The sequence below is a fragment of the Chlamydia felis Fe/C-56 genome (genome assembly GCF_000009945.1).
GTDB lineage: Bacteria > Chlamydiota > Chlamydiia > Chlamydiales > Chlamydiaceae > Chlamydia > Chlamydia felis.
On the sequence record NC_007899.1, the window covers coordinates 345,751 to 403,421 of the forward strand.

The following is a 57,671-nucleotide window of genomic DNA, read 5'->3' on the forward strand; positions in this document are numbered from 1 at the left end:
TCCCAGTAAATTTAACATGGCGGTATCTTCATCCATGTCATTGTTATCTACAGTGAGAAGTTTCTCTCCATAAAAAATAGAATTTGCCCCAGCAATAAAACATAGTGTTTGTTGTTCTACGGAAAGGAAAGCTCTTCCCGCTGCTAGGCGTACCATGGAAAGAGGAAATACTATACGTGCTGTAGCTATTGTGCGTAATATTTCCCAAAAAGATGGGGTTTGTTGATCTTGTAGAGGTGTGCCCTCTATGGGCCAAAGAACATTGACGGGAACAGATTCAGGCGCACGCTCTCTACAAGCTAGGGTATGAAGCAGACCTATACGGTCCTCAGTAGTTTCTCCCATGCCAATAATCCCACCACAACATACGCTTATCCCGGATTGCTCAACCACATCTAAAGTCTTTAAACGATCTTCATATTTGCGTGTAGTGATGATGGTTTTGTAAAATCCTTCCGAAGAGTCTAAATTGTGATTATAAGCATAAAGACCCGCATCATAGAGCTTTTCAGATTGACTAGGAGTAAGCATTCCTAGAGCACAGCAAACTTCCGCACCCATATTTGTAATGCCTTTTATCATTTCTAAGATTCGATCAAATTGATGATTATCCTTAACTTCTCTCCAGGCAGCCCCCAGGCACACACGAGTGGCTCCAGATTCTATTGCGTGCTTTGCTCTTTCCAGAACTTCAGTAATTTTCATCATTGGTTCTGGTTTAACGTTCGTTTGATAACGGGAAGATTGTGCGCAGTAAGCGCAGTCTTCTGTGCAACCTCCTGTTTTTATCGAAACTAGATAACAGGTTTGTAATTCTGAATGAGGAAAGTTGCTTCTTAGTATAGCGTTAGCCCTATGGATTAATTCAAAAATGGGAGTGTTGTATACTTCTTTAATAGTTTCTAAAGACCACTGCTCATGGCGTGTATTCATAAGGTAGTATTTTCCTAAAAAGAGATTGAAAATGTAGGCAAAGGAGAAAATTCTTATCACAGAATTTACAGAAAGTCAATACACACAGATTCGCAGAAGCTGCAACAAGGGATTTAAAATTAGTGGGATGTGAAAGGTTTTGTCTAATGCGAAAAACGTGAGCCGAACAAGTTAGTTTAAAGAATTTAAGAGAGAGACATTCCCATGTCTTTAAAGGTGGTTTGTGGTTTTACTTAGGAATACTTAGTTAGTTCATAGAAGGAGAGGAGGTAAAGCCTCCATCTAGAAGCAAATTGATTCCTGAGACGAACGAAGATGAGGGTGTTAGGAGGAATTCTATGGTTTTTGCTAACTCTTCAGGTTCGCAATACCTGCGTAGGGGTATGGACTCAGTTTCTTTATGGTATTCATCCATGAAATTAGAGTGGTTTGCTCTGGCTTTTTCTCGAATTCTCTCCTCATGAAAAGGAGAACGAATGATCCCTGGGGAGACAACATTTACGCGAATCCCTTTAGGGCCTAATTCATAAGCAAGGACTTTTGCATACGTTGTCCACATGCGACGAATAATGCAGGAGGGTCCGTAGGCAGGTAGGAACTGTACCGATGTGGTTCCTCCTATAATGACAATAGTACTCTGAACACTCATATAGGGGAGCGTAGCTTGAATTAAAGCTGTCTGTGCTATGAATGTTATTTGTAGTATAGTTTCCCAAGACTCTGGGGATTGTAAAATGCTTCCCCAAACGGGTCGGGGAGTTAAAATAATTAACCCTTGAATAGGGCGATTAAGTTCTTTGAGAGCTTTTTTATAATCAGAAATATATCCCGGCAGGGAATAGTCTAAAGCTAGTGTGGTGGAATTAGGGTGTTTCTCATGCAGAATATCGAGCTTGTTACTCTGTCTTCCAATAAGTAGTAGGTGGTAATCTCTATCGTGAAGATATCCTGTAATAGACGATCCTAAATATCCCGAGGCTCCCGTAAGTACAACGCAAGGATTGTTTTCCTTTGTTGTGGCAGATGCACAGGTAAAGGAAAACAAAAAGAGTATGATTATCGGAGAACGAATTAGCTTGGAGAGTTTATGCATACAAGATTTAGTGTGGTGCGGGTGCGTTCAGAAATTTGGGTTAAGGGGCGCTGGGGAATGGTATCTAAGAAGTTTTGTAGAAAGCGCTGAGTCTGAGTACACCCCATAGTTGGGATAATGTATTGGGGGTTTTCTAAATATTTTTCAAGGAATAAGGAAACCCAAATGCCACAAGAAGCGCCATCTTTTTGCACCACAGTTTTTGAGATCTTTCTTACAGCAAATGGGGAGGGATTTCCAGAATTATTTGGGTACTGAGTTCCTAGTCGTATTGCTATGGATTTTAACATCGGATCAAGACTCTCATTTGGGATAAAATGCGCAAGACTGTCAAAGTAAACAACTTCTCTTAGATCCAAGTTCACAATTACTAAGGTCCAATGAGAGATCCCTGCGTACTGTGCCTGAGCTGTTGCTAACATTCTTGCCATCATATCGTCTTCCGTAGTAGCCATAGGGTGATGCCATACGGGGTAAGCAAAAACTCGGAAATTTTGACAATTTTTTCCCTCCAAATGGGGGTAATAGTCTGGATAACGATGGTAGCAGTGATTTAAATCAGGTTGATCTAGGAATTGTTGATTATCTCTATCGTAACAATGGATGTCTGAGGCAATCATCCGTTCCAAAGAAAAACATGTGGGAATTGTTGTAAGGGAAGGGACAAATAAATTGGGATGGGTTTCAGATAAGCGAAGGAAATGAGTGAGAATCTGTCCACTATCCCAAGAAGCAAATACAATGTCCGGCTCTGATTTTAATTCTTCTGGATCGAGTCCGTAGGGGAGGTAGGGGAGATAGTCATACTCTGAAGTATCTACACAGATTGTTTGGATGTCCAAGTCTAAAATATTTTGCGTAGACATGAAACATAGGATCAATCCTAGAGTAATAATAATTAGAACGGCTGCTAGTACAACCCTAGCTAATTTGCTTAAAAATGAAGCATTATCGAAAGATCCAGGGCCGGTTATAGGAGTTTTTTGATTCACAGATTTCGCATTCTGCTCTCCAGATAAGGGCGGTGAAGAATTGTACAAGGAGTAAATGGATCCCGGTTGTACAGTCGGCGGGGAAAGAAGAAAATTTGCCATAAAACCGCTTTTTTATTTTTTTTCGCGAAAATTATAGCTCTTTTAATAAAATAAATCATTTAGTTTTAATGCTAGTCGCATTTTTATGATCATATTTCATATTGTGTTTTTACATTGTCTTTGCAATTGATATAAACTCTTCTGGCTCCAGCATAAAAAATTGGCGTAGAAACTAGACTGAAGAAAAGCTTATAAAGATAAGAGAAGGTCATAATTTGTAAGGTTTTTGTAAAGGACAAATGCATGCCTAGATAAATAACTCCGAGGTCGACGATTAGGGTATCGACCATTTGGGAAAGCATAGTAGAGGTATTATTGCGTACCCAAGCAGGGGACTTGGGGAAGTGTTGTTTAAGGAAAGCAAAAAAGGTGATGTCTAGTTGTTGGGAGATGGAAAAAGCCACTAGAGAAGAAATACATGCTATCGGGCTAATATCAAACAGAGTGTGCCAGGCAGTTGCAATTTCTATCGAGGATACTGGAAGAAAGGAGATAATTTGAAGAATTGCCAAGGAGAAAATATTACCGGTAAATGCTGAGCAGACCATAGTGCGAGCTTTCTCTGGACCAAAAACCTCATTAACAATATTGGAAATGACAAATGTTAAAGGATACAAAATCAGTCCCCCTGGTATGGTGAAATAGGGGGTAACAATGAGCCTAGAAGCAGCTACAAGATTCGATAGGATCAGAACTAATGAGAAGGTAAGGGATAGGTTAAAAAAAGCCCTATTTTTGCGAAAATTCATGTTCTCTTAAGAAGTGAATAACATCAGGATAATATACGTCGTGAGGACCAAAAACAACGAAATCAAGACGTCCTTTCTCTAGGAAAAGATGCATTTTTTTCGAAATATCATTTAATTCGCTGAAATCGCGAATAATAAAGAGAGTCGTTTGTATCGCGTTCGGATTGCAGGGCCGTTGTATAATGTGCTCTGTTTTAAACGGAGAAACGAATACATTGTTGTTAAATGTGTGGGATAGTTGTTCTGTAGAACTTAATACAGCAGCCCCATAGGCTTTTCTTTTTCCTTGTTCTTCAATGAGACCACTTTCTACCGTAAACCAAAAACAGCGTGAAATTGCAAGAGCATTGCTATTAAGTATTCTAGGCTGGTCTTCTATGGGATAAATTTCTTTTGCACGCTTTATAGATTTTACAAAGAGTTCACCCATTGTGGAAAAAAAATTCACAAATTCAGGATGAAGTAGCCAAGGAATATGACAAAATAGATCGTGAATAAGATCTGGAAGAGTCGAGAAACCATCCTCTTCCAATGAACGTACGTTTGTTGCTATAGGAAAACGTTTCTGACTTAATTCAAATAAATAATTATGGGGGGAGAGATAACCTTGGGTTGGCGATAGGGTAAATCCGGATTGTGACGATATAACGCTATTTATATGGTCAAAGTCGATAGCTCCAGATCCTTCTAGATGTAGGGCATCTAAATACTCACAAAAAACTTGAGGACAATGAGCCTCCCATAGAGAAAATCGAGGCTTTAAGAGTGCCTGTAACTGTGTTGCAGAATTAGAAAATGTTGCGGCAATTTGATGAGCCATGAATGATCAAAAGTTTATAGTTTAGAATCTACTTTAATTAAAAAGCTTTCTCTTTGTGTTGTTTATTGCGGATGACGAAGAAAGGATGATTCATGATTGAAAAGAATCAAAGAGATTTTAATTCTAAGGTCCTTTAGGGTTTTTGTCGAGGGAAAGCTAATCTTCCCACAGAGATGAAAACAGTAGGTTTTTTTAATTTTAAGAAGGATTTATGCGTGTTGGTATTGTCGGATGTTCGGGAAGAATGGGAACACTGCTTAGTGTTTTGTTAAGCTCAACGACTCGCTTTACTCTGGGACCAGGATATTCTAGAAAAGGTGCTCATTCTTTAGCCTCTGTCATAGAAAATAATGATGTTCTTGTGGATTTTTCTTCTTCCTCTTTTTCCGAAGAACTTCTTTCTGCTTTGCTCTCTAATCCCAAACCTTTGATTTTCGCAACGACTAAGCCCATAGCATCTTGCTCCATAGATGAGAAATTAGAACGTCTGGCTGTGCACGTCCCGGTTGTTGTCTGTCCGAACACAAGTCTGGGAGCTTATGTGCAAAAACGTTTAGCTGCTCTGCTTGCTAGAGTTTTTGATGATACGTACGATATCCGTGTCGCAGAAGTACATCATCGGCACAAGAGAGATCCTATTTCTGGAACAGCCAATGAATTGGTCTCAGTGCTTTGTGATGCTAAGCAAAAGGAATGGAATCAGGAATACAGTGTGGGGACTAACTGTAATAATGTGAAAAACATCGAATTACATGCCTCGCGTGTAGGGAATGTTTCGGGTGAACACGAAGTAGCCTTTATCAGTGATAAAGAGCAAATCGTTTTAAAGCACACAGTCTTTTCTCGAGAGGTTTTTGCAGAAGGAACTTTGAGGATTTTAGACTGGTTAATAGATAGCTCTCCACCTCCCGGATACTACGGTCCTGAAGTCGGGCTAAAGGTTTCTGTGTGAGTGAACAGTTCTTGCTTAAAAAACAAAACGGTTATTACAATGCGGCCTCTAAGATTCTTTGATTTTTGAATAAAAGGAGAGCGTGTTTTGCATTATCAACACTCTATTTTAAGTAGCTGTTTTGTTAACCTGCTTTCTTATTCGTTATCACTGATGATATAGTATGATTTCAGGAGGCAACACATGCGTGTGGCTGTTTTGGGAGCTACCGGGCTGGTTGGTCAAAAGTTTATAGCGCTCTTGCATAAATGGTTTCCTTGGCAGATTTGTGAAGTTGTTGCTTCCGCAACAAAATATAGTCAGACTTACGGTTCTGCATGTATGTGGCAAGAGGCTTTAGGCCCTATGCCTGAAAGTATGGTTCGTGTGCCTATTCGTAAAATTGAGGAGATCGAGTCTGATATTATAGCATCTTTTTTACCGGAGCCCGTTGCAGAGTCCCTAGAGACGTATTGCTTGTCTCAGGGGAAGCTAGTTTTTTCTAATGCATCAGCCTATAGGATGCACCCTGCAGTTCCTATTATCATTCCAGAAGTAAATCAGGATCATCTGCAACTTGTGGATAAGCAGCCCTTTTCTGGGAAAATAATTACAAATTCTAATTGTTGTGTTTCCGGTATTGCCCTAGCTTTAGCCCCCTTAGGGGAATTCGGTATAGATCGAGTAAATATTGTTACTCTGCAGTCTGCCAGTGGAGCTGGGTATCCTGGTGTTTCTTCTATGGATGTTTTGGGAAATACAGTTCCTCATATAGTAGGAGAAGAAGAAAAAATTCTTAGGGAAACATTAAAGATTTTAGGAAAATGTGAAGAACCTGCGGATTTCCCTATAACGGTTACCGTGCATCGTGTTCCTGTGGTTTATGGACATACATTAACTTTGCACGTGACTTTTCTTGATGCTGTCGATATTAAAGATATTCTCTATAGTTATCATTGTAGGAACTCGGAATTTCCTGAAACATATAAGCTTTATGATTCTCCTTGGCACCCACAAGCAAGAAAAGATCTGACAGATGAGGATATGCGTGTGCATATCGGTCCCATTACTTACGGTGGAGATGCTCGAACAATAAAGATGAATGTATTGGTACATAATCTTGTTCGAGGGGCTGCGGGCACTTTGTTGAAAAATATGCACAACTACTGTTTTCAGAATTCTGGAGAATATGCATGCTCCCAGTAGTGTACAAATTTGGTGGGACGAGTTTAGGAACTGCAGAAAGTATCAAAAAGGTATATGATATTGTCTGCAAAAATACACCGCGTTTTATTGTTGTCAGTGCTGTAGCGGGAATAACAGATCTATTAGATCTATTTTGTGCTGTTTCTAGAGAATCTCGCGAACAAATCATTTTCGATATTGCGAAGAAACATAATGAAATTATCCGTGATCTACAACTCATATTTTCTATATCTCCCTCGATGGAGAGATTGTACAATTGTGTAGATAAAGAAGAAATTTCTCCTAGCGATCGTGCGGAGATTCTTGCTTTAGGTGAGGACATATCTGCTTCTTTATTTCAAGCCTTCTGTCGTAGTAATAACTTCTCTCTAGAGTTTTTAGAAGCAAGAACTGTCATACTAACGGATGATGAATATGATCGTGCAACTCCTGATGTTTTTCGTATGCACTCAAACTGGCAGACTCTTAATTTGCAAAGAGATGTTTGCTACATCACACAAGGATTTATAGGGGCTAATTCTTCTGGAAAGACGACTTTATTAGGTCGAGGAGGAAGTGATTTCTCCGGAGCTTTAATTGCAGAAATGAGCAATGCTAGGGAAGTACGTATTTATACCGATGTTAACGGTATTTACACTATGGATCCTAGGATTATTAAAGATGCTCAACTCATTCCCGAGTTGAGCTTTGAGGAAATGCAAAATCTTGCAACATTTGGCGCGAAGATTCTCCATCCTCCTATGCTTTCTCCTTGCGTACGCGCAGGAATTCCTATTTTTGTAACTTCTACGTTTGATGTCTCTAAAGGGGGGACGTGGATCTATGCTATGGATAAAATTGTAGGCTATGAACCACGTGTAAAAGCTTTATCTCTACGTCTGCATCAACGTTTGTGGTCGGTAGACTGTGGTAATTTGGGAGCTGCAAGCTTAGATAAGGTGTTATCTATATTAGAAAGTTATCGTGTTTTTCCTGGATTGATAACATCTCAAGATAGTGCGGTATCTTTTACAACAGATGATGATGATGTTTCCGACAATGTTATTAGAGATCTTTATGGTCAGCTATCTAGCATAGGTTCAGTTCATATGCTTTATGACCTAGCCTTAATTACTATGATCGGTTCTGGATTGGCTTCAACAAAAGTCGTAACAACAGTTACGGAGAAATTACGCAACTATCTTTCTCCAGTTTTTTGCTGTTGCCAAAGTTGCATGGCTTTAAACTTGGTGGTTCCTGAAAATCTCGCAGGAAGTATTGTAGAACAACTCCATAATGATTATGTTAAGCAAAAGTTTTCTGTAGTATAATAGCTGATCATTATGAAATTACTTACAGCGAGTGTCACCCCATTCCTTCCTAATTATGATATAGATTTTCTAAGTGTTGAAAAGTTGCTGCATTCTCAAGAAAAAGAAGGCAATGGTGTTGTTCTACTTGGAAGCACAGGAGAAAGCTTAGCGTTAACAGTACAAGAAAAGGAAAAACTAGTTGCCTATGCCTGCTCTTTGGATCTCAAGATTCCTATAATTGTTGGTGTTCCAGGAACCTCATTACATGAAGCTTCTGCATGGGTGAGTTTATGTCAGTCGTATCCTGTTGATGGTTTTTTAATCACTAGCCCTATTTATACTAAACCCGGGATTCAAGGCCAGATTTTGTGGTTTGAATCCATCTTAAATATTACGAATAAACCTGCGATTCTTTATAACATCCCCTCTAGAGCTGGATCTCCGATATATTTAGAAACCGTACGCGCTTTGTCCGGCCATCCTTTTTTCTACGGTATCAAAGATTCAGGAGGCTCTATAGACAGATGTCGGGAATATACACAAGTATGTCCTAATCTCATTATCTATTGTGGAGATGATGGTCTATGGCCACAAATGCATCAGTGCGGAGCTCGTGGATTAATTTCTGTTTTATCTAATAGCTGGCCAAAAGAAGCTCATAACTATGTAGAAGATCCTTTTAATAAGAATAATTCACTGTTATGGTGCGAGCTCGTTAGCTGGATCAATCAAACAACCAATCCTATATCTATTAAAGCGATGTTAGCCTACAAGCAGGATATCGCATACGATATTTTGCGTTTGCCTTTGTCTATTAAGGATTTGCAGAATAAAAAAGTCTTGCCTGTGCTTGTGGAAAAAATGTCACAATGGTCACAAATATGTGAATGCGTGTTCACATAGTTTTCAAAGAGAAAATCATATATTTTCAATAGTTTGCTCTTTAAGTTTTTTCGTCCTTTCTTGTTGATTTTAAATAATTTAGATTGCATCTTTCCTTGGCGATTATCTCTTTTTCTCTACCGAATGACATATGCATCGACATAATGAAATTCTTATATTGCCTAGACGAACTGTTCAACCCGAACCTAAGCTAAATCCAAGGCGGGCAATGTGCAAGCTGAACTTGATAAATCTCATTGTAGACATCCTTAAGTTGGATAGAATGAATGGCTTGTTAGGAAAAATAGGAATAACGCGGCTATCTATGTTTGTTTATCACGGAGTGCTGATGTTTATCACGATAGTTTATATATCGATTTCTTGCGTTTTACGCGTTTTATGCATGCTCCGTTGCTGTGAGGGTAAATATCACAAATCAAGAGAACATTGTTGCCTTTAGAAGAAACTGGGGGCTTTTTGCTTTTTAAGATGTGTTACATGTTTGTTTTCTCTTGTTTTAATTTTCTTTATTTTATTTATAAAAACTTCAGGTTTTCTTCTAGGTGATTTTGTTTGCATTTTCGTTGTTTATTCCCTACAATTCTCCTCGGATTTGAGAAGACGGATTCATTTTAGAAGTGAGACAGAAGCGTTTACAATGAAGAAATATTTAATATATAGTTTAACTGTTTTGTTATGTTGTAGTAATGTTTTTGCAGAACACATAGATACTATTGTGCATGAGCCTTTTGCAGGTCTGAGTTCTAGAGTGGATTATTGTTTTGATTCTATAAGCGATGAGGATAAAGAAGCTCTGACTGAACGGATAGATTCCTTGTTTCTAGTTCTAGTGGAGGAAGGCCAGGATTTATATCGTGATCTTGCTCTTATATGTAAAAATAAGAATCTAGAATTAGAAAATTGTCAACAAGCTGTAGAACTCATGAAAGAGACTCCTTCAGGACAGAGGATTCTGCAAGCATGTAAGGACATTTTCTTCTGTCTACAACTCCCGGATGAAGAGATAAATAACGAAAACCTCTCCTTCAACATCCTGTTACAAAAACTTGATGAACTGACCTAACTCTGGAGACGACATCAATGTTCTAAAGAGTTGGAGTATGCTTACAAAGACCTTGAAATGCGAGAAAGAGAATTGGAATTTAAAAAAGATCTTCTTGCATGGCAGAAAGAGAAAGCAGATAAAGAGCTTGCGTGGAAGCGTGAAAAGTGGGCTAGAGACATGATAGCGACTAAAAAATAAGAACAAACACTATAGTTTGGCGAGTTTGTAAAAGTATCTGCGATTTTTTCGCAGATACTTTTTTTGTTTTGAGGCCAGAGCCATTGGAATGTTATTGTAGAAATGTATTGAAGTTTGTTGTCGCAGAATGTTGTTATTAGTGGCTACACATTGAACTTACTTCGTTTTGCAAAAGGAGTTCTTCAGCGAGCTTAAGTATGTATTAAAGTTCTCTGTTGTTTTTGTTGCATAGAAGAGAGTTAAGGATTCGGTGCTTGGCTCTATAACAACTAGCATCGTCTTGACACTAAGAGCTTCCGTCTTGTCTTTATGAGATTCTCTATCGAGAGTATATTCTAAAAACAAATGTTAAGAAATCCTTTTAGATGCGTTCCTATTTAAATAATAATAAATTCACAATTAATCAATTGTGGGTTTGTTATTAAAAGAATATATGTTTGGGTTGAGTTTTCTTTTATAGGGTGGTGAAGGATGTTTCAAGATTCAGAAATTGACAAGAGTTAGTGTAAAGCTACAGAATATTCCCTTGATGGTCATCAAGGGTAATGATTAATTAGGAGGGGTATGAGTTATAGCCTAGTAAAGAAGTCTTGGTTGTCAGAGATACTAAGTAATTCGATAGTTAAAATCTTCGGGGGATCTATTTTTCTTGCTTTATTAGCAAAAATTACCTTGCAGCTTCCTTTTACTCCCGTTCCAATAACTTTTCAAACTCTGGGGATTTATTGTATTGGTGTTGCTTGCTCTCCAATAATCGCTGTTGGTAGTGTTCTGGCTTATCTTTTAGAAGGATTATTCCTTCCTGTGTTTTGTAGTTCAGGATATGGTATAGCTGCATTTTTTGGCCCAACAGCGGGGTATTTATATGCTTTTCCTATGGCAGCAGCGTTTATATCTCTGTTGTATCGTCGATTTAGATCTCCTAATGTATGTATGTTAGCCTCGATTCTTGCTGGAGCTGCGCTCGTTATGATGGCTCTAGGATCGTTCTGGCTCGCTTGTTATTTCTATGTGACATCCATAACAGACTCTATAAATCTGATTAGAGGTTTCCAATTAGGGGCCGCACCATTTATTCTCGGAGAAATTTTAAAAATACTCCTAGTGATTAAAGGTAGATCCGCTGTTCATTTCTTTCGCAAACACTACTTCTAATTTTTATTAAAAATTATTTTAGAAAAAGGTTCTACATAAGTAGAACCTTTTTTATTTAGATGCATGATCCCCAACAAATCTTCTGAATTGGTTGCTGTTGAATTTCCATGTAGGGGAATACATCCCAGCTTGTGATAAACATTTTAAAGTTGTTTTGTTTTTTCAGGGACTCGATTGGAGCGCAGTTCTTTATTTTAGTCTCGCCGCCATAAGCTAAATCGGGAAAATATCGTGCTGACAGTTGGACTAGAAAGTAAATTTTTAAAGATTGGCAGGTCTAGACCTGATTTTTAGAAATCAAAATGCATTAAGACAACAATGCACAAAAGACAGTGACGAAGAGACATAGAGAGTGAACTTGGGGCAGACAGGATTCGAACCTGTGACCAACGGGTTATGAGTCCGTGGCTCTAACCGCTGAGCTACTGCCCCGTGATTAAGAGAGCGGATATTAACATATAAGCATCTGATAAGCAAGAGATATCCATCATCTAATCCGAAGATTTGAGATAGCGTACAGAAATTTGCTTCATACGCATATACAGAGATTCCCCGCCATTTACTCTTCCAATAGATAAGTATTGGCTAAGTTGGTCGAAAAATACAGGTTTACAGGTTAATATCGTAACGGGGGTTTCTCCGGAATATACCTCAGAAAATAATGCGGCTATTCCAGAAGAAATCAATGCTTCCGTATGTGTGAAAAAGAATAAGCGTCCCTCTTGATGCACTTCATAAAGATACAAATCACTTTGACAGCCTAATACAAGGTGCTCTCGTGTGATTTTGCTTTTATCAAAACTATTTGAGCGTGATCCAAAGTTTAGAAGAGTGTCATACAACGTATCTTTATGAAACTTTTCAGGAAAAAGCATTTGTGAAATGAGGAGCTGTTTTTTCAAACAGCCAGAATGATGTAGTGGGCATGCTGACGGTTCCAAACTATTCCTCAACAACACGATTTGGCTCTTGTCTTAGGTAAGTTAAAGTTTGCGATAGGGAAAGAATTCTTTGATTTGCAGAAGCAATAACAAGATCCGGATCGCTAAAATGTAGATGATCTTGATGCTGCATTTTAGGCATGTCGAATATATAGGGCAAGGGCGCATTCATTTGCAATTGAAGTGAATGTAGTGTACTAGTCATTTGCGGCGTATTTTGTTGCGTCGCTATAGCAGAAAGTTGCTTCTGCATAATCATTTGATTTTTAACTAGTTGATAGAAGTTAATTGCTTTTTGAATGTTCGCTACTTTTTTATCAAAAGCGGCTCGATCCGCAACATAATTATCGTCATCACGTAAACGTAACCCATAGGAGATCAGAATACTAATCTGATTCCCTATGCAAGCACCAATCGTAAATCCTACAGCCTCAGGAATAGCATAAATCAGAGAAGATATCGAAGCTATAATCGTCGCTAGCAGAATTTGACGAGTGCCGTTAGGGTCAAGCTGTTGCAGCCCATAATTCATCAGATTCCAAAGGCTATTCGTGTTTTTATATTTGTTCTTTCTATCTAAAACATTTGCCGTAAAAATACCAAAAACAACGCCTATACCTAACCCTATGCCAAGCCATATGGTTAACGTAACCGCCATAACATGATGACAAGCTAATATTAAAGCCCAGGCAAGAATATACAGTAAAATATACTTCCAGTTGTCTCGAAGGAATAAACTAATTTTTTCTCCTACAGAACGGATGTGGTCCATACATGTTTTTGGAGAAGGACGGTAGGGTAAAATTTTTAAGTGAGAAAGAGGAGGATGAGAAGATATATTAATTCCGTTAATCTTGCTTTCAGGTAGCTGAGGACTCTCTATAGGAATATTCGTAGATTCACTAAGATTTTGCGTGCTTACTACATTCTCCAAGCTAGTAGGAGAAGAAGTTCCAAAAGTAACAGAAGATGTCATTCTATTTTATTAAAGATAATTAAGTTGCTACATAGTAAAGTAAATAGATTTTAGTTGTAAATGTTGTAATAAAAATTTTCTTTCGGTCCAAAAACATTCTATACGTTTTTGCGATATTTAGGCTGTCCGTGAAAGGCGTTTGACTTTTTCTATGTACTGAATATAATTCTGCTGCATTTATGGATAGGGCAGAAAGGGATAAGCCCTATTCTCTAAAAAGACCAAATCTGCCCGTCTGGCCAGTCTTTAATATTGAGATGCCTTTGGCCGAGAGGATTTTGTTTAAGGATAATTAATACATGGCAAAAAAAGAAGACACTATCGTGCTTGAGGGTAGAGTGCAAGAACTCCTTCCCGGGATGCATTTCAAAATATTATTAGAGAATGGCATGCCGGTCACAGCTCATTTATGCGGTAAAATGCGTATGAGTAATATCCGCTTGCTTGTTGGAGATCGAGTCACTGTTGAAATGTCGGCCTATGATCTAACGAAAGCTAGAGTGGTATATAGACATCGTTAACTGTTTTCTATTGATGTTTTAAAATAAGTGACATAGACTAGGCAATTCTCTGAGCCGTTATGAAACAGTAAATATAGGCCCAGATAGCTCAGTGGTAGAGCACTTGCATGGTAAGCAAGCGGTCGTAGGTTCAATTCCTATTCTGGGCAGAAGCAATGGTTGGAGTAAAATTAATTTAATGAGGATTCTGAAATGTCAAAAGAAACTTTTCAACGTAATAAACCCCATATCAATATAGGGACCATTGGACACGTTGACCACGGTAAAACTACGCTAACAGCTGCAATTACACGCGCGCTGTCAGCAGAGGGGTTGGCTAATTTTTGCGATTACAGTTCTATTGACAATACTCCTGAAGAAAAAGCTAGAGGAATTACTATCAACGCATCTCACGTTGAATACGAAACCCCTAACCGTCACTACGCTCACGTCGACTGTCCTGGTCACGCTGACTACGTTAAAAATATGATTACAGGTGCAGCTCAAATGGACGGAGCAATTCTCGTTGTGTCCGCTACTGACGGTGCGATGCCTCAAACAAAAGAACATATTCTTTTAGCAAGACAGGTTGGGGTTCCTTACATTGTTGTTTTCCTCAACAAGATTGATATGATTTCTCAAGAGGATGCCGAGCTTGTTGACTTGGTTGAAATGGAGTTATCCGAGCTTCTAGAAGAAAAAGGCTACAAAGGTTGCCCTATCATCCGTGGTTCTGCTTTGAAAGCTTTAGAAGGTGATGCAAGTTATGTTGAAAAAATTCGCGAGCTAATGCAAGCAGTAGATGATAACATCCCTACGCCAGAGCGTGAAATTGATAAGCCTTTCTTAATGCCTATCGAAGACGTCTTCTCTATTTCTGGTCGTGGTACAGTAGTAACTGGCCGTATTGAACGTGGAGTTGTTAAAGTTGGTGATAAAGTACAGATCGTTGGTTTAAGAGATACCAGAGAAAGTATTGTTACCGGCGTAGAAATGTTCAGAAAAGAACTTCCAGAAGGACAGGCAGGGGAGAACGTTGGATTGCTTCTCCGAGGTATCGGTAAGAATGATGTTGAGCGTGGTATGGTTATTTGCCAACCTAACAGCGTAAAATCTCATACTCAATTTAAAGGTGCTGTTTATATCTTGCAAAAAGAAGAAGGTGGACGCCATAAGCCTTTCTTCACCGGATATAGACCTCAATTCTTCTTCCGTACAACAGACGTAACTGGTATTGTAAACCTTCCAGAAGGAACAGAGATGGTTATGCCAGGGGATAACGTTGAAATCGATGTTCAATTAATTAGCCCCGTAGCTCTAGAAGAAGGTATGAGATTTGCTATTCGTGAAGGTGGTCGTACAATCGGCGCTGGAACGATTTCAAAAATTATTGCCTAGTTTAGGTAATTTTATAAGCATGATTAGGGCGTCGGTCTTAATCATGCTTTTGGGTGTGTAGCTTAGTTGGTAGAGCAGTGGCCTCCAAAGCCGCCGGTCGGGGGTTCGACTCCCTTCGCACCCGTTTTAGACTTAGTTTTTGATCTAGAAATTCGCTTATGAAACAACGCACTCACCAAAAGACACTTTCTAAAATAATAGCTAAAGCTAAAAAGCAAGAAGGATCAGGCTTTCTAGATGAAATTAAAAAAATCGAATGGGTCAATAAACGAGATCTTAAAAGATACGTTAAAATTGTGATCGCCAGTATTTTTGGCTTGGGTTTTTCTATATATTGTGTGGATTTGGTGTTTCGTAAGTTACTTACACTGTTAAGTAGTATAACAAGCTTTTTGTTTGGTTAGTTGCATGTTTAAATGGTATGTCGTTCAAGTTTTTACGGCTCAAGAGAAAACAGTTAAAAAAGCTTTAGAAGATTTTAAAGAATCTTCTGGAATGACGGATTTTATACAAGAGATTGTCTTGCCTATAGAAAACGTTATGGAAGTAAAAAGAGGTGAACATAAAATCGTTGAGAAGTTCATCTGGCCGGGATACTTGTTAATCAAAATGCATCTTACAGATGAGTCTTGGCTATACGTAAAAAATAATCCCGGTGTTGTTGAATTTTTAGGTGGAGGAGTTCCTCTAGCCTTATCTGAAGATGAAGTAAGAAATATTTTAAAGGATATCGAAGAGAAGAAAGCGGGAGTTGTTCAAAAACATAAATTTGACATTGGGTCTAGAGTCAAAATTAATGATGGCGTTTTTGTAAACTTTATCGGTGTTGTTTCTGAGGTTTTCCATGACAAAGGGCGTCTCAGTGTCATGGTATCCATCTTTGGAAGGGAAACTCGTGTTGATGATTTAGAGTTTTGGCAGGTAGAAGAGGTGGCTCCGGAACAAGAAAGTGAATAAGAGTAAGAAAATCTGTGTATTCTTATTCTCCATCTTCTTATAATTTTAGTTTTTCGTTTCCTCCTCGTTATTCGTAGAGGGGTGTCAAGATAGAGTAAGGTTTAGTATGTCGAATAAAAAGGTGATTAAGTTAATTAAACTGCAAATTCCTGGCGGTAAAGCCAATCCAGCCCCTCCAATAGGACCAGCTTTAGGTGCTGCTGGCGTAAATATTATGGGTTTTTGCAAAGAGTTTAATGCTGCAACGCAAGATCGTCCTGGAGACCTGTTGCCTGTAGTAATTACTGTTTATTCAGATAAAACTTTCACATTCATAACCAAACAACCTCCCGTATCTTCATTAATCAAAAAGGCTTTGAATTTAGAATCTGGATCCAAGATTCCTAACAGAAATAAAGTTGGAAAATTGACTCAGGAGCAAGTTACAGCCATTGCCGAACAAAAAATGAAAGATATGGACGTCGTTCTTCTTGAGTCTGCAAAACGCATGGTAGAAGGAACAGCCCGAAGTATGGGTATAGACGTCGAGTAAATTGTAATAGGGCTGCATAATTATGACAAAACATGGAAAACGTATACGAAGCATCTTAAAAAGCTATGATTTTTCAAAGTCATATTCTTTGCAAGAAGCTATAGATATTTTAAAACAATGCCCCACAGTGCGCTTTGATCAAACTGTCGACGTATCTATTAAATTGGGCATAGATCCAAAGAAAAGTGATCAGCAAATTCGAGGATCTGTTTCTTTGCCTAATGGCACGGGAAAAACTTTAAGAATTCTTGTTTTTGCTGCTGGAGAAAAGGCTAAGGAAGCACTAGATGCTGGAGCTGATTTTGTGGGTAGTGACGATCTTGTCGAAAAAATTAAAGGTGGTTGGGTAGACTTTGATGTCGCAGTCGCAACTCCAGACATGATGCGTGAAGTTGGAAAGTTAGGAAAGGTCCTAGGGCCTAGAAACCTTATGCCCACACCTAAAGCTGGAACAGTAACCACAGATGTGGTCAAGGCTATTGCTGAATTGCGTAAGGGAAAAATTGAATTTAAGGCAGACCGTGCTGGAGTATGCAATGCTGGTGTGGGTAAGCTATCTTTTGATGGACAGCTTCTTAAAGAAAATATTGAAGCTCTATGTTCTGCTTTAATTAAAGCTAAGCCGCCTGCAGCTAAGGGGCAGTATCTAGTGTCATTTACCGTTTCTTCAACCATGGGACCTGGTATTTCTGTTGATACTAGAGAGTTAATGGCGTCTTAATTCAAGAGGGAAAATGAAAGAAGAAAAGAAGTTACTTCTTCAAGAGGTAGAAGAGAAAATCTCCGCATCCCAAGGTTTTATTTTATTAAGATATCTTGGATTTACGGCTGCGCATTCTAGAGAGTTTCGTAATTCACTCTCTGGAGTTTCTGCAGAATTTGAAGTGTTAAAAAAGAGAATTTTTTTCAAAGCTATACAAAGTGCTGGTTTTGATATAGATTCTTCAGATACGAGCGGACATCTAGGCGTAGTGTTTGCTTATGATGACGCTGTTTCTGCTGCAAAACAAGTTTTAGATTTTAATAAACAACATAACGATTCACTAGTTTTTCTCGCTGGACGAATTGATAGCGCCAACTTGTCTGGCAAAGAAGTAGAGGCTGTTGCCAAATTGCCTTCAATGAAAGAACTAAGACAGCAAATTGTTGGGCTAATAGCTGCTCCGATGTCTCAGGTCGTTGGAATTATGGGCTCGGCTCTTTCTGGTGTTGTTTCCTGTATCGACCAGAAAATACAAAAAAACTAAGAAGAATGTTAAAACTCTCAAATTAAGTAAGGGTGACAAAAGTGACAACACAAAGTTTGGAAACTTTAGTAGAGATGTTAAGCAACTTAACAGTACTCCAATTGGCTGATTTAAAGAAAATGTTAGAAGAAAAATGGGATGTCACTGCCGCTGCTCCTATGGTGGCTGTTGCCGCTGCTGGTGCTGCTGCTGAAGCTGCTCCTGCTGAGTCCACAGAATTTGCGGTGATTTTAGAAGATGTTCCTGCTGATAAGAAAATTGGCGTATTGAAAGTTGTTCGTGAATTAACAGGATTAGCTTTAAAAGAAGCTAAAGAAATGACAGAAGGCTTACCTAAGACTGTTAAAGAAAAGACTTCTAAGTCTGATGCTGAAGATACTGTTAAGAAATTACAAGAAGCTGGAGCAAAAGCTTCCTTTAAAGGCTTGTAATTTATAGAAAAGAAAAATCTATGAGAGATTTTTCTTTTCTTTTTTTTATCATGTATACAATCGTAATGCTCCCTTAGCAGGCATACGTAGGCTTGTTTAAGGGAAGTCTTTTGGCATCACAATAGTCTTTTAGGAGAGCTCGCATGTTCAAATGCCCGGAGCGGGTTAGCGTCAAAAAAAAGGAAGACATCTTAGATCTTCCAAATCTTATTGAAATTCAAATTAAGTCATATAAGCAATTTCTTCAGATTGGGAAGCTTGCAGAAGAGCGCGACAATGTCGGCTTGGAAGAAGTTTTTAGAGAGATCTTTCCAATTAAATCTTATAATGAAGCTACCATTTTAGAGTACCTGTCTTATAATCTGGGTGTACCGAAATACTCTCCAGAAGAGTGTATTCGTCGAGGAATCACCTATAGCGTAACCTTAAAAGTTCGCTTCCGCTTGACCGATGAAACAGGGATCAAGGAAGAAGAAGTCTACATGGGGACTATACCCATTATGACGGATAAGGGTACCTTTATTATCAATGGTGCTGAAAGAGTTGTCGTTTCTCAAGTACACAGATCTCCGGGAATTAACTTCGAACAGGAAAAACATTCTAAAGGAAATATTTTATTCTCTTTCAGAATCATTCCTTATCGAGGTAGTTGGCTAGAGGCTATTTTTGACATCAATGATTTAATTTATATCCATATTGATAGAAAGAAACGACGTCGTAAAATTTTAGCGATGACGTTTATTCGCGCTCTGGGTTATTCATCTGATGCTGATATTATTGAGGAATTTTTCCAAATAGAAGAATGCTCTTTAAAAAGTGAGAAAGATTTTTCTGTTTTAGTCGGTAAAATTTTAGCTGATAACGTTCTAGACGAAGCCTCTTCTTTAGTCTACGGAAAAGCAGGGGAAAAGCTCAGCACGGCAATGCTAAAACGTATGCTGGATGCTGATATTTCAACTTTAAAAATTGCTTTAGAGGCAGATGAGAATCACCCTATCATCAAAATGTTGGCGAAAGATCCAACAGACTCTTATGAGGCTGCTTTAAAGGACTTTTACAGAAGATTGCGTCCAGGAGAGCCTGCAACATTGGCAAATGCACGATCTACGATTATGCGCCTATTCTTCGACCCTAAGCGCTATAACTTGGGAAGAGTGGGGCGTTATAAGTTAAATAGAAAACTCGGTTTCCCGATGGACGAAGAGTCTCTATCTCAAGTTACATTAAGGAAAGAAGATGTTATCGGCGCTTTAAAATATCTTATCCGTTTAAAAATGGGTGATGAGAAAGCCTCTATCGATGATATCGATCATTTGGCTAACCGTCGTGTACGCTCTGTAGGGGAACTCATTCAAAACCAATGTCGTTCTGGTTTGGCGCGAATGGAAAAAATTGTTCGTGAAAGAATGAATCTTTTTGATTTTTCTTCCGATACCTTGATTCCTGGAAAAATTATTTCCGCCAAAGGTCTTACAAGCGTTTTAAAGGACTTTTTCGGTCGTTCTCAACTGTCTCAATTTATGGATCAAACCAATCCTGTAGCGGAATTGACGCATAAACGTCGTTTGTCAGCTTTGGGGCCCGGAGGCTTAAATAGAGAAAGAGCTGGATTTGAAGTTCGTGACGTGCACGCAAGCCATTACGGGCGTATTTGTCCAATTGAGACTCCAGAAGGACCAAACATTGGTTTAATCACCTCTCTATCTTCTTTTGCAAAAATTAATGAATTCGGATTCATTGAAACCCCCTATCGTATTGTTAGAGATGGTGTTGTTACAGATGAAATCGAGTACATGACTGCCGATGTCGAAGAAGAGTGTGTAATTGCTCAGGCTTCTGCGAATCTAGATGAATACAATATGTTCACAGATCCTGTATGTTGGGCAAGGTATCGGGGAGAAGCTTTTGAAGCTGATACAAGCACCGTTACACATATGGACGTTTCTCCAAAGCAATTAGTTTCGATTGTTACAGGTTTAATTCCATTTTTAGAACATGATGACGCTAACCGTGCTCTCATGGGATCAAACATGCAACGTCAAGCTGTGCCTTTATTGAAAACAGAGGCTCCTATAGTTGGAACAGGGTTAGAGGCACGAGCAGCTAAAGACTCTGGTGCTATTGTTGTTGCTGAAGAAGACGGGGTTGTTGAGTACGTTGACGGTTATAAAGTAGTTGTTGCAGCTAAACATAACCCGACACTTAAACGTACCTATGAATTTAAGAAATTCTTAAGGTCGAATTCAGGCACATGCATCAATCAAAGACCCCTATGCAGTGTTGGAGATATTGTAGTTAAAGGCGATGTTATTGCTGATGGGCCCGCCACAGATCAAGGTGAGCTTGCCTTAGGAAAGAATATCCTAGTTGCCTTCATGCCTTGGTATGGATACAACTTCGAAGATGCGGTTATTATTTCTGAGAAACTTATTAAGCAAGATGCCTACACTTCAATTTATATTGAAGAGTTTGAATTGACAGCTAGGGATACAAAGTTAGGAAAAGAAGAAATTACTCGCGATATTCCTAACGTTTCTGAAGAAGTTCTAGCTAACTTAGGTGAAGACGGAATTATTCGTATTGGAGCTGAAGTCAAACCTGGCGACATCCTTGTAGGTAAAATTACACCAAAATCAGAAACAGAACTAGCTCCAGAAGAGCGTCTATTACGAGCTATTTTTGGAGAGAAGGCTGCAGATGTTAAGGATGCCTCCTTGACAGTACCTCCAGGAACAGAGGGGGTTGTCATGGATGTTAAAGTCTTTAGTAGAAAAGACAGACTTTCTAAAAGTGACGATGAACTTGTAGAAGAAGCTGTGCATTTAAAAGATCTGCAGAAAGGATATAAAAATCAAATTTCAGTATTAAAGACTGAATATCGTGAGAAACTTGGAGCATTATTACTTAATGAGAAAGCTCCAGCTTCGATTATTCATCGTCGTACTGCTGATATTTTGGTTCAGGAGGGCACTGTTTTTGATCAAGAGACCATAGAGCTTCTTGAACAAGAGTCTTTAGTTGATCTTCTTATGCCCCCTTGCGATATGTACGATGTCTTGAAGAATCTGCTTTCTGACTACGAAACGTCTTTACAACGCCTAGAAGTTAACTATAAAACAGAAGTTGAGCATATCCGTGAAGGTGATGCTGATCTCGATCATGGCGTAATTCGTCAGGTTAAAGTTTATGTAGCTTCAAAAAGAAAACTCCAGGTTGGAGATAAAATGGCAGGACGTCATGGAAACAAAGGGGTGGTCTCTAAGATTGTCCCAGAAGCTGACATGCCTTACTTAGCTAATGGCGAAACTATACAGATGATCTTAAATCCTCTTGGGGTGCCTTCGAGGATGAACTTAGGCCAAGTGTTGGAAACACATCTTGGTTACGCAGCAAAAACTGCCGGCATTCATGTAAAAACTCCGGTATTTGAAGGATTCCCAGAATCTCGTATTTGGGACATGATGATCGAACAGGGATTACCTGCAGACGGTAAGTCTTATCTATATGACGGAAAGACAGGAGAGAGATTCGATAATACTGTGGTCATTGGCTACATTTATATGTTGAAACTCAGCCACTTAATTGCAGATAAAATTCACGCCAGATCTATTGGTCCTTACTCTCTAGTTACTCAGCAGCCTCTTGGAGGTAAAGCTCAGATGGGAGGTCAAAGATTTGGGGAGATGGAAGTGTGGGCGTTAGAAGCTTATGGGGTAGCTCATATGCTTCAAGAGATTCTCACAGTAAAATCTGATGACGTTTCTGGGCGAACAAGGATTTACGAATCCATTGTTAAAGGGGAAAACCTCCTTAAATCAGGTACACCTGAGTCGTTTAACGTCTTGATTAAAGAAATGCAAGGTTTAGGACTAGATGTTCGTCCTATGGTAGTAGATGCTTAAAAAATCACTTGTTGGAGAAAAACAATAATGTTCGGAGAAGGTTCTCGAGACAATGCCGCTCTATCCAAAGAGAGGCTATTTGATAAATTAGAAATTGGAATTGCCTCAGATATTACTATTCGCGATAAGTGGTCTTGTGGGGAAATCAAGAAGCCTGAAACAATCAATTACCGTACGTTTAAACCTGAAAAAGGTGGACTGTTTTGCGAAAAGATTTTCGGTCCTACAAAGGATTGGGAATGTTGTTGTGGTAAATATAAGAAAATCAAACATAAAGGCATTGTTTGCGATCGTTGCGGAGTAGAGGTAACTCTTTCTAAAGTTCGTCGTGAGCGTATGGCTCATATTGAGCTGGCTGTTCCAATTGTGCATATTTGGTTTTTTAAGACTACACCATCAAGAATAGGTAACGTCTTAGGAATGACTGCTTCTGATCTTGAAAGGATTATTTACTACGAAGAATACGTAGTGATTGATCCAGGTAAGACAGATTTGAATAAAAAGCAGCTTTTAAATGACGCTCAATATAGAGAAGTCGTTGAGAAGTGGGGTAAGGATTCTTTTGTAGCAAAAATGGGCGGAGAAGCTATCTATGATTTATTAAAATCAGAAGATCTTCAAAGTTTATTAAAGGAACTTAAGGATCGTTTGCGAAAAACCAAATCTCAGCAAGCGAGAATGAAACTTGCTAAACGATTAAAGATTATTGAAGGTTTTGTTTCCTCTTCTAATAATCCTGAATGGATGGTGCTAAAAAGTATTCCAGTTGTTCCACCTGATCTTCGTCCGTTAGTTCCATTAGACGGTGGAAGGTTTGCAACTTCTGATTTAAACGATCTATATCGCCGTGTAATCAATCGCAACAATCGTCTAAAGGCTATTTTAAGGCTAAAAACTCCTGAAGTGATCGTCCGCAATGAAAAGCGTATGCTACAGGAAGCTGTGGATGCTTTATTTGATAATGGTCGTCACGGACATCCTGTCATGGGGGCTGGAAATCGTCCTCTGAAATCGCTTTCTGAAATGTTGAAAGGGAAAAATGGACGCTTCCGTCAGAACCTTTTAGGTAAGCGTGTCGACTATTCTGGACGTTCTGTTATTATCGTCGGTCCCGAATTGAAATTTAATCAATGCGGTCTGCCTAAAGAAATGGCTCTCGAATTATTTGAGCCATTCATTATTAAAAGACTGAAGGATCAAGGTAGTGTCTACACTATTCGTTCTGCAAAGAAAATGATTCAACGTGGAGCTCCCGAGGTTTGGGATGTTTTAGAAGAAATCATTAAGGGACATCCGGTCTTGCTTAATCGAGCGCCTACACTTCACCGTTTAGGGATTCAGGCTTTTGAGCCAGTATTAATTGAAGGTAAAGCGATTCGTGTTCACCCACTAGTATGCGCTGCCTTCAACGCTGACTTCGATGGAGACCAAATGGCTGTTCACGTACCATTGTCTATCGAAGCGCAATTAGAAGCTAAAGTTTTGATGATGGCTCCAGATAACATCTTCTTACCATCCTCTGGAAAACCTGTGGCTACGCCCTCTAAAGACATGACGTTAGGTATTTACTACCTAATGGCTGATCCTACCTATTTCCCAGAAGATCACGGTGGAAAAATTAAGATCTTTAAAGACGTTGCTGAAGTATTGCGTGCGTTATATGCAGGTGGATTCCTTGATGATCGCATAGATAACCGTCGTGACGAGACTGGTCGTGGTATCCATATTCATGAAAAGATTAAAGTGCGTATCGATGGTCAGATTATTGAAACCACCCCAGGAAGAGTTTTATTTAACAGAATTGTTCCTAAGGAATTAGGGTTTCAAAATTACAGCATGCCAAGCAAGCGCATTAGTGAATTGATTTTACAATGCTATAAGAAAGTCGGTCTTGAAGCTACAGTACGTTTCTTGGATGATCTTAAAGATCTAGGGTTTATTCAAGCAACAAAAGCTGCGATTTCCATGGGATTAAAGGATGTTCGAATTCCAGAGATTAAGAGTGACATTCTTAAAGAGGCTTATGATAAAGTTGCTGTTGTTAAAAAGCAGTACGACGACGGTATTATTACAGACGGGGAACGTCATTCCAAAACTATTAGTATTTGGACTGAAGTTTCAGAATCCTTGTCCGACGCTCTGTATGTTGAGATTAGTAAGCAAACTAAGAGCAAACACAATCCTCTATACTTGATGATTGACTCCGGTGCGCGAGGTAACAAATCTCAGTTGAAACAGTTAGGGGCTTTACGAGGTTTGATGGCTAAACCAAACGGTGCCATTATTGAATCTCCAATCACCTCGAATTTCCGCGAAGGATTGACCGTTCTTGAATACTCAATTTCTTCTCACGGTGCTCGGAAAGGTCTAGCTGATACAGCTTTAAAAACAGCAGATTCTGGATATTTAACTCGAAGACTTGTTGACGTAGCTCAAGACGTAATTATTACGGAAAAAGATTGTGGAACGTTAAATCATATCGAAATTTCTGCAATTCGCCAAGGTTCTGAAGAGCTCTTACCTTTAAAAGATCGTATCTACGGTCGTACGGTAGCAGAAGATATCTATCAGCCTGGAGATAAGAGCAAGCTTCTTGCTAAAAATGGAGATGTGATTACATCGGCTCAAGCAGAACTTATTGATGATGCAGGTATTGAAAGTATCAAAATTCGTTCCACTCTTACTTGCGAAAGCCGTCGCGGTGTTTGCGCTAAGTGCTACGGATTGAATCTTGCCAACGGTCGCCTTATTGGTTTAGGGGAAGCTGTAGGTATTATTGCCGCTCAATCCATTGGAGAACCTGGAACGCAGTTAACAATGAGAACGTTCCACCTTGGGGGTATCGCTGCTACATCATCAACTCCAGAAATTGTTACAGATTGTGATGGTGTCCTAGTGTATATGGATCTTCGCGTTGTTGTTGGTCAGGATGGAAATCATCTGGTCTTGAACAAGAAGGGAGCAATCCACGTCGTACGTGATGAAGGACGTAGTTTAGAAGAATACAAAAAACTTTTAAGTACGAAATCCATAGAAAGTTTGGAGACCTATCCTGTAGAGCTTGGTGTTAAGATTTTAGTTGGTGATGGTGAGAAAGTTTCCGCAGGTCAAAGAATTGCGGAAGTCGAGCTGCACAATATTCCAATTATCTGTGATAAGCCTGGTTTCGTGAAATATGAAGACTTAGTAGAAGGTATTTCTACAGAGAAAGTCGTCAATAAAAATACAGGATTAGTCGAGCTTATTGTTAAGCAGCATCGAGGAGAACTGCATCCTCAAATTGCAATTTATTCTGATGCAGGATTAACGGAATTGGTTGGAACATATGCTATTCCTTCTGGAGCGATTATTTCTGTTGAAGAAAACCAAAAAGTTGACCCAGGTATGTTATTGGCGCGATTACCTCGTGGAGCAATTAAAACTAAGGATATTACCGGTGGTTTACCTCGGGTTGCTGAATTAGTTGAAGCTAGAAAACCTGAAGATGCTGCGGATATTGCAAAAATCGACGGGGTTGTAGACTTTAAAGGAATTCAGAAAAACAAACGTATTCTTGTTGTTCGTGATGAAATAACAGGAATGGAAGAAGAACACCTAATTCCATTGACCAAACACTTGATTGTTCAACGAGGCGATACTGTGATGAAGGGACAACAGCTAACCGATGGTTTAGTTGTGCCTCATGAAATCTTAGAAATCTGCGGTGTTCGTGAACTACAGAAATATTTGGTGAATGAAGTCCAAGAAGTTTATCGTCTACAAGGTGTGGACATTAACGATAAACACATTGAAATCATTGTTCGTCAAATGTTGCAGAAAGTTCGCATTACCGACCCAGGTGATACAACTTTACTTTTCGGCGAAGAAGTTAATAAGAAAGAGTTTTACGAAGAAAATCGACGTACAGAAGAAGACGGGGGAAAACCTGCTCAAGCTGTTCCTGTCTTATTGGGAATTACTAAAGCTTCATTGGGTACGGAGTCCTTTATTTCTGCAGCGTCCTTCCAAGATACAACTCGGGTATTAACAGAAGCTGCATGTAGTAGTAAAACTGACTACCTTTTAGGATTCAAAGAAAATGTCATTATGGGACACATGATTCCTGGAGGCACAGGGTTCGATACGCATAAGCGTATTAAACAATACTTAGAAAAAGAACAAGAGGATCTTGTCTTTGACTTTGTAAGCGAATCCGAATGCGCTTGTTAGCCGCTTTAAACTTTAACGATAGAAATAGGAGGTTAAGTTTTGATCCATAACCTCCTTGATTGTAATGTTTTTTTTTGGTAGCCTCACCGAAAGACGAGTAGTGATAACAGGGTGTTTATGTCTAGCCAATTCGAACAACTAAAGCTCTTAAGTGTTCTTGTTTGCGATACTGGTGATCCAGAGCTAGTTAAGTCTTCGGGATCCCAAGATGCGACGACAAATCCGTCTCTTATTCTTAAAGTTGCACAAGAACCAAAGTACCAAGAAATGCTCACAGAGGCTATTGCTTGGGGAATTCGACAAAATGGCGATGATGTTCAAACTCTAACTTTTGTTTTAGACAAGATACAAGTGAACTTTGGCTTGGAAATTTTAAAGTGCATTCCAGGTAGAGTTTCTCTTGAGATTGATGCTCGTCTTTCATTTAATACAGAAGCTATGGTACAAAGAGCAATTTTCTTGAGTGAGTTGTTTGTGGCTTCTGGAGGAGATAAGAAACGTCTTCTAGTTAAAATTCCTGGTACTTGGGAAGGAATCCAAGCCGTGGAAATACTAGAAAAGCAAGGCATTTCTTGTAACGTCACCCTTATTTTTAATTTGATTCAAGCTATCGCGGCTGCAAAGGCAAAAGCTACGTTAATTTCACCTTTTGTTGGTCGTATTTATGATTGGTGGATAGCAGCTTATGGAGACGAAGGTTATTCTATAGATACGGATCCAGGTGTAGCATCGGTATCGAATATCTATACATATTATAAGAAGTTTGATATCCCCACACAAATCATGGCAGCCTCTTTCCGCTCAAAAGAGCAAGTATTAGCTTTAGCAGGTTGTGATTTGCTAACGGTTTCTCCGAAATTGTTAGATGAATTGAAAAAAGATCAGTCGTCGGTGACGAAAAAATTGGATGTGGCCGAAGCTAAGAAACTTGATGTTCAGCCTGTTGAATTAACAGAAAGCGTATTTCGTTTCTTAATGAATGAAGATGCTATGGCTACAGAGAAACTTGCTGAGGGGATTCGTATATTTTCAGGCGATACCCAAATTCTTGAAGCGGCAGTTACAGAATTTATTAAGCAAATAGCTGCTCAAGATGCGTAAGAAAAACTGTCTATAAAGTGGTCGACTGCTTTAAAGGCAAATGAAAGAAGATAAGATGAACCATAACTCGTTACTTGTTTTTTCCTGTCCGTGCTGTTGCGAAGGAGAAGTTTCTTTTTCTATATTTAGCTTGGAGGAAGTTCTTTCTTGTAGTTGTTGTTCCTCTACGTATGCTTTCGACTCTTCGATGCGCAATTCTATTCGTCAATTTGCGGCATTGTGCCTAAGAATTTATGAAGCATCTCCTATACTAGGAAATGCTGCCGTTTCCGTATCTGTACAAGATAGCGCCGTGGAAATTCCTTTTCAGTTGCTTTTTTCTAGATTTCCTGTCGTATTTAATTTAACTGTTGAAGGGAAAAAGATAGCCATTCGCTTTATTTTCGATGCTCTTAAGAGAGAAATCTTACATAAAGAGAACGAGTCGTTGGTTTAAAAATCTATTCTATGCCTGTTTGAAGAGCTTTTAAGGCTTCTTCGAGGATGGCATCGCCAGAAGTTGCCTCTTTTGCAGAAAGCTTAAAGGAAGAAACTGTTTTTAAGAAAATTAAGGACACATTAGGGTAATCATCCAAAGTTGCTGTGCTTGTAAAAATATAGGCCTTGTGGTTGATAACAGCAATACCTTGTAAGCAAAAAACCTTCCCCCAGGAAGAATTTTTTTCTGTTTTAATAATAGTAAATTCTCCGTTAGGAGATTGAATATGGGTGAATACAGAGGATTCTAATGTCATATCGTTAGCTTTATGATATGCAAGTACCTCCTCAATATATTCAGATTGGTTTTTTGACGTAATTTCTTGAGCTATATTGATTGTAGGTGTGAGAGCACCTGTTCCTTGGCCAATAAATACGACATCAAGTTTTTCAGGAAGTTGTGTTTTATCATTGATGCACTGCCAGTTGCTGGGAATGCGAATAGAGTATTCATCTCCAGAATAAGAAACCCAAGAAATTAATGGTTTTGCCATTGGTTGTTGCGTTGTTCTTCTACCTTTATTTGCTCTTTTTGCAACGGAAATAACAGATTGAGATCTTTTTAATGCTCTTCTTTGAGAAACGCTTGAGGGGCGTCTGAGGGATTGTTTTGAGTTGCTTTGTGGTGGTCTTTGTGTTTGAGGGCTTGCGCTTATTGTAAGAGACAAACTAGTAAACAGAAAAGAAACAAGAGCATGAAGTTTCATGGAAATCTTTAATTTAATTTTATTTAAATGATCTAATGCTGTAATCTGTTGGGTTAGTTGGATTATAATCGAAAAAAAATTTAAGATAAACTCTGTTTTCTCATGGTAGCAATGATATGGCTGATCTTGGTGCAGAAGACAAATTAAAGCAAATCTGCGACGCTCTACGAATAGAAACTTTAAAGCCTGCTGAAGATGAAGCAGACGCAATTGTGCGTAATGCAAAAGAACAGGCAAAAAGGATTATTGATGAAGCTCAAGAGCGAGCTGCTCAGATTATTGCTTCAGCTAAAGAAGAAGCTGACTTTAAGCTAAGACAGGGAGAGTCTGCTTTAGCTCAAGCGGGAAAGCGTTCCCTAGAAAGTTTAAAACAAGCCGTAGAAAATAAGGTGTTCAAAGAATCCTTGGCTGAATGGCTAGACAATGCTCTGGCTGATCCCGAGGTGTCTGCAAAACTTGTTGCAGCATTGATACAGGCTATAGAAGACAAAGGCATTTCCGGTGATCTTACAGCTTATATCGGTAAACATGTAGCGACAAGGACTGTTAATGAATTCCTAGGGAAGACCATATTAGCAAAACTTAGGGGTAAAGGGGTGGCTGTCGGCTCATTTGTCGGCGGTGTTCAATTAAAAGTAGAAGATAAGAACTGGGTGCTAGATCTTAGTTCGGATACCTTGCTTGATCTTTTAATGCGCTATTTGCAAAAAGATTTTCGTGAAATGATATTTCAGGGCTCCTAGGGTTTTTTCTCAAATACGGAGACCTAACTAATTTTAGAGTTATTGCCATGACTCAATATTACTTTTTGTCGTCGTTTTTTCTTCCTCAGCTTCCTGAGTTGCCCCCCGCTTATTCTTTTGATACTCTTGATGATCTTTTACATCTAAATTTATCTGATGAAGATCTGGGTCATTACATTATTCTAAAACGTTTCTTTGATTTTGAGAATTTTGCGTTTTTTTGGGCAGGGAAGCCCCTACCACATTCTTATGGCACAGTGACGCAAGAGAATGTTGGGAATATGGTCAATCTTCAACAGTGGTCGGATGACTGCGAGTTTGAAGATTTCTTTAAGGATTTCCTATGGCAATATAAGACTCCTGAAGAACGTAGCGGTAACTTTTCTTCGCTAGTTAGGGGATTCCTAGCACACTACCAAAATAGTTCGTCCGAGTTCCTGCGCGCATATTTTACCTTTAAGCAAAATTTACGAGTGATTTTAGCAGGTTTTCGTGCTCGAGTTATGAAACTTGATGTTTCTTATGTATTAAGAGATGAAGATAGTTCCGATCCAGTCGTGCTTCAAGTTTTGATGCAAAAAGATGCCCCTAATTATGAGCTTCCGGGGGAATTTTCGGATTTAAGTGATGTATTACAAGATTATGGGCGTTTGCCCCATACACTGAATCGTACCTTGTCTCTATATGAATTTCATAAGATAGAGGAAATGGGTCGTGATAAATATTTTGATGCAAATGCAATTTTAGCGAAGGTTGCAGCATATTTATTTGCTATTCGCAATGGCATGGTGAATTTAGATAAAGGAAGAAACATTATTAATTCTATGGAAAAGGCGATCACATGGTAGTAACTTCGGGACAAACGACTCAGGGATATGTTGTAGAGGCCTATGGTAATTTATTGCGTGTACGTTTTGATGGACACGTACGTCAGGGGGAAGTTGCTTATGTGAGCGTTGATGACACATGGTTAAAGTCGGAAGTTATTGAGGTTGTTGGTCAAGAGGTCAAAATTCAGGTTTTTGAAGATACTCAAGATGTTTGTCGAGGTGCGTTGGTGACTTTCTCGGGACACTTGTTGGAAGCTGAATTGGGCCCAGGATTATTGCAAGGGATTTTTGATGGGTTACAAAACCGTCTACAAGTGTTGGCTGAAAGTAGTTTTTTCTTGAAAAGAGGAGAGTATGTCAATGCTCTTTGTAGGAAAACATTATGGGAATACACGCCAACAGCCGTGGTTGGAGATGTGCTTGTCCGTGGAGATGCTTTAGGGGTTGTTAAAGAAGGGAACTTTAATCATAAAATTATGGTTCCGTTTTCTTGTTTTAAAGAAGTAACGATCACTTGGGTGATCTCTGAAGGTGAGTACGGCGTTGATACAGTAATAGCTAAAGCTCGTGATGCAGATGGTAAAGAGTATAGCTTTACTATGGTTCAGAAGTGGCCAATTAAGCAGGCTTTTATCCAAGGGGATAAAGTTCCTAGTCATGAAATTATGGATGTAGGTGTGCGAATTTTGGATACGCACATTCCTGTATTGAAAGGAGGAACCTTCTGCACTCCTGGTCCTTTTGGCGCGGGGAAAACAGTGTTACAACATCACCTATCTAAGTATTCCTCTGTGGATATTGTTATTCTTTGTGCTTGTGGAGAGCGTGCCGGTGAAGTTGTAGAGGTTTTGCAAGAGTTCCCACATCTTACAGACCCTCATACTGGAAAATCTTTAATGCATAGAACTTGCATTATTTGTAATACATCCTCTATGCCCGTAGCTGCTAGAGAGTCTTCGATTTACCTAGGCATTACTATCGCAGAATATTATAGACAAATGGGTCTGCATATACTTTTGCTAGCAGATTCAACATCGCGATGGGCTCAAGCTTTAAGGGAGATTTCAGGAAGATTAGAAGAAATTCCAGGAGAAGAAGCTTTTCCAGCTTATTTAGCATCAAGAATAGCTGCTTTCTATGAACGTGGCGGTGCTGTACGTATGAAAGATGGTTCGGAAGGTTCTTTAACAATATGCGGTGCTGTATCTCCTGCTGGAGGAAATTTTGAAGAGCCTGTAACGCAAGCGACTCTATCCGTAGTGGGAGCATTTTGCGGTCTTTCTAAGGCTCGTGCTGACGCTAGACGTTATCCCTCCATTGATCCTATGATCTCTTGGTCGAAGTATTTAGATCAAGTTGGAGAGATCTTAGAAAATAAGGTTCATGGATGGGGAGAATCTGTAAAAAAAGCCAATCATTTCCTCCGTGAAGGATCTGAGATTGGTAAACGCATGGAAGTTGTTGGAGAAGAGGGTATCTCTATGGAAGACATGGAGATTTATCTCAAAGCAGAGTTATATGACTTCTGTTATCTTCAACAAAATGCTTTCGATGCTGTGGATTGTTATTGTCCTTTTGATCGGCAAATTGAGTTGTTTTCATTAATGCGTCGAATTTTTGACGCGAAATTTAGCTTCGATTGTCCCGATAATGCGAGAAGTTTCTTTCTTGAATTGCAAAGTAAAATCAAAACCTTAAATGGCCGAAAGTTTCTTTCTGATGAATACAAGGAAGGGATGGAAGTGGTTCTTAGGTTGATAGAGACGAAGAAGATATAAACAGCGTAAAGGTTATGCAGACAATATATACAAAAATTACCGACATCAAAGGAAACTTAATAACCGTAGAAGCTGAGGGAGCGCGTCTAGGAGAATTGGCAGAGATAGAAAGAGTAGACGGAAGGTCTTCTTATGCTTCTGTTTTGCGTTTTGATGCTAAAAAAGTCACTCTGCAAGTCTTTGGTGGAACTTCAGGGTTGTCCACAGGAGATCGGGTTATATTTCTAGGACGTGCTATGGAGGTTACTTACGGGGAATCTCTAATAGGTAGAAGGTTAAGTGGTATTGGTAAACCTATTGATGGTGAGGGAGAATGTTTCGGTGATCCGATCGCAATTTCCACACCAACATTCAATCCTGTTTGCCGTATTGTGCCTAGAGATATGGTGAGAACCAATATCCCAATGATTGATATGTTCAATTGTTTGGTGAAATCTCAAAAGATCCCTATTTTCTCTTCTTCAGGAGAGAATCATAACGCCTTATTGATGCGTATAGCAGCACAAACAGATGCCGATATTGTAATTATCGGTGGTATGGGATTGACTTTTGTCGATTACAGCTTTTTCGTTGAAGAGTCTAAAAGGTTAGGATTCTCTGATAAATGCGTAATGTTTATTCACAAAGCTGTTGATGCACCTGTCGAATGTGTGTTGATTCCTGATATGGCTTTAGCATGTGCTGAAAAATTTGCCGTAGATCACAATAAGAATGTTTTGGTCCTACTTACAGATATGACGGCATTTGCAGATGCTTTAAAAGAAATTGCGATTACCATGGATCAAATTCCTGCAAACCGTGGTTACCCAGGATCTCTGTATTCCGATCTTGCTTTGCGTTATGAAAAAGCTGTGGATATTGCAAAGGGTGGATCGATTACTTTAATTAGTGTTACCACAATGCCTGGAGATGATATTACTCATCCCGTCCCTGATAACACAGGATTTATTACAGAAGGTCAGTTCTACCTTAAAAATAATCGTATTGATCCATTCGGTTCCTTGTCTCGTTTGAAACAATTGGTCATTGGTAAAGTAACTAGAGAAGATCATGGGGATTTAGCAAACTCATTGATACGGCTTTATGCGGATTCTAGAAAAGCTGCAGAAAGAATGGCTATGGGTTTTAAGTTGTCAAATTGGGATAAAAAGTTATTAGCATTTGCAGAGCTTTTCGAAACACGATTAATGAGTTTAGAAGTAAATATTCCTTTAGAAGAAGCTTTGGATATTGGTTGGAAAATTCTTGCTCAAAGTTTCCATTCTGAAGAAGTAGGAATAAAGGAACAATTGATCAATAAGTATTGGCCGAAGTCATGTCTTCACAGATAAAGCTAACAAAAAATGCCTACCGTTTAGAAAAGATAAAGCTTGCGCGTCTAGAAACTTATTTGCCGACGTTAAAATTAAAAATGGCGTTATTGCAGGTAGAAGTTGCTAATGCTGTTCGAGAATCTAGTGCAAGTATACAGGCATATGAGGAGGCTAGAGAGAGTATTTATGCGTTTGCTGAGCTCTTCAGTATTCCTCTCTATGTGGATGCTATTGCAAATAGCTTTAAGATAGAAAAGGTTGAAAAAGGCTATGAGAACATTACAGGAGTAGAAGTCCCTGTAGTAAAGAATATTGTTTTATCAGAATCTTCCTATTCTGTTTTAGATACTCCTATATGGATTGATACGCTCGTCGCGTATTCTCGAGAGTTTGTCATTAATAAAGTGCGCTCTGAAGTGGCTAGAGAAAAGCAAAGGATCCTAGAAGAAGAATTAAGAAACGTTTCGATTCGCGTGAATCTTTTTGAGAAAAAACTCATTCCTGAGACTACTCGGATGATTAAGAAAATCGCTATTTTCTTAAGTGATCGTAGCATCACGGATGTCGGCCAAGTAAAGATGGCTAAGAAAAAGATACAGCAGCGTAAGGAGGAATCCGAATGCGCGTAAATGTAGATAAGTATCTCTTCATTGGAAGAAATCGATCAGAATTTTTTACTGCTTGTAGGGAACTTGGTGTTGTCGAGTTTATTTCTGATAAGAGATTTTCTAACTCAGAAAAATTACGCCGTTTTTCTGAATGTTTGAAAATTTTAAATTGCTTGAATAGAGAATACCCGTCTGCCGATTTAGCATTGTCAAAATCTGAGGATTTAACTGTTGAGCAGATATTAGATGAAGTATTTTCCCTACACCAAGAGATTCGCTCTTTAACAGAGGCAATAAAGGCCTTAAGAAAAGAGATTCTTAGAGTGAAGCCTTTGGGAAAGTTTTCCTCTAGTGACATTGATGATTTCACTAGGAAAACTGGGTTAACGATAAGATTTTTCTATCGGAAACATATTGATGGACAAGATGTAGAAGTTGCTCAATCTAATGTTTTCTACTTATCCACAGCTTATAATTATGATTATTATGCAGTTGTTGGAGTGGTAGGATTATCCAAAGATCATTTTACAGAAATTGATGCTCCACAATCTGTTAATGAATTACAGGCTAAGGAATCCTTTTTGCTTCGGGATATCCATCATAAGAAGTCTAGGATTTGTGAGCTTTATGCTTATCGCCAAGATGTTCTTGAAGGGTTATGTGATTACGATAACGAGCAACGATTAAAACAAGCCGAAGATAGTGTAGAAGAGATCTTAGATGGCAAGCTATTTTCTGTTTCAGGATGGGTAATTTCTGATCGTGTGCAAGAATTAAAGAAACTTTGCGATCAATTTGATGTTTTTCTGCATAAGGTTGCTCCGGATTCTGATGAGATTGTCCCCACATATTTAGAAAATCATGGGTTAGGGCGTATCGGAGAAGATTTGGTGAATATTTATGATACACCATCCTCTTCGGATAAAGATCCTTCATTATGGGTATTTCTTTCGTTTTTCTTCTTTTTCTCTATGATTGTCAACGATGGGGGGTACGGACTGGTTTTTCTTGCAACCTCATTATTTATCACGTTTAAAGCCCGTCGGACGCTTAAAATCTCTAAAGCATTGGCGCGTTTCTTGAAGATGTTTTCCATTTTAGGGGTGGGATGTATTTGTTGGGGATTTGCAACAACCTCCTTTTTTGGGATTTCTATAAGTCCTTCAAATCCTTTGCGAGAATATTCTCTTACACACATATTGGCTTTGAAAAAAGCAAAATACTATTTGGATAAGCATCCTAAGGGATATAAAGAGCTAGTTAATGAACATCCTTTATTGAAAGATAAGCAAACTCCTGAAGAATTTCTCTTGGCGACCGAGAAATCTAGTGGAGATGTGGTTGCGCGTGCTGTTGTTTATGATAAGTTTATAGATAATATCCTGATGGAATTGGCCTTGTTTATCGGCGTGATTCATATGGCTATAGGAATGTTACGTTATATACGTCAGCGATATTCTGGGGTGGGCTGGATTATTTTTATGTGTGGGGCATATCTTTACCTTCCCTTATATTTACAATCTGTGTCCTTGATTCATTATCTATTGCATGTTCCCTACGATTTTGGGGGCGTGATCGGTTATTATGGTGTATTTGTTGGTATCGGCATTGCAGTTGCCGGGGCTATAGTACAACGTGGCTTTTGCGGTATTGATGAGATTACAGTAATTATACAGGTATTCTCCGATGTCTTATCTTATTTGCGAATATATGCATTAGGATTAGCAGGCGCTATGGTAGGAACAACAATTGTGCAGATTAGCAACCGCTTCTCTCCTGCGATCGCTTTCGTTATTATTTTGTTCGGTCATTCTGTGAACATACTCCTTTCTATTATGGGAGGGGTAATTCATGGCCTGAGATTAAACTTTATTGAGTGGTATCACTACAGCTTCGATGGCGGAGGAAAGCTCTTGCGTCCTTTAAGGAAAGTAGTTTGCCATAAGGTTATGGATTCCTAGGGATAGATTTAGGTAATAATTCTACGGTTTGGTAGAATCCGTGATCTTTGGAAAAATTAAGTTATAAGCAAGACAATCGAGGAGAGGGTTCTAAGGTTTTCTTGAGGTATTATTATGAGATATAGAGGTACATAATGATTGATTTATCGGTTGTTGGTCCTGTTTTTGCCATGGGCTTAGCAATGATAGGCAGTGCCATTGGTTGTGGTATAGCTGGGGTCGCTTCACATGCTGTGATGTCCCGAATCGATGAGGGACATGGAAAGATTATAGGTTTGTCAGCAATGCCTTCGTCGCAGTCTATCTACGGATTGATTTTCATGCTTTTGCTCAGAGATGGTATTAAAGATGGTAAAGTTGGTGCTATAGGCGCTATTGCTATGGGGCTGGCTGTTGGTATTGCTTTATTAATATCTGCTGTCATGCAGGGGAAATGTTGTGTAAGCGCTATACAAGCATATGCGCGTTCTTCGGCTATTTATGGTAAATCTTTTGCATCTATTGGGATAGTTGAATCGTTTGCACTCTTTGCTTTTGTTTTTGCGTTATTATTATTCTAAAATCTTATTGATCATAGTCCTATTCCCTCTGGTGTCTGTACTATGTCTATCAGCATGTTCGCAACCGTCTTTGTCTTCATTCACGGAATTTGTAGATAATGATTATACGGCAGCGGTGCATCTAGGTATAGAGCAAGCCTGTGCTCATGAGGTGTTTGGTCAACAAGTGGTTGTTACCTGGAGTTTGCCTTATCGGATGCGGCATTTGCTTCCTGCGACTATGCATCTTTCTGTGTACTATGGAGATGGGAAAATAGAAAAGTTGACGTATGAAGTGCGTCAGCTTTCAGGTTATCGCATTTACTGTCTAAAAGGTGAAGATTTTAACGAACGCCAGGGCATAATTTCCTATAAGGTTTCGTTATCTAACGGGGATAAGGAAATAATCAGTAGACGACATCATCTCTGGATGGAAGTCATTTCTGTGGGCGATTCTTAAGCCTGAGAGCTTTATTACAACGTCTAAAAATATTTAAAGATTTGGATCTAAAATTATGGAAGAGGATGTATTTCCTAAGGCTTATGACCCTAAGGGATTGGAAGACAAGTTGTACGCTTTTTGGGAAGATGCTGGAATGTTCACAGCTCAATCGGCAAGCAACAAACCTCCCTATGCTATTATTATGCCCCCACCGAATGTAACGGGAATTTTACACATGGGGCATGCCCTTGTGAACACCCTTCAGGATGTTCTTATTCGTTATAAGCGTATGTCGGGATTTGAGGTGTGCTGGGTTCCCGGTACAGATCACGCAGGTATCGCTACACAAACAGTAGTGGAAAGACACTTATACTCTTCCTTAGGAAAGCGTCGTATAGATTTTTCTCGAGAAGAATTCTTAGAATATGTTTGGGAATGGAAAGAGAAAAGCGAAGGTATAATTCTCTCTCAATTGCGCCAATTAGGATGTTCTTGCGATTGGTCTCGATTGCGTTTCACTATGGAACCTTTGGCCAGCCGTGCTGTGAAAAAAGCTTTTAAGGTGCTGTTTGATCGGGGACATATTTATAGGGGATACTATCTTGTTAACTGGGATCCCGTTTTACAAACGGCGCTTGCTGATGATGAAGTAGAGTACGAAGAAAAAGACGGTTGGCTTTACTACATTCGATATCGCGTAGTAGATAGCTCTGATGAAATTATAGTAGCAACAACACGTCCTGAAACATTACTCGGTGATACGGCTATTGCGATTTCTCCTGATGATGAGCGGTATAGCCATTTATTAGGAGCTAAAGTACATCTGCCCTTTGTTGATCGTGAGATTCCCATTATTGGGGATATGTCTGTAGATCCTCTATTTGGTACTGGAGCTGTAAAGATCACTCCCGCTCATGATAGAGACGATTATCGCACAGGAATAAATCATAATTTACCTTTAGTGAATATCCTTACCCCTACTGGAAAAATCAATGAGAATGGAGGAATATTCGCAGGGTTAAGTAAAGAAAAAGCTCGAGACGATATTATCACTGCATTAGATGCTATGGGGTTATTTGTTAAAAAAGAGCCCTACACCCTTAGAGTTGGGGTGTCCTATCGTTCAGGAGCTGTTATCGAGCCGTATTTATCGAAACAGTGGTTTGTTTCTGTAGATAGCTTCAGAGACTCCCTAAGAGAGTTTGTCGCCAGTGATTCCATAAAGATTTTCCCTCCAGAGTTTACAAGAAATTATCTTTCTTGGGTAAACAACCTTCGTGACTGGTGTATTAGTAGGCAGTTGTGGTGGGGACACCGCATTCCCGTATGGTATCATAAGAGCGATGAAGATCGTATAATCTGCTATGATGGAGAGGGTCTTCCAGAAGAGGTCGCTCAGGATCCCGACTCTTGGGATCAAGATCCTGATGTATTAGATACATGGTTTTCTTCAGGGTTATGGCCTTTAACATGTTTAGGTTGGCCTGATGTAGAAGCCAAAGATTTAAAGAAGTTTTATCCCACATCGGTTCTCATTACCGGACATGATATTTTATTTTTCTGGGTCACGCGCATGGTGCTGCTTTGTAGTGCTATGGTTGGCGAAAAGCCCTTTAGTGATGTCTTCCTTCATGGATTGATTTTTGGAAAGTCTTACAAGCGTTATAACAATCTTGGGGAATGGACTTATATCTCCGGGGAAGAAAAACATGCTTATGATATGGGCAAACCTCTCCCGAAGGATGTTACGGCAAAATGGGAAAAGCTTTCAAAGTCTAAGGGTAATGTTATCGATCCCTTAGAGATGATTGATAAATACGGCGCAGATGCTGTGCGCATGGCACTGTGTTCATGTGCAAATCGTGGCGAGCAAATTGATCTTGATTATCGTCTATTTGAGGAATACAAAAACTTCGCTAATAAGATCTGGAATGGAGCGCGATTTATTTTTGGTCACATTTCCAATCTAACAGGAAAAGATCTTGCTGATGGTATAAATCAGAATCTTTTAGGTTTGGAAGATTATTATATTCTTGATGGGTTTAATCGATTATTAAAAGAGCTAGAGTCTGCCTATCAAAGTTACGCTTTCGATAGGGTAACAACTATGGCGTATGAATTCTTCAGAAATGATTTTTGCTCTACATATATAGAGATCATCAAGCCTACCTTATACGGTAAGCAAGGCAACGATGAAGATCGTCTCACAAAACAGAAATTGCTAGCTGTTTTACTCGTGAACATTTTGGGGGTTTTACATCCTATAGCTCCTTTTGTTACGGAAACTTTATTCTTAAAATTGAAAGAAGCTATCGGTGTTATTGTTGATGCGAGCTCCGATGAGATCACAGCACACGCTTTAAATATGTTGCGGGCAGATTCTTATGTGTTGGCTCCTTATCCTCAAGCTATGCGCATTACTATTCCTGATAACCTTCACGCATCTTTTGCTCTTGCAGAAAGGCTGGTGTATACAATTAGAAATATTCGTGGAGAGATGCAACTGGATCCTAGAGCTTCTTTAGAAGCATTTGTTATTTGCCCTGAAGGAGTTTCTGTAGATACTTATGTACCTATGATGTGCGCTCTTGGAGGATTATCTTCCGTTGAACATTTGACGGAAGAGCCTAAAGATCGTGTATATAGCTTAGGTGTAGTTGAGGGGATTCGTCTTGGAGTGTTTGTTCCTATAGAACAAATTACTAAAGAAAAAAATCGCCTAGAAAAAGAGAAAATTCGTTTAGAGAAGGCCATCGAAAGTGTCTCGCGCTTATTGGGTAGTGAGAATTTTCGTGCAAAGGCTAATCCAGATCTTGTAAGTGCTAAAGAAGAAGCTTTAAAAAATAATCGTATGGAATTACAAAGTATTCTTGATAAGCTAGCGTCGTTTTCTTAGAACTAGAGGACAAAGCACTTTTGCAGCGTTACGATATTATCAGAATGATCGGTAAAGGGGGAATGGGAGAGGTTTATTTGGCCTACGATCCCGTATGCTCGCGTAAGGTTGCTCTAAAGAGAATTCGTGAGGACCTTTCTGATAATGAGTTGTTAAAGAAACGGTTTCTTAGAGAAGCGAAAATTGCCGCGGATCTTGTTCACCCTGGAGTTGTTCCTGTTTTCACAATTTGTAGTGACAGCGATCCAGTGTACTACACAATGCCTTACATAGAAGGGTACACTCTTAAGAGCCTGTTAAAAAGCGTTTGGCAATGTGATTCTCTCCCTAAGGATCTTGCTGAGCAAACTTCCGTAGGGACTTTTCTTTCTATCTTTCATAAGATTTGCTCTACTGTAGAGTATGTACATTCTCGAGGGATCCTCCATAGAGATCTTAAGCCCGACAATATTTTACTCGGGCTTTTTAGTGAGGTTGTTATTTTAGATTGGGGAGCAGCCCTATCTAAAGAAATGCAGGAAGAGGTTCTATTAGATATAGATATCCCTGTAACAGGATCTATGTTTTCCAATATGACCATTCCCGGTAAGATCGTGGGCACGCCAGACTACATGGCTCCTGAGCGTTTGCGAGGAACTCCTGCTTCAGAGAGCACAGACATCTATGCCTTAGGGGTGATTCTCTATCAGATGCTAACGCTTTCTTTCCCCTATCGCAATAAAAAGGGAAAGAAAATAAGTTTCCGTCATCAGATTAGTTCCCCCGAAGAAATTGCTCCCCATCGAGAAATTCCTCCTTTTCTTTCTCAAGTAGCAATGAAAGCATTGGCCGCTGATCCTAAAGTAAGATACGCTTCTGTAAAGGAGTTAAAAGATGATATAGAACAGCATTTACAGGGAAGCCCAGAATGGACTCCTAAGACAATCTTACATACTCAGAAAGCAGAATGTTGGAAATTACGCGAGTCTATTTTGTTGTCTAAATACTTCCCTATGTTGGGAGTGTCCCCAGCTTTATGGTATAGTCTAGCAATTTCTAAGATAGAAAGTTTTTCCGAAGTGCGTCTCGAATACACATTATTGCGCAAGGGACTAGAAGACGGTTTTGGAATTTTACTTCCTCCTTCTGAAGGCGTAGATCACGGAGATTTTTACCATGGTTACGGTTTCTGGCTGCATATTAAAAACAGTGTTTTTTCTGTATCTCTGGTGAAAAATGGCTTGGAGATACGAAAAACTTCCCGACCGATAAAGGAGAATAAAGAGAAGTTTTTCATAGCTCTTGAAAAACAAAATCATCGCTTGTCTTTAATTATTGATCACGTGGTGTGGATGATTCACATGGATTATCTTCCCGGGCGAGGGGGCCGTATTGGGGTGATTATCCAAGATGTTACCGATGTTTGCGGAAATATTGTCGTTTTAGAAAGTAGTGGATCTTTACAGGTAAGTTGTTTAGCGGTTCCCGATGCTTTTCTGAATGAGAAGCTATACGATCGTGCTATTACATTTTACCGTAGGATTGCAGAGTCTTTCCCAGGACGAAAGGAAGGATACGAAGCACAATTTCGTATAGGAATTGCTCTATTAGAAAAAGCTTCTGAAAGTGGAGATTCTGAGGGATTTACGCAAGCTCTTGGTAAGTTTGAGATTTTGCACAATAGTGTTGCAGCTCCCCTAGAATATCTTGGAAAAGCTTTGGTGTATCAGAGATTGGGAGAGTATAATGAAGAGGTGAAAAGTTTGTTACTGGCATTGAAGCGTTATTGTCAATGCCCGGAAATTTCTCGCATTCGGGATCATATTGTTTATCGACTACACGAAACTTTATACAGTAATCATCGCCTTTCCCTAGTCTTTATGCTTCTGGCTCTTCATATTGCTCCAGAATCTATCAACGCTACAGAAGAAGAATATTTTGTGAAGAATTTACATGGGAAGATCCAAGATACTCTGTTTTGTAATTTGGACCTTTCCCCTATAGATTTTCGTTCGTCAAAAATGGAATTGCTGTTGAGTTATTGGTCTGGATTCACTCCTTTCCTTCCGGGATTATTCCAAAAATACTGGGATCTAAAAGATTATCGTGCTCTAGCCGATGTTTTTTATGTCGCCGCTGATTTAGGAAATCGCGAATTTCTCGAAATGTATTCAGACCTTGTACGTGAGAACATTTGTTCTACAACATGCACGGAGGATATCGTAGAATTTCTCCCTCATCAGCTTGAGCATTTCTTTTCTGGGGTCCGGGCGATTTCTTTGCATGAGCCTCTAGAAAAAGTATTTGCTCATATTGAGATCCTAGATCCTGTTCTTATTTTATATTTGTTTGATTTGTTTGCTAAAGATGCTTTGATTCATCATCGTGGTGAGCTAATTCTTAGTGCGATAACCTTGATAGAAAAGTATGTATCTTCTCAGCAATATTATGAGCATCTTTTACCTTGCGAAGTGCTTGCATATTTATGGATGAAGGATGAGAAAAAGGTCTATAACCTTTTGTGCAATAACTATGAAGAATCTTTATGGCTAGATGATCGTAGCCCAGCTTTTGTTCTTTATGGTTGTTGGTTGGCTCTTGTTGAAGATAGCTCCCTATCTTACTTACATCTTTCAGGATGTAGAGAAGATGCTCTATATCCAAGAGCGCTTATAGGAGGATTTTGCAGTCCTCTGGGAATTTGCGAAAATCAACTGAGTTACCAAGAACGTAGGAAATTACTTCTGCAGAAGTTTATCTTTTTCCATTGTTTAGGAATGAATGAAGAACGTGACAACTGTACGGTTGCTTATGATCTTCTCTCTATAGAGCGCTCTTTATAATCTTTGCATGTAAGTTTTTAATATGGACTTTTTAGAGGAAGCTATATTTTTAGGTTCCCCTGAAAAGAGTACTTGTCCTCCGTATTTCCCGGATCCCGGTCCGAGCTCGATTATATAATCCGCGTGTTTTAATAGGTGTATGTCATGATCAATATAGATAATAGAATGTCCTTGAGAGACCAAAGAACGAAATAGCTGTTGTAACTGGGTTTTCTTGTTTGTATCTAGGGAAGTAGATATCTCATCTAGTAAAAATAGGGTGGGTTCTTTTGGAGGAAGGTAGAGGAATCTAGCAATCTTCACAGAGATTTTTTCTCCTAGAGATAAGGAAGATAGATTCTGACCCAGGGGTAAATAGCCTAGTCCCGCTTGTATAAGCGCTTGCAGGGGAGCTTGGATTTTTTGAATAAAAGGAAAGACCTCTGGGATATCTTCTATAGGAGTTTGGAGAAGCTTTCCGAAATGCTTCCCTTCATAAACGACTTCTTGAGATAGAGGTTGGATGCGGTATCCCGAACAGTTGGGACAAGGGCGTTTCTCTAATGCATAGAAGGCTCTATCTATTAGGCGGTATCCTAACCCTAAACAGTCTGAACATTGCCCCTGTTTTGTATTTGTACTGAGCATGCTCGCCGTAATATTTAAGGCCTTTGCTTGTGTGAGTGATGCGTAGAAGTTTCTTAAGTGTGGAGTAATATCAAAATATGTGCCGATATCAGAGCGTTGAGAAGATAGTAGAGGATGGGAATCAAAAAATAACACATTAGAAAAGTGCTTATAACCAGAATCTATGAGATTTTGTGCTCGTTTGAGAAAACCTTCAGTTAGCAATGAGGTTTTTCCTGATCCTGATACTCCAGCAATCGCAACAATACTATGGATAGGAGCCTGTACATGAAGATTAGAAATATTATGAATCGTCAGGCGAACATCTAGAGTTTCTTTAGGGAGAGCTTTACGATGCTCCTCCAGTTCTTCTATAGGTATAGGTGAGTGCGGAGAAAGGTACCCTCCTTGAGGACCTGATCCCGGTCCTAATTTTACTGTATGATCAGCATAAAGCTGTAATACATCGCTACGATCCGTAGCAATCACGGTATTATTGTTAGTAACGAGTTCTTTAAGAAGTTGGACTAACGTAGGGGTATCTTGAGGATGTAGTCCCGATAAAGGGTCCTCAAGAAGATAAACGATATCTGTAAGATTCGTAGATATTTTTTTTGCAAGATGCAGACGGTAATGCTCGCCATCACTAAGGGTATCTTGTTGTTGCCCAAGGGTAATATAACCGAGACCTACCTTATTAATAAAAGTTAATCGGTTTTGTAAATCTTGAATGATAGGCTGTGCCTGATTGTCGTGGATCTTCCCTAAGAAGTTTTTAAGAAAGGTTGTATCTTCTAGATAGATATCTATGAGAGAAGTTTGCCCTATGCGTACCTGTTGCGCATAAGTGTGAATTCCCCATCCTGAGCATGCAGAACATGTATCGGAGATAATAAGAGGATGCAAAAGAGGACAGGAAGGAACGAGGTTACAATGTTCCATAAGGATTCTTTCTAGCCCGGCATGTGCTTTTGTTCCCTGAAATAGTTTTTCTAAAGTAGTGGTATCTAGATCTTGAATTCGCGTTTTTGGGAGAATATTCAACTCTTTAATAAGATCAAGAACGGGTTTGGAAGAGCTGTCTGGAAAGAATAACTCAAAAAGAGACAGAGGAGAGTAGTTAGAGATTTTATCTTTATGCTCCATCAAAGAAAGTTTTAAGATTTTTCCTGATCCACAACATTGTTGACATTGTCCTTCAATATGATCTCGGGATAAGAGTTTGCGGGTAATATTTGGATAACTATTTCCAAAAGAGTCTTGCCAACCTAGTGTAAAGACGAGTAAGTGTGTGACTTCCCCTTGATCATGAATGTGCAATCGTGCTGTCGGAGATAATGAGAAAGCTAATGTTAGAGATGATAAGAGCGATGATTCATGATTTTTAGATATTTTCGTGTGTTGAATAACAATAGCGGGGTCTTCTAAAATTTCAGGAAGAGGGTCTTCCAGATCATAAAACTCATTATTAGCAAATAGCTTAAGATATCCTTCTTGTTGCTTTGTTTGAAGGGACGTAATGAGATCTTCTTCAGGAGATATCGGCGACGTTATCGTTACATAAGAATTTTCATGCTCTTGGAATAGTTGATCTACGATGGTTTGGGGAGTGATTTTTTCAAGAAGAGCTCCTGTTAACGGGCAATGGGGTTTCCCTAAAAGAGCGAAGAGTTTTTCAAGACCGTTAGTAATGTCTAAAGCAGAAGCTAGCGAGTTTCGGGAATTTTTTCTTATTCCCATTTTTTTTATTGCAATAACAGGAGATAGTCCTCGAACACTTTCTACTTGTGGCAGCGGGGTTTGTTTAATCAGCGCTTGGCGCACATAATAGGGGAATAGCTCTGCATAAGCAATATTTCCTGCTGCATAAAGGATATTAAAAACCAGGGAATGCTTTCCCGAAGCTGAAGGCCCCGAAACTACTGTTAGAGCATTGCGAGGGAATGTGATGTCAATATGTTTCAGATTGTTGTGATAAGCATCTTGAATAGAAATATCCCTAAGAAAATGCTCTTTTTTCGGTTTTTCAGATAATTTAGGGAGTGCTTTTGTCTTTTTAAAGTATGGTTGTAGAGCCTTCGCTGTGTGCGTATCTAAGAGGATAAGCTCTTCAGGAGAGCATGAGGCTAATAGATAACCACCGAGATTTCCTCCTTCAGGACCAAGCTCAATAACATGATCGGAAATTTTTACAATGTGCATATTGTGTTCTATAATTACTACAGTATGCCCTTGATACGTAAGGGAAAGAAGAACATGAATAAGAGCGTGAATATCGTGAGTATGAAGGCCTGTTGTTGGCTCGTCAAGAATATAGAGACTAGGTTTTTTAGAAGGCGCAAGCAGCTCATAGGTTAGTTTTAGCCTTTGAATTTCTCCTCCCGATAAACTTGAGAGAGGTCTTCCTAAAGGAAGATGATCAAGACCTAGGGAACATAATGCGTGTATCTTTTCATGAATATGGGGAGTGGTCATGAAGAATTTTTCAGCTTCATATGCTGTCATATCTAAAATGTCAGCAATGTTTTTCCCTTGATAGTGTACTTCTAAAACTTGAGATTGGAATCGTTTTCCATGACAAAGAGGACAAGGAATAGAATTATGATCATCGAGAGTTATAGATCCTATACCCAGGCATTCCGTACATGAGCCTAAAGAAAGATTAAAACTAAAATGTCCCTTTGTTAGTCCTAATCGTTTGCTTTTTGGTTGCTGAGCGAATAGTTCTCGAAGGTCGTCAAAAACTTTAATATAAGTGAGAGGAATAGAACGTTGAGAACGACCGGGCAAATCTCGGGTAATATGCACGATACGTTCGATCTTCCCCCCATTTATATATAAATTCGGCTCTTGTTCTCCTTGAATAAGACGTTCCATGGCAGGAACTAGCGTGTCATTAATTAAAGATGACTTTCCTGAGCCAGAGACGCCAGTTACGGCTGTTATTCTCTCCAAAGGTAGAGAAATAGTTACGTCTTTTAAGTTGTTTGTGGTTGCATGAGATAGAGATAGTGTGGCTTTTGCTTTAGGACGCTTTTCAGGAATTTCTATAGTAAGTTCATGACGCAGGTATTTTGCTGTTAGCGAATCGCAAGAATTCAGAAACTCTTTAGGAGAGCCATTAAATAGTACCTCCCCTCCGAAAATTCCTGCTCGAGGACCGATATCGATGATGCGATCACAAAAAGAAATCATTTGATCATCATGCTCAACGAGAAGAATAGAGTTTCCCTGATCACGTAGTTTTTGAATTACCTGAATGAGTTTGTGCGTATCGCGAGGATGTAGTCCTATAGAAGGTTCATCAAGGATATAGGTAATACCAGATAGCTCGGCTCCCAGATGCTTGGCAAGAGCTGTACGCTCTTGCTCTCCTCCAGAGAGCGTCGCTAGAGTTCTATTCGGAGTAAGATAGGAAAGACCCAAATTAATAAGTATGGAAAGGCGATTATTTAGACCTTCTAGCACCTCGCGAACTGATTTTGAGGATGTATTTATAGAAGATGTAAAAGAGAAAAACTCATCAAGAGGCATTTTCTGAAATTCAACAAAAGTCTTTCCTTGCCATGTAGCTGCACAGGCATATTCTCCAAGTCCCGTTCCTTGACATGCCGGACATGGGGATGCTGTTGTTCCCTCCGGGATATGTTTGGAAGGTTTTGCGGCATAGCGTACTTTTTCACCAATATCATTAAGAATGCCTCTCCACAGCTTATATGTAAGGGATTTTTTTCCTAATGTAGAATCAAAAAGTCGTACGGGAAGAACTAGGTGTTTTTTACCATAGAGAAAAGCATTTTGAATTGATGGGGAGAGATCTTTCCAAGGAGTATCTAAACTAAAGCCTAAAGTGTCTGCTAGAGATTGATAAAGAGCATGATAGAAATATGTGGAGCAGTTCCCAGCAAGTTTGCAACAATTTTCCCGGATGGATAAATCATTTTGAATGAGAGAAAGATCTACGATAGTGATGTAGACTCCTGTTCCTTGGCATCTAACACAACGGTCTTCCAAACTATGGGGAGAAAATAACTGTGGGGTTAATGGGGTATAGGTCTGTTGTGTTTCTGGAATATGTACCTGTGTAGAAAAAGCTTCCTCATGGGTCCCTGTATTTATAGAACAGTGCCCCTTGCCTATGTTAAGAGCTGAAAACAGGCTGACCTTCATTCTAGCATTGTTACTCTCTTTTTTAATGAAGGAGTCTACAAGAATATCCACGGGGGTCTCTTCATTTATAGGAGAGGAAAGATACGGATAAATTGAAGAGATAACGCCATCAATACGGATTTGGGTATATCCCTGTCTTACGCATTCTTGAATGGAGGTAAGGCTTTTATCTATTAAAGGGGCTAGCAGGCTTATCTGCGTTTCGTCGGGAATATTTGCAAGTGTAGAAAGAATTTTTTCCTTACTTTGTAAATGAAGAACTTTTTGGGTATGAGGGTCTCTAGCTTCTCCATCTAGAGAGAATAATAAAGCTAGGTGTTGGGAAAGTTCTGTCACACTTCCTACAGTAGCATGCGCATGATGGGAAAAATGGTTTTGCTTAACAGCAATAGTGGGGGACAAACCCCGAATATTTTCAACAGTAGGGTCAGGTAAAGAAGATAATGTCGTGGCAAAAAACGCTGGTAGTGTAGATACATATCGTTTTCTTCCTGCTGCGTATACAGTGTCAAAAGCTAATGAGGACTTCCCAGATCCTGATACTCCGGTCAGCAAGACAATCTCTCCGGGCAGGAATTCTATGGAGATATTTTTTAGATTTCTGACTGTAATACCAGAAATACGAACAGGTAGGTTGGGCATAGATCTCACTATAATTTAGAAAATAAGGAGAGATTTTCTATACGGATAATTATAACTACTTAGTGAAATCGAGTTTGATTTACTTTTAATTTTATAGAAAGAAAAAAAAGCAAACTACTCATTTTTCAAGATTAAGAGATAAGTATAAGCTGTATTTTTCATGAAATAGTATAAGGTTAGGCATGTCAACATACAAATTAAGATAGAATCATGTATCTTAATTGTGTGTAGCGAATCACGTTTGATATTCTTAAGAGTCTATTGAATTATTTTTGTAAACGCGTGTTAGCTACAGAGTAAACAAGTTTTTGATTGGTTTGAGAAGTTAGGGAAGTATGATCGCAAGAACGAAAATCATTTGTACTATAGGTCCAGCAACAAATACCCCAGAAATGCTAGAGAAGCTCTTAGACGCAGGAATGAATGTTGCTAGGTTAAATTTTAGCCATGGTACTCATGAAAGTCATGGTCAGACAATCCGTCTCCTTAAAGAATTGCGAGAAAGTAAGGGTGCTCCTTTAGCCATCATGTTAGATACTAAGGGACCCGAAGTTCGCTTGGGAAAGGTTCCTACACCAATCAAGGTATCTCGGGGTCAGAAAATCACCTTAGTAGGGAAAGATATCGAAGGGTCTATGGAAGAGGGAATTACTTTACATCCTCGGTGTGTGTTTCCTTTTGTGCGTGAAGGTGCAGAAGTCCTGATAGATGATGGATATATTCAAGCGATTGTGGTTTCTACCGGTGATGATCATCTGGAATTAGAATTTATTAATTCCGGAGAGTTAAAATCCAATAAGTCTTTGAGTATCAGAGAAATAGATCTTGCATTGCCATTCATGACGGATAAGGATATCGCTGATCTTAAGTTCGGGGTTGAACAAGGTGTTGATGTTATTGCAGCTTCTTTCGTTCGCTGTGCAGAAGATATAGAAAGCATGCGTAAATGCCTAGCAGATTTTGGACGTGCAGATATGCCAATTATTGCTAAGATAGAAAATCGGTTGGGCGTGGAAAATTTCTCTAAGATTGCCCAGGCTTCAGACGGGATTATGATTGCCCGAGGGGATTTAGGAATTGAGCTTTCTGTTGTAGAAGTCCCCACTTTACAAAAGTTCATGGCAAGAGTGTCTCGTGAAACTGGACGTTTTTGTATTACCGCTACGCAAATGTTAGAATCTATGATTCGCAATGTATTGCCAACTCGTGCTGAAGTTTCGGATATTGCTAATGCTATTTATGACGGTACGTCTGCAGTAATGTTATCGGGAGAAACAGCTTCAGGAAGTTATCCTATAGCAGCCGTTAAAATTATGCGATCTGTGATTCAGGAGACAGAAAAAAATCTCAATTATAGCTCTTTCCTTAATCTTAATGATAGTGAATGTGCTGTTAAGGTATCTCCTTATCTTCAATCTATAGGCTTATCAGGAATTCAAATTGCAGAAAAAGCAGAGGCTAGAGCTATTATTGTTTATACGGAATCTGGAGGATCTCCGATTTTTCTTTCCAAATACCGTCCTCGCTTCCCAATCATTGCTGTTACACCTAATCGAGATGTGTACTATAGGCTTGCCTTAGAGTGGGGTGTGTACCCTATGCTTACAGAGGAATCCGTCCGTGCTGTATGGCGGCATCAAGCTTGTGTTTATGGTATCGAAAGGGGAATTTTATCAAATTACGATAAAGTTTTAGTCCTGAGTCGTGGTGCGCAAATGAAAGATACAAATAATCTGACTTTGACAACAGTAAATGACATCATTACAGCATCAGCTAAATAAGCTGATGCTCTCTTACTTCTTATAAAAAGCGGTTTTTTGCTTTGAAACATCCTGCAGATAGCGAAACTGTAACAAGGGCCACGACCAGGAGTATCGGGGTGATAATATATTTGCTGACTCCCCAAAAGGTGTCAAGAATCTGAATTGTGCCAGCACATATTAGTGAAAAAACAACAACAGAAGCTATGGCTAATATAGCAAATACCACTGCTGAAATGAGAGCTAGAATTCGTTTGTTGTTCTGAGAGTTTTGACCACAGCAAATGCAGTTAAGGGCACATTCAAATGAGGATCCTAAACATTCTGTTAAGCACATAGAATTTTTCTGGTGTAAACATATAAAGAACATGTTCATCTAAACTCAGAAAAAAATCAAAAAATTTCTTAAGCGATAGTTTGAGATTTTTTTGAGACAGAACTTAATGCTGTAATTAAACTAGCATTAGGGTGCGGTAGTTTTTTTCTCAGGGTTTTTCGAGTATAAAGAGCTATGGATCCGGTATTTTTAAAGTGTTTATGCAAGTCCTTGGGTAATTCTGCGAGATCAAATATCGCCGGGAAACTATTGGGAAGAGAACGCAAGAGAGAAAGGCTAGGGAATTCCTTTATAATATACGAGGATAGACCTTCATAAGGTACTTTTTCATTAACAGGGTTATATAGAGCTAAAGTTAACGAGGATCCAGAGTAAAGTTCTGCTAGGTCTATAAGAAAATCCTTAGAGTTTTCGAGATCAGAAGCGTTCACAATAACGAGAATATGACTGTAGGCGTATTTTTTTTTCAGTTTGTTGTAGAGTTTGCGTTTCCATCGTTTATGCATCCACATCCACTGTTGCGGCTGATAAGCAATTCCTTTTTCTAAAAATCTCATAAGGTTGTTCATCAGAGAGGCTACAGAGTCTTTGATGGGCAAAGATTTATCTGCATAGAACTTTTTGCTAGGAACAATCGTATACCCATGGTTATGACGGAATACTGATACCGCCACTACGGGTTTACCTGTTTTATACGCTAATAAAGCTGGGGAAGTCGTTGTAAAAGCTTCGTTTCCAAATAGAGGATAAGAATACGGGGATATTAATAGCGCCTGATCGCCGACTATGCCAATAACGTGACCTTTTTGTAAGGCCTGAATAGCAGAGTGAATTCCATGCTTTGGGGAGACGATTTTTCCTTTAAATATCTCTCTAAGTGAGAAAATTTTTTGATTTAATCGCGCGTTTTTTATTGGTTTTGCAAAAGCTAGGCCCGGATAGTCCTTGGTAATATACAGAAAGGGAAGTTCCCAATTTGCCTGATGACCACAGAATAGGATGATGCCTTCGTTGTTACTTAGATTAGAAAACGTGTCTTCTAATTCCTCTTGTGTAAGCACCTCATCATGGCAAAATCCCTCAGGAGAGGTTTCCGCCGTAGCAATGGAAATTAAATTATCAAGATTACCAATGAGTCCCTCTACTGCTAATAACTCTAAAACAGTAATCATCACATGTTGTATGGAATGTTTCGCGATACGGCGTCTTTCTGTAAAAGACTTATCTGGGAAGGCTAAAGCTAAATTTGTTAGTGCTGTTTTCCTATAGTTGGGTACAGTATAAAAAACGATAGACCCCAAAGCTTTTCCCAAGCGACTTAGTAGAGAATGAGGGATTCGCTTAAGAATACCAATTAACGAGATTCCTAGATAGTAACCGAAAAAATCTACAATGCTTTGTTTTCCTCGATGCAAATTCTTTAACATGACTTAGGATACCCACCCTATACAATATAACAAGAGCTTGGAGGGTGAATGAATGCTCTTTCCCTTTATTTATCGAAAGGTCGTTCTCTGAATACCGATGCGTGGATATCATCGACACTATAATAGCTCAGATAACACTTCCATCTATTTTTACTAACAGCAACAGCACAAGCTATTAATTAGGAATATCCAATATTTTGAATGGGAATCGCTACCAATCTTGTTTATGTAGTTGTGACTTTACCCTAGGTTTTGAACGAATAATAACTTTATTATGGGAAATCTCCGCAGAAAGATTTAACGGAGTCCCGTCTTTACCAAATAAAGAAAGCTTCCTCAAATATTCGCGGAATCGATGGCGTATTCCTGTTTCGTCAATTAGAGCAAAATCATGGAGAATTCCATGTTCTTGAGCCATGAGTGCTTGAACAAAGGTATCTTCAAGAGTTTTTTCATCGATAAATTCTACAGCCCAATTCACTGAGTTATTCCCTTGAGAGGGAGCCATAACAACAGCCAAGGCAATGTTATTCTTCACAACATCTAAGAATAGCTTACTGACATCTTTTGCATAGAGAGGAATATCGATTTGATAAATGCCCTGGTTAAGAACAATAGGGGGGGAAGCCTCCAAAGTATAGGCTAGAGGATTGAACGTATTACTATATTTCACAGGGAAGAAGAGTAAAACAGGAAGACTCAGATTTAAGGGAATTAATTCCTGTTTTAAAAATAGTAGACGTAAGAAATCCGCTTGAGGATCATTTAGATTTTCATACGTATTTGTGTTCCCAAAAGGTATGAGAATTTTTTTCCATTCTTCAGGAATAGGGAAGATAATCTCATCGCGATTTCCTTGAGCTATACGATTTCTCTCTAGCTCTTCGAAAGATACTTTGTTTAGATTGAAGGTAAGTTCTAGTCCTTGTTCCTTAAGAGCATTTACATATTCTTTGGGACCGCTGACTTTTTGAATAAGGTATTTTGGCCAAACATCTAAATATTCGTAACCCTTAGGAGGACTACCTACGGGAGTCGTGATCGTGACAGTAATATCTTCTGTGACGTATTGGGTAAGGCGAATGAAAATATCATCAGCAGACACATTGTGAATATCTCTGCGAATATTTGTCTCTCCATCTAGACTTACAAGATTATACTTATCAATAGTGGCTATCCAGCTTTCTGTATGCCCTGAGGCACTAATAACAACTTCTAAATTCGTGGATCGCAGATCGTGAACAGTATTTTTATTTCCTGTAATTGTTAAAGAGACTTTTTTATCTAATAGACCATTATTCTGTAGTCCTAATACTGTTTGATCAGGATCAAGGTCTATAATACGAACGGGGATGTTATTTAACGTACGAGTAATAGTGACCGATTGCCCTACGAGAACCCAAATGATGATGGCAAAACCCAGAGACACGACTTTTCGTAGCCAATTACGAATGAAAAAACGAGAAAAGAAATCGATCATTTTTTCCAAATCCATGAACTAAAGGGTTTGCGTTTTTGTTCTTTCAGGGTAAGAATGCTTCTCAGTACAGCCTTGAATCTATCCATTTTTACTCTGCGAGTTAAAATTCCATCCCGGGATAACGATACATAACCATTTTCTTCAGAGACGATAATAATAAGAGCATCGGTACGCTGGCTAGCTCCCAGAGCTGCACGATGACGAGTTCCCATAGAACGTGATAACTGAGTTGTATCCTGAGCTAGGGGAAGAACAACTCGTGCGTAGGCTATGGTTTCTGCTCTAAGAATAACAGCTCCATCATGAAGAGGGGAGGAGGGTTCAAATATTGTCTCTAAGAGCTCTTCAGAAAAATCTGCATTAATTTTTACTGAAGAAAAACTTAAGAACTCGTCGAAAGAATCTTTGTTTTCAAGAACAACAAGAGCGCCCACTTGTCTCTCTGACATTTGATAAATACATGAGGTCAGATGCTCAATAAATTGATCTTGTAAATCGATAACAATCTTCCTACCATGAAATCGTACCCGAGATAAGGCAAGGCGTATTTCAGGTTGGAAAATAATGAAAACGACAATGGCTGCAACATTAACAACATGTAGCATTAATCGTCGGATAATAGGAAAATGTAATTTATCTGCTAGGACAAATAGAAACAAAAAGGCAAGCAACCCAAAGACTACGTCCATAGCCCGAGTTCCCCAAAAGAACTTTAACAGATAGTTTAATACTACCCAGATTAGAGCTATTTCTAACAAGGATGTTATGTAGTAAGTAATATCTATGGGCATAGCTTTACTAGTTTCCTAGAATAGAACACTTGAAGAGATTCTCACCTTAAAGGCAAGCGACTGCTTTCTAAAAGAAGATAATATACTACTGTAGCATATAGAGAAAAAGGTTAACAGCAAAGTATTTTGTAGTTGCAATAGTTTGTTATATACTTCACATTACAACTTTTTTATTTGTTCTCGGATTTCTGGCGGACATATGGATACGGTGATTTTATCTAGAATACAGTTTGGTTTATTTATTGCGTTTCACTATTTGTTTGTTCCTTTAAGTATGGGCCTTAGCATGATGCTTATTTTAATGGAGGGCTTGTATCTAGTTACGAAGAAGAATATTTATAAACAACTAACCTGGTTTTGGATTGGCGTATTTGCGTTAACATTTGTGATTGGCGTGGTTACTGGAATCATGCAGATTTTTTCTTTTGGATCTAATTGGTCGAGGTTTTCTGAGTATACAGGGAACGTTTTCGGCACCCTGTTAGGAAGTGAAGGTGTGTTTGCTTTTTTCCTAGAATCAGGATTTTTAGGCGTGTTGTTATTCGGACGTCATAAAGTTTCTAAGAAAATACATTTCTTCTCTACGTGTATGGTGGCTGTGGGAGCTCATATGAGCGCTTTTTGGATAGTATGTGCCAATTCTTGGATGCAAACGCCGTCTGGTTATGAACTGGCCATACATAATGGTCAACTTGTTCCTATCATGACTTCATTTTGGAAGGTAGTTTTCTCTCCCTCAAGTATGGATCGCTATACTCATGTGGTCTTGGGAGCTTGGCTATCGGGTATTTTCCTGGTTATTAGTGTAAGTGCGTATTATTTACGTAAACAACGTTATATAGAATTTGCTCGTCAGGGATTGAAGTTAGGCGCGATTACCGGAATTCTTGTGCTTATATTACAATTGTGGTCCGCCGATGTTACTGCGCGTGGTGTTGCTAAGCATCAACCTGCAAAATTAGCTGCTTTTGAAGGTCTGTTTAAAACCCAAGAGTATAGTCCGATTTACCTATTCGGTTATGTTGATGTAGAGAATCAAAAGGTGATAGGCTTACCTCTTCCTGGAGGTCTTTCCTTTTTAGTTCATAGAAATACTAAAACTCCGGTTGCAGGTCTTGATCAAACTCCTCAAGATGAGTGGCCTAAAGTGCAGATGGTTTTTCAGTTTTATCATCTTATGGTTATGCTTTGGGGGCTTATGGTACTTTTAGTAATCATCACATGGTTTGCCTATAAGAAAAGACGCTGGGCATTAAAACCTTTCATCTTAACTATGCTATCCTTCTCTGTCCTCTGCCCCGAAATATGTAATGAGGTGGGTTGGTTCGCTGCGGAGATGGGAAGACAGCCTTGGGTTGTTTATGGCCTATTAAAAACCAATGATGCTGCTTCTCCTATCGTGAGCGGAGAGCAGGTAGCCCAATCTCTGATTTTATTTAGTCTAGTGTTTGTTTGTCTCTTATCTTTATTCCTCTTTCTTTTATGGAAAAAAATACAACGAGGACCAGATCAAAACGATCTTAATGAGGTGGAAGTATAATCATGGAATTTTCATTAGCTTCAATGTTACCGATAGCTTGGTATGCTATACTAGTAGTTGCGGTATTCGCTTATTCTTTGGGGGATGGTTTTGATTTAGGTTTGAGTACAATCTATTTCATATCTCGGGCGGATGAAGAACGACGCGTCTTACTTAATTCCATAGGACCTGTTTGGGATGGTAATGAGGTTTGGCTCATTATTATTTTTGGCGGACTTTTTGCAGGATTTCCCTCTGCCTATGGCGCATTATTGTCCATTTTTTACATGCCAATATGGACCCTAGTTTTACTCTATATCTTTAGGGGATGTTCTTTAGAGTTTCGCAGTAAAGCGGAATCTACGAAATGGAAAGCTTTTTGGGATGTTGTTTTCTGTGTATCAGGTATCGCTATTAGTTTCTTCCTAGGAGCTATAGTAGGGAATATGATTTTAGGATTGCCTATGTCTCCAACGACACAATATTCCTCGCTATCTTGGCTACTATTTTTCCGTCCCTATGCATTCTTGTGTGGGGCTCTTGTTGTCAGTGCTTTTTCTATTCATGGAGCAACGTTTACTTTAATGAAAACTTCCGGGGAATTGCATCATCGTATTGTTAAACGTTTTTCTTATGTTTTATCGGCCTTTTTAGTTATTTATCTTCTTTTAATCGGTACTACTTTGGTTATGATACCACAAACCAAAGGGTATTCTTTCCCCATAGGGAGTTTTATTGGCGTCCCTACATACCCAGTATTGATATTACTATTGGCTATGACTTTGGCCTGTAGTTTAGCGACAAAAACTTGCATATCTAAACAGCGTTACGGTTGTGCTTTTCTCTACTCTTCGTGCAATTTACTCCTGTTGATACTATCCTCAGTAGCTTTGGTTTTCCCAAATCTCTTATTTTCTACGGTAAGCTCAGAGTACAGCTATACGATTTATAATGCAGCAGCTAGTATGAAAACTTTACAGAGCCTTTTAGTGATTGTACTTGTTGGCCTGCCATTTATCATTGCCTATGGCGTGTATATTTATCGTGTGTTCAAAGGTAAAACAGATTTCCCTTCGGTGTATTAGAGTAGCCCAAGGGGTTTGTTGGTGACAATAAGCTCATAAACTCTATGAGAACGGTAATTGCCTAAAGGGGATTTCTACAATTGTAGAAATCTCTGAAAGGTTTCTTTAAGTTAGGGAACCTAGGCAGGAAATTCTATAAATCAAAAAAGATATTCTACTTTTGCTTGTCTAGTACTAGACACTCAAAAAATTCGAAACGAACTTAGAAATAGTCTAAGAAACTTCTTTGATATTGATTATGTAATAAGCCGGAAAAGCAAAATGGTTGTTTGGACGAGGAAGACATTCTACAGAAACTCTCTTTCCTAACCATTGTTCGAGGTCTATTTTTGTCGCATAGACAAAGGCAATAGTATTTTCCTGATCCTTTAGCAAATAATCCCCAGGATTATGTTTTACGACATGGGGGTAAATTTCAAGCTCTCCAACAAAAGTCTGCTTTTTCTTCTTTTCTTCTTCATAGAAGGCTTCTTGGGTAAGCTTTTTAGCACTTTCTTGAGGCTGCATGCTTGCCCAAATCTTAAATAACGAATATTCTAGACTTTCTCTTCCTTGAGTTTGTGGAGAGGTTTTTATTGTTGTTTGCTTGCGGATATGTCGAGATAATAAAGATCCTCCTGTTATCGCGGGAGTTTCCTTATTGTAACAAGTCTCAGAAGAGCTCGATACTTGTTGATTACTTATAGACTTATTTTGTTCTGCTAAAGATTTCGATAGGTAAGTATCCTGAATTTCTTCTAAAGCCTTTTGTATTAAAGGCTGTAAATCTGGAACATCATTAAATTCTTCGGATTGCAAAAGATTTATCTTTTTATAAATGGCTTCTAAATCTACGGCATCCAAAGTTTTATTTAACTCTGTTTGAGCAAACTTGACGGCAGAGTCTAGTAAATCCAAAGCGATTTTTTTCTGACCTTCTCTATGTTTATAGAGATCTATGGAGCCTTTTTGGGAAACGAAGTTTTTGGCAACATAGAACGTACATTGGCTGGGTAAAACAATTTCCAACCATTTTCCTTGCGATTCTCTAGATGTCGTTTGTATCTCTGTGCCTCGTGATAAACGTGTAAGAACAGGAGCTGAGGTTGAGGGTTCTAAACGTACGTTTACTTGCTCGCCTTCGAT

General features: G+C 39.1%; 45 protein-coding genes, 3 tRNA genes and 1 pseudogene (2 of these 49 only partly in view). 34 read left to right on the forward strand and 15 right to left on the reverse strand.

From position 1 onward, the window contains the following. The 5 genes from bioB to CF_RS01520 all read right to left on the reverse strand — a co-directional run. Positions 1-933 carry the 5' portion of a biotin synthase BioB gene (gene bioB, locus CF_RS01500; protein WP_011457851.1) on the reverse strand. The gene continues 63 nt to the left of window position 1, outside the view, so only the first 933 of its 996 coding nucleotides appear in the window; it begins with the start codon at positions 931-933; its stop codon lies off the left edge, out of view. 247 nt (positions 934-1,180) lie between these two features. Continuing rightward, positions 1,181-2,026 carry an SDR family NAD(P)-dependent oxidoreductase gene (locus tag CF_RS01505; protein ID WP_011457852.1) on the reverse strand — a complete coding sequence of 282 codons (846 nt, stop codon included), beginning with the start codon at positions 2,024-2,026 and terminating at the stop codon, positions 1,181-1,183. Beyond that, the gene (locus tag CF_RS01510) at positions 2,005-3,120 is read right to left on the reverse strand and encodes a Ulp1 family isopeptidase (protein WP_011457853.1); all 1,116 of its coding nucleotides are present in this window, start codon (positions 3,118-3,120) and stop codon (positions 2,005-2,007) included. The genes CF_RS01505 and CF_RS01510 overlap by 22 nt, the downstream gene beginning before the upstream one ends. Positions 3,121-3,209: 89 nt before the next feature. Continuing rightward, positions 3,210-3,869, reverse strand: coding sequence for a queuosine precursor transporter (locus tag CF_RS01515; protein ID WP_011457854.1), 660 nt, complete (start codon positions 3,867-3,869; stop codon positions 3,210-3,212). Further along, positions 3,850-4,689, reverse strand: a complete 840-nt coding sequence (locus tag CF_RS01520; RefSeq protein ID WP_011457855.1) for a phenylalanine 4-monooxygenase — start codon at positions 4,687-4,689, stop codon at positions 3,850-3,852. Before CF_RS01520 ends, CF_RS01515 begins: the two co-directional genes overlap by 20 nt. A gap of 211 nt (positions 4,690-4,900) precedes the next feature. On the opposite strand from CF_RS01520, the gene CF_RS01525 reads away from it, so the two are divergent. The 7 genes and pseudogenes from CF_RS01525 to CF_RS01550 all read left to right on the forward strand — a co-directional run bounded on the left by CF_RS01525 (position 4,901) and on the right by CF_RS01550 (position 11,419). Next, the gene (locus CF_RS01525; protein ID WP_011457856.1) at positions 4,901-5,641 is read left to right on the forward strand and encodes a 4-hydroxy-tetrahydrodipicolinate reductase; all 741 of its coding nucleotides are present in this window, start codon (positions 4,901-4,903) and stop codon (positions 5,639-5,641) included. A gap of 183 nt (positions 5,642-5,824) precedes the next feature. Beyond that, positions 5,825-6,826: an aspartate-semialdehyde dehydrogenase gene (asd, locus tag CF_RS01530; RefSeq protein WP_011457857.1), complete on the forward strand. Its 1,002-nt coding sequence runs from the start codon at positions 5,825-5,827 to the stop codon at positions 6,824-6,826. Beyond that, the gene (locus CF_RS01535; RefSeq protein ID WP_011457858.1) at positions 6,814-8,136 is read left to right on the forward strand and encodes an aspartate kinase; all 1,323 of its coding nucleotides are present in this window, start codon (positions 6,814-6,816) and stop codon (positions 8,134-8,136) included. Before asd ends, CF_RS01535 begins: the two co-directional genes overlap by 13 nt. 12 nt (positions 8,137-8,148) lie before the next feature. After that, positions 8,149-9,021 carry a 4-hydroxy-tetrahydrodipicolinate synthase gene (gene dapA, locus CF_RS01540; RefSeq protein ID WP_011457859.1) on the forward strand — a complete coding sequence of 291 codons (873 nt, stop codon included), beginning with the start codon at positions 8,149-8,151 and terminating at the stop codon, positions 9,019-9,021. Between the two features lie 637 nt (positions 9,022-9,658). Further along, on the forward strand, positions 9,659-10,084 hold the full coding sequence (locus CF_RS05290; protein ID WP_011457861.1) for a hypothetical protein: 426 nt from the start codon (positions 9,659-9,661) through the stop codon (positions 10,082-10,084). Positions 10,085-10,129: 45 nt separating this feature from the next. Next, a pseudogene (locus CF_RS05335) lies at positions 10,130-10,264 on the forward strand (hypothetical protein); the annotation flags it as partial. A 564-nt stretch (positions 10,265-10,828) separates the two neighbouring features. After that, entirely contained in the window at positions 10,829-11,419 is a 591-nt protein-coding gene (locus CF_RS01550) for a biotin transporter BioY (RefSeq protein WP_011457862.1), read from the forward strand. Positions 11,420-11,778: 359 nt separating this feature from the next. Here CF_RS01550 and CF_RS01555 read toward each other — a convergent pair. The 3 genes from CF_RS01555 to CF_RS01565 all read right to left on the reverse strand — a co-directional run bounded on the left by CF_RS01555 (position 11,779) and on the right by CF_RS01565 (position 13,336). Next, positions 11,779-11,851 (reverse strand) — tRNA-Ile (locus CF_RS01555). A gap of 59 nt (positions 11,852-11,910) precedes the next feature. Continuing rightward, complete coding sequence (locus CF_RS01560; protein ID WP_041467937.1) at positions 11,911-12,360, reverse strand: SufE family protein; 450 nt, start codon at positions 12,358-12,360, stop codon at positions 11,911-11,913. A gap of 1 nt (position 12,361) precedes the next feature. Further along, positions 12,362-13,336, reverse strand: coding sequence for a hypothetical protein (locus CF_RS01565; protein WP_011457864.1), 975 nt, complete (start codon positions 13,334-13,336; stop codon positions 12,362-12,364). Positions 13,337-13,635: 299 nt separating this feature from the next. On the opposite strand from CF_RS01565, the gene infA reads away from it, so the two are divergent. The 14 genes from infA to CF_RS01635 all read left to right on the forward strand — a co-directional run bounded on the left by infA (position 13,636) and on the right by CF_RS01635 (position 28,049). Further along, entirely contained in the window at positions 13,636-13,857 is a 222-nt protein-coding gene (gene infA / locus CF_RS01570) for a translation initiation factor IF-1 (protein ID WP_006343365.1), read from the forward strand. A gap of 77 nt (positions 13,858-13,934) precedes the next feature. Next, positions 13,935-14,006, forward strand: a tRNA-Thr gene (locus CF_RS01575). Between the two features lie 43 nt (positions 14,007-14,049). Next, the gene (gene tuf / locus CF_RS01580) at positions 14,050-15,234 is read left to right on the forward strand and encodes an elongation factor Tu (protein WP_011457865.1); all 1,185 of its coding nucleotides are present in this window, start codon (positions 14,050-14,052) and stop codon (positions 15,232-15,234) included. A 51-nt stretch (positions 15,235-15,285) separates the two neighbouring features. Next, positions 15,286-15,358: transfer RNA gene (locus CF_RS01585), tRNA-Trp, on the forward strand. A gap of 34 nt (positions 15,359-15,392) precedes the next feature. After that, positions 15,393-15,638 carry a preprotein translocase subunit SecE gene (gene secE, locus CF_RS01590; protein WP_011457866.1) on the forward strand — a complete coding sequence of 82 codons (246 nt, stop codon included), beginning with the start codon at positions 15,393-15,395 and terminating at the stop codon, positions 15,636-15,638. A gap of 4 nt (positions 15,639-15,642) precedes the next feature. Beyond that, complete coding sequence (nusG, locus tag CF_RS01595) at positions 15,643-16,191, forward strand: transcription termination/antitermination protein NusG (RefSeq protein ID WP_011457867.1); 549 nt, start codon at positions 15,643-15,645, stop codon at positions 16,189-16,191. A 106-nt stretch (positions 16,192-16,297) separates the two neighbouring features. Beyond that, complete coding sequence (rplK, locus tag CF_RS01600; RefSeq protein WP_011457868.1) at positions 16,298-16,723, forward strand: 50S ribosomal protein L11; 426 nt, start codon at positions 16,298-16,300, stop codon at positions 16,721-16,723. Between the two features lie 22 nt (positions 16,724-16,745). Then, positions 16,746-17,444, forward strand: coding sequence for a 50S ribosomal protein L1 (rplA, locus tag CF_RS01605; protein ID WP_011457869.1), 699 nt, complete (start codon positions 16,746-16,748; stop codon positions 17,442-17,444). 13 nt (positions 17,445-17,457) lie between these two features. Further along, a complete protein-coding gene (gene rplJ / locus CF_RS01610) occupies positions 17,458-17,970 on the forward strand; it encodes a 50S ribosomal protein L10 (RefSeq protein ID WP_011457870.1) in 513 nt (170 codons plus the stop codon). A gap of 41 nt (positions 17,971-18,011) precedes the next feature. Next, complete coding sequence (rplL, locus tag CF_RS01615; RefSeq protein ID WP_041468069.1) at positions 18,012-18,401, forward strand: 50S ribosomal protein L7/L12; 390 nt, start codon at positions 18,012-18,014, stop codon at positions 18,399-18,401. Between the two features lie 143 nt (positions 18,402-18,544). Beyond that, on the forward strand, positions 18,545-22,303 hold the full coding sequence (gene rpoB, locus CF_RS01620) for a DNA-directed RNA polymerase subunit beta (protein ID WP_011457872.1): 3,759 nt from the start codon (positions 18,545-18,547) through the stop codon (positions 22,301-22,303). Positions 22,304-22,330: 27 nt separating this feature from the next. After that, entirely contained in the window at positions 22,331-26,512 is a 4,182-nt protein-coding gene (gene rpoC / locus CF_RS01625; protein WP_011457873.1) for a DNA-directed RNA polymerase subunit beta', read from the forward strand. A 117-nt stretch (positions 26,513-26,629) separates the two neighbouring features. Further along, the gene (tal, locus tag CF_RS01630) at positions 26,630-27,613 is read left to right on the forward strand and encodes a transaldolase (RefSeq protein WP_011457874.1); all 984 of its coding nucleotides are present in this window, start codon (positions 26,630-26,632) and stop codon (positions 27,611-27,613) included. 55 nt (positions 27,614-27,668) lie between these two features. Continuing rightward, entirely contained in the window at positions 27,669-28,049 is a 381-nt protein-coding gene (locus tag CF_RS01635; RefSeq protein ID WP_041468071.1) for a hypothetical protein, read from the forward strand. 4 nt (positions 28,050-28,053) lie between these two features. On the opposite strand, the gene CF_RS01640 is transcribed toward CF_RS01635, so the two are convergent. Then, positions 28,054-28,797 carry a hypothetical protein gene (locus CF_RS01640; protein WP_011457876.1) on the reverse strand — a complete coding sequence of 248 codons (744 nt, stop codon included), beginning with the start codon at positions 28,795-28,797 and terminating at the stop codon, positions 28,054-28,056. A 116-nt stretch (positions 28,798-28,913) separates the two neighbouring features. On the opposite strand from CF_RS01640, the gene CF_RS01645 reads away from it, so the two are divergent. From CF_RS01645 to pknD, 10 genes are all read left to right on the forward strand, one after another. Next, positions 28,914-29,540: a V-type ATP synthase subunit E gene (locus tag CF_RS01645; RefSeq protein ID WP_011457877.1), complete on the forward strand. Its 627-nt coding sequence runs from the start codon at positions 28,914-28,916 to the stop codon at positions 29,538-29,540. A gap of 47 nt (positions 29,541-29,587) precedes the next feature. Continuing rightward, a complete protein-coding gene (locus CF_RS01650) occupies positions 29,588-30,388 on the forward strand; it encodes a DUF2764 family protein (RefSeq protein WP_011457878.1) in 801 nt (266 codons plus the stop codon). Further along, positions 30,382-32,148: a V-type ATP synthase subunit A gene (locus tag CF_RS01655; protein WP_011457879.1), complete on the forward strand. Its 1,767-nt coding sequence runs from the start codon at positions 30,382-30,384 to the stop codon at positions 32,146-32,148. Before CF_RS01650 ends, CF_RS01655 begins: the two co-directional genes overlap by 7 nt. Positions 32,149-32,162: 14 nt before the next feature. Continuing rightward, positions 32,163-33,479: a V-type ATP synthase subunit B gene (locus CF_RS01660; protein WP_011457880.1), complete on the forward strand. Its 1,317-nt coding sequence runs from the start codon at positions 32,163-32,165 to the stop codon at positions 33,477-33,479. Next, positions 33,464-34,090 carry a V-type ATP synthase subunit D gene (locus tag CF_RS01665; RefSeq protein ID WP_011457881.1) on the forward strand — a complete coding sequence of 209 codons (627 nt, stop codon included), beginning with the start codon at positions 33,464-33,466 and terminating at the stop codon, positions 34,088-34,090. Before CF_RS01660 ends, CF_RS01665 begins: the two co-directional genes overlap by 16 nt. Further along, positions 34,081-36,030 (forward strand): V-type ATP synthase subunit I, encoded by a 1,950-nt coding sequence (locus tag CF_RS01670; RefSeq protein WP_011457882.1) that lies wholly within the window; start codon positions 34,081-34,083, stop codon positions 36,028-36,030. The genes CF_RS01665 and CF_RS01670 overlap by 10 nt, the downstream gene beginning before the upstream one ends. Positions 36,031-36,164: 134 nt before the next feature. Beyond that, the gene (locus tag CF_RS01675; protein WP_011457883.1) at positions 36,165-36,590 is read left to right on the forward strand and encodes an ATP synthase subunit C; all 426 of its coding nucleotides are present in this window, start codon (positions 36,165-36,167) and stop codon (positions 36,588-36,590) included. Next, on the forward strand, positions 36,550-37,029 hold the full coding sequence (locus CF_RS01680) for a hypothetical protein (RefSeq protein ID WP_041467941.1): 480 nt from the start codon (positions 36,550-36,552) through the stop codon (positions 37,027-37,029). Before CF_RS01675 ends, CF_RS01680 begins: the two co-directional genes overlap by 41 nt. A 55-nt stretch (positions 37,030-37,084) precedes the next feature. After that, positions 37,085-39,907: a valine--tRNA ligase gene (locus CF_RS01685; RefSeq protein WP_011457885.1), complete on the forward strand. Its 2,823-nt coding sequence runs from the start codon at positions 37,085-37,087 to the stop codon at positions 39,905-39,907. 20 nt (positions 39,908-39,927) lie between these two features. Further along, a complete protein-coding gene (gene pknD, locus CF_RS01690) occupies positions 39,928-42,729 on the forward strand; it encodes a serine/threonine-protein kinase PknD (RefSeq protein ID WP_011457886.1) in 2,802 nt (933 codons plus the stop codon). Here the strand turns inward: pknD and uvrA are convergent. Then, positions 42,724-48,147, reverse strand: a complete 5,424-nt coding sequence (gene uvrA, locus CF_RS01695) for an excinuclease ABC subunit UvrA (protein ID WP_011457887.1) — start codon at positions 48,145-48,147, stop codon at positions 42,724-42,726. The genes pknD and uvrA overlap by 6 nt on opposite strands. Positions 48,148-48,482: 335 nt before the next feature. Here uvrA and pyk point away from each other — a divergent pair, with 335 nt between their 5' ends. Continuing rightward, positions 48,483-49,928, forward strand: coding sequence for a pyruvate kinase (gene pyk / locus CF_RS01700; RefSeq protein WP_011457888.1), 1,446 nt, complete (start codon positions 48,483-48,485; stop codon positions 49,926-49,928). Between the two features lie 19 nt (positions 49,929-49,947). Here the strand turns inward: pyk and CF_RS01705 are convergent, their stop codons facing one another. The 4 genes from CF_RS01705 to cdaA all read right to left on the reverse strand — a co-directional run bounded on the left by CF_RS01705 (position 49,948) and on the right by cdaA (position 53,942). Beyond that, positions 49,948-50,244 carry a hypothetical protein gene (locus tag CF_RS01705; RefSeq protein ID WP_041467943.1) on the reverse strand — a complete coding sequence of 99 codons (297 nt, stop codon included), beginning with the start codon at positions 50,242-50,244 and terminating at the stop codon, positions 49,948-49,950. Between the two features lie 68 nt (positions 50,245-50,312). After that, a complete protein-coding gene (locus tag CF_RS01710; RefSeq protein ID WP_011457890.1) occupies positions 50,313-51,671 on the reverse strand; it encodes a lipid A biosynthesis lauroyl acyltransferase in 1,359 nt (452 codons plus the stop codon). Positions 51,672-51,882: 211 nt separating this feature from the next. Next, positions 51,883-53,166 (reverse strand): CdaR family protein, encoded by a 1,284-nt coding sequence (locus CF_RS01715; protein WP_011457891.1) that lies wholly within the window; start codon positions 53,164-53,166, stop codon positions 51,883-51,885. After that, positions 53,148-53,942: a diadenylate cyclase CdaA gene (gene cdaA, locus CF_RS01720; protein ID WP_011457892.1), complete on the reverse strand. Its 795-nt coding sequence runs from the start codon at positions 53,940-53,942 to the stop codon at positions 53,148-53,150. Before cdaA ends, CF_RS01715 begins: the two co-directional genes overlap by 19 nt. 199 nt (positions 53,943-54,141) lie before the next feature. On the opposite strand from cdaA, the gene CF_RS01725 reads away from it, so the two are divergent. Together CF_RS01725 and cydB are read left to right on the forward strand one after the other, a co-directional pair. Next, entirely contained in the window at positions 54,142-55,482 is a 1,341-nt protein-coding gene (locus CF_RS01725; RefSeq protein WP_011457893.1) for a cytochrome ubiquinol oxidase subunit I, read from the forward strand. A gap of 2 nt (positions 55,483-55,484) precedes the next feature. Continuing rightward, positions 55,485-56,546, forward strand: coding sequence for a cytochrome d ubiquinol oxidase subunit II (gene cydB, locus CF_RS01730; protein WP_011457894.1), 1,062 nt, complete (start codon positions 55,485-55,487; stop codon positions 56,544-56,546). A gap of 213 nt (positions 56,547-56,759) precedes the next feature. Here cydB and CF_RS01735 read toward each other — a convergent pair whose 3' ends face one another. Continuing rightward, positions 56,760-57,671 carry the 3' portion of an SH3 domain-containing protein gene (locus CF_RS01735; RefSeq protein ID WP_011457895.1) on the reverse strand. Its footprint extends 318 nt past the window's final position, so only the last 912 of its 1,230 coding nucleotides appear in the window; the start codon falls outside the window, past its right edge; it ends in the stop codon at positions 56,760-56,762.

Coding starts and splice junctions, on each gene's coding strand:
- CF_RS01505 (WP_011457852.1), bottom strand. CDS start 2,026: ATGCATAAACTCTCCAAGCTAATTCGTTCTCCGATAATCATACTCTTT.
- CF_RS01510 (WP_011457853.1), bottom strand. CDS start 3,120: ATGGCAAATTTTCTTCTTTCCCCGCCGACTGTACAACCGGGATCCATT.
- CF_RS01515 (WP_011457854.1), bottom strand. CDS start 3,869: ATGAATTTTCGCAAAAATAGGGCTTTTTTTAACCTATCCCTTACCTTC.
- CF_RS01520 (WP_011457855.1), bottom strand. CDS start 4,689: ATGGCTCATCAAATTGCCGCAACATTTTCTAATTCTGCAACACAGTTA.
- CF_RS01525 (WP_011457856.1), top strand. CDS start 4,901: ATGCGTGTTGGTATTGTCGGATGTTCGGGAAGAATGGGAACACTGCTT.
- asd (WP_011457857.1), top strand. CDS start 5,825: ATGCGTGTGGCTGTTTTGGGAGCTACCGGGCTGGTTGGTCAAAAGTTT.
- CF_RS01535 (WP_011457858.1), top strand. CDS start 6,814: ATGCTCCCAGTAGTGTACAAATTTGGTGGGACGAGTTTAGGAACTGCA.
- dapA (WP_011457859.1), top strand. CDS start 8,149: ATGAAATTACTTACAGCGAGTGTCACCCCATTCCTTCCTAATTATGAT.
- CF_RS05290 (WP_011457861.1), top strand. CDS start 9,659: ATGAAGAAATATTTAATATATAGTTTAACTGTTTTGTTATGTTGTAGT.
- CF_RS01550 (WP_011457862.1), top strand. CDS start 10,829: ATGAGTTATAGCCTAGTAAAGAAGTCTTGGTTGTCAGAGATACTAAGT.
- CF_RS01565 (WP_011457864.1), bottom strand. CDS start 13,336: ATGACATCTTCTGTTACTTTTGGAACTTCTTCTCCTACTAGCTTGGAG.
- infA (WP_006343365.1), top strand. CDS start 13,636: ATGGCAAAAAAAGAAGACACTATCGTGCTTGAGGGTAGAGTGCAAGAA.
- tuf (WP_011457865.1), top strand. CDS start 14,050: ATGTCAAAAGAAACTTTTCAACGTAATAAACCCCATATCAATATAGGG.
- secE (WP_011457866.1), top strand. CDS start 15,393: ATGAAACAACGCACTCACCAAAAGACACTTTCTAAAATAATAGCTAAA.
- nusG (WP_011457867.1), top strand. CDS start 15,643: ATGTTTAAATGGTATGTCGTTCAAGTTTTTACGGCTCAAGAGAAAACA.
- rplK (WP_011457868.1), top strand. CDS start 16,298: ATGTCGAATAAAAAGGTGATTAAGTTAATTAAACTGCAAATTCCTGGC.
- rplA (WP_011457869.1), top strand. CDS start 16,746: ATGACAAAACATGGAAAACGTATACGAAGCATCTTAAAAAGCTATGAT.
- rplJ (WP_011457870.1), top strand. CDS start 17,458: ATGAAAGAAGAAAAGAAGTTACTTCTTCAAGAGGTAGAAGAGAAAATC.
- rpoB (WP_011457872.1), top strand. CDS start 18,545: ATGTTCAAATGCCCGGAGCGGGTTAGCGTCAAAAAAAAGGAAGACATC.
- rpoC (WP_011457873.1), top strand. CDS start 22,331: ATGTTCGGAGAAGGTTCTCGAGACAATGCCGCTCTATCCAAAGAGAGG.
- tal (WP_011457874.1), top strand. CDS start 26,630: ATGTCTAGCCAATTCGAACAACTAAAGCTCTTAAGTGTTCTTGTTTGC.
- CF_RS01635 (WP_041468071.1), top strand. CDS start 27,669: ATGAACCATAACTCGTTACTTGTTTTTTCCTGTCCGTGCTGTTGCGAA.
- CF_RS01640 (WP_011457876.1), bottom strand. CDS start 28,797: ATGAAACTTCATGCTCTTGTTTCTTTTCTGTTTACTAGTTTGTCTCTT.
- CF_RS01645 (WP_011457877.1), top strand. CDS start 28,914: ATGGCTGATCTTGGTGCAGAAGACAAATTAAAGCAAATCTGCGACGCT.
- CF_RS01650 (WP_011457878.1), top strand. CDS start 29,588: ATGACTCAATATTACTTTTTGTCGTCGTTTTTTCTTCCTCAGCTTCCT.
- CF_RS01655 (WP_011457879.1), top strand. CDS start 30,382: ATGGTAGTAACTTCGGGACAAACGACTCAGGGATATGTTGTAGAGGCC.
- CF_RS01660 (WP_011457880.1), top strand. CDS start 32,163: ATGCAGACAATATATACAAAAATTACCGACATCAAAGGAAACTTAATA.
- CF_RS01665 (WP_011457881.1), top strand. CDS start 33,464: ATGTCTTCACAGATAAAGCTAACAAAAAATGCCTACCGTTTAGAAAAG.
- CF_RS01670 (WP_011457882.1), top strand. CDS start 34,081: ATGCGCGTAAATGTAGATAAGTATCTCTTCATTGGAAGAAATCGATCA.
- CF_RS01675 (WP_011457883.1), top strand. CDS start 36,165: ATGATTGATTTATCGGTTGTTGGTCCTGTTTTTGCCATGGGCTTAGCA.
- CF_RS01685 (WP_011457885.1), top strand. CDS start 37,085: ATGGAAGAGGATGTATTTCCTAAGGCTTATGACCCTAAGGGATTGGAA.
- uvrA (WP_011457887.1), bottom strand. CDS start 48,147: ATGCCCAACCTACCTGTTCGTATTTCTGGTATTACAGTCAGAAATCTA.
- pyk (WP_011457888.1), top strand. CDS start 48,483: ATGATCGCAAGAACGAAAATCATTTGTACTATAGGTCCAGCAACAAAT.
- CF_RS01705 (WP_041467943.1), bottom strand. CDS start 50,244: ATGTGCTTAACAGAATGTTTAGGATCCTCATTTGAATGTGCCCTTAAC.
- CF_RS01710 (WP_011457890.1), bottom strand. CDS start 51,671: ATGTTAAAGAATTTGCATCGAGGAAAACAAAGCATTGTAGATTTTTTC.
- CF_RS01715 (WP_011457891.1), bottom strand. CDS start 53,166: ATGGATTTGGAAAAAATGATCGATTTCTTTTCTCGTTTTTTCATTCGT.
- cdaA (WP_011457892.1), bottom strand. CDS start 53,942: ATGCCCATAGATATTACTTACTACATAACATCCTTGTTAGAAATAGCT.
- CF_RS01725 (WP_011457893.1), top strand. CDS start 54,142: ATGGATACGGTGATTTTATCTAGAATACAGTTTGGTTTATTTATTGCG.
- cydB (WP_011457894.1), top strand. CDS start 55,485: ATGGAATTTTCATTAGCTTCAATGTTACCGATAGCTTGGTATGCTATA.